Annotated in this window: 53 protein-coding genes (1 of these 53 only partly in view); 29 read left to right on the top strand and 24 right to left on the bottom strand. The window is 44.8% G+C overall.

The window, feature by feature from the left end; genetic code table 11:
- Positions 1 to 33 precede the first annotated feature (33 nt).
- Together LN995_RS09230 and LN995_RS09225 are read left to right on the top strand one after the other, a co-directional pair.
- Positions 34 to 1,311: a Glu/Leu/Phe/Val family dehydrogenase gene (locus LN995_RS09230; protein ID WP_229960588.1), complete on the top strand. Its 1,278-nt coding sequence runs from the start codon at positions 34 to 36 to the stop codon at positions 1,309 to 1,311.
- Positions 1,312 to 1,433: 122 nt separating this feature from the next.
- A complete protein-coding gene (locus tag LN995_RS09225) occupies positions 1,434 to 2,117 on the top strand; it encodes a phosphatidylserine decarboxylase family protein (protein ID WP_229960587.1) in 684 nt (227 codons plus the stop codon).
- A 173-nt stretch (positions 2,118 to 2,290) separates the two neighbouring features.
- On the opposite strand, the gene LN995_RS09220 is transcribed toward LN995_RS09225, so the two are convergent.
- Together LN995_RS09220 and ribD are read right to left on the bottom strand one after the other, a co-directional pair.
- A complete protein-coding gene (locus LN995_RS09220; protein ID WP_229960586.1) occupies positions 2,291 to 2,773 on the bottom strand; it encodes a GAF domain-containing protein in 483 nt (160 codons plus the stop codon).
- A 48-nt stretch (positions 2,774 to 2,821) separates the two neighbouring features.
- Positions 2,822 to 3,865 carry a bifunctional diaminohydroxyphosphoribosylaminopyrimidine deaminase/5-amino-6-(5-phosphoribosylamino)uracil reductase RibD gene (ribD, locus tag LN995_RS09215; protein ID WP_229960585.1) on the bottom strand — a complete coding sequence of 348 codons (1,044 nt, stop codon included), beginning with the start codon at positions 3,863 to 3,865 and terminating at the stop codon, positions 2,822 to 2,824.
- Between the two features lie 168 nt (positions 3,866 to 4,033).
- On the opposite strand from ribD, the gene prmC reads away from it, so the two are divergent.
- The 6 genes from prmC to rfbA all read left to right on the top strand — a co-directional run bounded on the left by prmC (position 4,034) and on the right by rfbA (position 10,301).
- The gene (gene prmC / locus LN995_RS09210) at positions 4,034 to 4,888 is read left to right on the top strand and encodes a peptide chain release factor N(5)-glutamine methyltransferase (protein WP_229960583.1); all 855 of its coding nucleotides are present in this window, start codon (positions 4,034 to 4,036) and stop codon (positions 4,886 to 4,888) included.
- A gap of 113 nt (positions 4,889 to 5,001) precedes the next feature.
- On the top strand, positions 5,002 to 6,291 hold the full coding sequence (locus LN995_RS09205; RefSeq protein WP_229960581.1) for a nucleotide sugar dehydrogenase: 1,290 nt from the start codon (positions 5,002 to 5,004) through the stop codon (positions 6,289 to 6,291).
- A gap of 26 nt (positions 6,292 to 6,317) precedes the next feature.
- Positions 6,318 to 7,352, top strand: a complete 1,035-nt coding sequence (gene galE, locus LN995_RS09200; RefSeq protein WP_229960579.1) for a UDP-glucose 4-epimerase GalE — start codon at positions 6,318 to 6,320, stop codon at positions 7,350 to 7,352.
- 3 nt (positions 7,353 to 7,355) lie between these two features.
- Positions 7,356 to 8,405, top strand: coding sequence for a dTDP-glucose 4,6-dehydratase (rfbB, locus tag LN995_RS09195; RefSeq protein ID WP_229960577.1), 1,050 nt, complete (start codon positions 7,356 to 7,358; stop codon positions 8,403 to 8,405).
- A gap of 26 nt (positions 8,406 to 8,431) precedes the next feature.
- Entirely contained in the window at positions 8,432 to 9,436 is a 1,005-nt protein-coding gene (locus tag LN995_RS09190) for an SDR family oxidoreductase (protein WP_229960576.1), read from the top strand.
- A 4-nt stretch (positions 9,437 to 9,440) separates the two neighbouring features.
- A complete protein-coding gene (gene rfbA, locus LN995_RS09185) occupies positions 9,441 to 10,301 on the top strand; it encodes a glucose-1-phosphate thymidylyltransferase RfbA (RefSeq protein ID WP_229960575.1) in 861 nt (286 codons plus the stop codon).
- A 74-nt stretch (positions 10,302 to 10,375) separates the two neighbouring features.
- Here rfbA and chrA read toward each other — a convergent pair whose 3' ends face one another.
- Positions 10,376 to 11,545 (bottom strand): chromate efflux transporter, encoded by a 1,170-nt coding sequence (gene chrA, locus LN995_RS09180; RefSeq protein WP_229960574.1) that lies wholly within the window; start codon positions 11,543 to 11,545, stop codon positions 10,376 to 10,378.
- Between the two features lie 63 nt (positions 11,546 to 11,608).
- A complete protein-coding gene (locus LN995_RS09175; RefSeq protein WP_229960573.1) occupies positions 11,609 to 12,580 on the bottom strand; it encodes an isopenicillin N synthase family dioxygenase in 972 nt (323 codons plus the stop codon).
- Positions 12,581 to 12,682: 102 nt separating this feature from the next.
- Here LN995_RS09175 and LN995_RS09170 point away from each other — a divergent pair, with 102 nt between their 5' ends.
- The 3 genes from LN995_RS09170 to LN995_RS09160 all read left to right on the top strand — a co-directional run bounded on the left by LN995_RS09170 (position 12,683) and on the right by LN995_RS09160 (position 14,549).
- On the top strand, positions 12,683 to 13,525 hold the full coding sequence (locus LN995_RS09170; protein WP_229960572.1) for a hypothetical protein: 843 nt from the start codon (positions 12,683 to 12,685) through the stop codon (positions 13,523 to 13,525).
- A 358-nt stretch (positions 13,526 to 13,883) separates the two neighbouring features.
- A complete protein-coding gene (locus LN995_RS09165) occupies positions 13,884 to 14,270 on the top strand; it encodes a response regulator (protein ID WP_229960571.1) in 387 nt (128 codons plus the stop codon).
- 90 nt (positions 14,271 to 14,360) lie between these two features.
- Positions 14,361 to 14,549: a hypothetical protein gene (locus LN995_RS09160; protein WP_229960569.1), complete on the top strand. Its 189-nt coding sequence runs from the start codon at positions 14,361 to 14,363 to the stop codon at positions 14,547 to 14,549.
- 205 nt (positions 14,550 to 14,754) lie between these two features.
- Here LN995_RS09160 and floA read toward each other — a convergent pair whose 3' ends face one another.
- The 3 genes from floA to proS all read right to left on the bottom strand — a co-directional run bounded on the left by floA (position 14,755) and on the right by proS (position 17,924).
- Positions 14,755 to 15,741, bottom strand: a complete 987-nt coding sequence (floA, locus tag LN995_RS09155; RefSeq protein ID WP_229960568.1) for a flotillin-like protein FloA — start codon at positions 15,739 to 15,741, stop codon at positions 14,755 to 14,757.
- A gap of 11 nt (positions 15,742 to 15,752) precedes the next feature.
- Positions 15,753 to 16,226, bottom strand: coding sequence for an NfeD family protein (locus tag LN995_RS09150; RefSeq protein WP_229960566.1), 474 nt, complete (start codon positions 16,224 to 16,226; stop codon positions 15,753 to 15,755).
- A 228-nt stretch (positions 16,227 to 16,454) separates the two neighbouring features.
- Entirely contained in the window at positions 16,455 to 17,924 is a 1,470-nt protein-coding gene (gene proS, locus LN995_RS09145; protein ID WP_229960564.1) for a proline--tRNA ligase, read from the bottom strand.
- 198 nt (positions 17,925 to 18,122) lie between these two features.
- Here proS and LN995_RS09140 point away from each other — a divergent pair, with 198 nt between their 5' ends.
- The 3 genes from LN995_RS09140 to LN995_RS09130 all read left to right on the top strand — a co-directional run bounded on the left by LN995_RS09140 (position 18,123) and on the right by LN995_RS09130 (position 23,187).
- Entirely contained in the window at positions 18,123 to 19,250 is a 1,128-nt protein-coding gene (locus LN995_RS09140; RefSeq protein ID WP_229960563.1) for a hypothetical protein, read from the top strand.
- 19 nt (positions 19,251 to 19,269) lie between these two features.
- A complete protein-coding gene (locus LN995_RS09135) occupies positions 19,270 to 20,784 on the top strand; it encodes an OmpP1/FadL family transporter (RefSeq protein WP_229960562.1) in 1,515 nt (504 codons plus the stop codon).
- Positions 20,785 to 20,949: 165 nt separating this feature from the next.
- A complete protein-coding gene (locus tag LN995_RS09130) occupies positions 20,950 to 23,187 on the top strand; it encodes a S9 family peptidase (RefSeq protein ID WP_229960561.1) in 2,238 nt (745 codons plus the stop codon).
- A 110-nt stretch (positions 23,188 to 23,297) separates the two neighbouring features.
- On the opposite strand, the gene LN995_RS09125 is transcribed toward LN995_RS09130, so the two are convergent.
- Positions 23,298 to 23,927, bottom strand: coding sequence for an HPP family protein (locus tag LN995_RS09125; protein ID WP_229960560.1), 630 nt, complete (start codon positions 23,925 to 23,927; stop codon positions 23,298 to 23,300).
- Between the two features lie 140 nt (positions 23,928 to 24,067).
- Positions 24,068 to 25,339, bottom strand: a complete 1,272-nt coding sequence (locus LN995_RS09120) for a chloride channel protein (RefSeq protein WP_229960559.1) — start codon at positions 25,337 to 25,339, stop codon at positions 24,068 to 24,070.
- Between the two features lie 391 nt (positions 25,340 to 25,730).
- On the opposite strand from LN995_RS09120, the gene LN995_RS09115 reads away from it, so the two are divergent.
- The 3 genes from LN995_RS09115 (at position 25,731) to LN995_RS09105 (ending at position 27,431) form a co-directional block, all read left to right on the top strand.
- A complete protein-coding gene (locus tag LN995_RS09115; protein WP_229960558.1) occupies positions 25,731 to 26,291 on the top strand; it encodes an RNA polymerase sigma factor in 561 nt (186 codons plus the stop codon).
- Between the two features lie 5 nt (positions 26,292 to 26,296).
- Positions 26,297 to 26,515 carry a hypothetical protein gene (locus LN995_RS09110; protein ID WP_229960556.1) on the top strand — a complete coding sequence of 73 codons (219 nt, stop codon included), beginning with the start codon at positions 26,297 to 26,299 and terminating at the stop codon, positions 26,513 to 26,515.
- 217 nt (positions 26,516 to 26,732) lie between these two features.
- Entirely contained in the window at positions 26,733 to 27,431 is a 699-nt protein-coding gene (locus tag LN995_RS09105; RefSeq protein ID WP_229960554.1) for a ClpP family protease, read from the top strand.
- Positions 27,432 to 27,577: 146 nt separating this feature from the next.
- On the opposite strand, the gene LN995_RS09100 is transcribed toward LN995_RS09105, so the two are convergent.
- On the bottom strand, positions 27,578 to 28,366 hold the full coding sequence (locus LN995_RS09100) for an SDR family oxidoreductase (protein ID WP_229960552.1): 789 nt from the start codon (positions 28,364 to 28,366) through the stop codon (positions 27,578 to 27,580).
- Positions 28,367 to 28,480: 114 nt separating this feature from the next.
- Here LN995_RS09100 and LN995_RS09095 point away from each other — a divergent pair, with 114 nt between their 5' ends.
- From LN995_RS09095 to LN995_RS09085, 3 genes are all read left to right on the top strand, one after another.
- On the top strand, positions 28,481 to 29,020 hold the full coding sequence (locus LN995_RS09095) for a 3-hydroxyanthranilate 3,4-dioxygenase (protein WP_229960551.1): 540 nt from the start codon (positions 28,481 to 28,483) through the stop codon (positions 29,018 to 29,020).
- A gap of 98 nt (positions 29,021 to 29,118) precedes the next feature.
- Entirely contained in the window at positions 29,119 to 30,393 is a 1,275-nt protein-coding gene (gene kynU / locus LN995_RS09090; protein ID WP_229960549.1) for a kynureninase, read from the top strand.
- A gap of 176 nt (positions 30,394 to 30,569) precedes the next feature.
- On the top strand, positions 30,570 to 32,030 hold the full coding sequence (locus LN995_RS09085; protein ID WP_229960547.1) for a potassium/proton antiporter: 1,461 nt from the start codon (positions 30,570 to 30,572) through the stop codon (positions 32,028 to 32,030).
- 36 nt (positions 32,031 to 32,066) lie between these two features.
- Here LN995_RS09085 and LN995_RS09080 read toward each other — a convergent pair whose 3' ends face one another.
- On the bottom strand, positions 32,067 to 32,624 hold the full coding sequence (locus LN995_RS09080) for a GNAT family N-acetyltransferase (RefSeq protein ID WP_229960545.1): 558 nt from the start codon (positions 32,622 to 32,624) through the stop codon (positions 32,067 to 32,069).
- A 96-nt stretch (positions 32,625 to 32,720) separates the two neighbouring features.
- A complete protein-coding gene (locus tag LN995_RS09075; protein WP_229960543.1) occupies positions 32,721 to 34,109 on the bottom strand; it encodes an alanine/glycine:cation symporter family protein in 1,389 nt (462 codons plus the stop codon).
- Between the two features lie 164 nt (positions 34,110 to 34,273).
- Here LN995_RS09075 and LN995_RS09070 point away from each other — a divergent pair, with 164 nt between their 5' ends.
- From LN995_RS09070 to LN995_RS09060, 3 genes are all read left to right on the top strand, one after another.
- Positions 34,274 to 35,551: a cation:proton antiporter gene (locus LN995_RS09070; RefSeq protein ID WP_229960541.1), complete on the top strand. Its 1,278-nt coding sequence runs from the start codon at positions 34,274 to 34,276 to the stop codon at positions 35,549 to 35,551.
- A gap of 11 nt (positions 35,552 to 35,562) precedes the next feature.
- A complete protein-coding gene (locus tag LN995_RS09065) occupies positions 35,563 to 36,162 on the top strand; it encodes an alpha-ketoglutarate-dependent dioxygenase AlkB family protein (protein ID WP_229960539.1) in 600 nt (199 codons plus the stop codon).
- A 90-nt stretch (positions 36,163 to 36,252) separates the two neighbouring features.
- Positions 36,253 to 37,632: an FAD-dependent oxidoreductase gene (locus LN995_RS09060; protein WP_229960537.1), complete on the top strand. Its 1,380-nt coding sequence runs from the start codon at positions 36,253 to 36,255 to the stop codon at positions 37,630 to 37,632.
- 170 nt (positions 37,633 to 37,802) lie between these two features.
- Here the strand turns inward: LN995_RS09060 and LN995_RS09055 are convergent, their stop codons facing one another.
- The 3 genes from LN995_RS09055 to LN995_RS09045 form a co-directional block, all read right to left on the bottom strand.
- Positions 37,803 to 38,570, bottom strand: a complete 768-nt coding sequence (locus LN995_RS09055; RefSeq protein WP_229960535.1) for a LytR/AlgR family response regulator transcription factor — start codon at positions 38,568 to 38,570, stop codon at positions 37,803 to 37,805.
- Positions 38,570 to 39,676 carry a sensor histidine kinase gene (locus tag LN995_RS09050; RefSeq protein ID WP_229960533.1) on the bottom strand — a complete coding sequence of 369 codons (1,107 nt, stop codon included), beginning with the start codon at positions 39,674 to 39,676 and terminating at the stop codon, positions 38,570 to 38,572. Before LN995_RS09050 ends, LN995_RS09055 begins: the two co-directional genes overlap by 1 nt.
- Positions 39,677 to 39,822: 146 nt before the next feature.
- Positions 39,823 to 40,518: a DUF2306 domain-containing protein gene (locus LN995_RS09045; protein WP_229960531.1), complete on the bottom strand. Its 696-nt coding sequence runs from the start codon at positions 40,516 to 40,518 to the stop codon at positions 39,823 to 39,825.
- A 530-nt stretch (positions 40,519 to 41,048) separates the two neighbouring features.
- Here LN995_RS09045 and LN995_RS09040 point away from each other — a divergent pair.
- On the top strand, positions 41,049 to 41,552 hold the full coding sequence (locus LN995_RS09040; protein ID WP_229960530.1) for a DUF4168 domain-containing protein: 504 nt from the start codon (positions 41,049 to 41,051) through the stop codon (positions 41,550 to 41,552).
- Between the two features lie 67 nt (positions 41,553 to 41,619).
- Here the strand turns inward: LN995_RS09040 and LN995_RS09035 are convergent, their stop codons facing one another.
- The 4 genes from LN995_RS09035 to asnS all read right to left on the bottom strand — a co-directional run bounded on the left by LN995_RS09035 (position 41,620) and on the right by asnS (position 45,912).
- Positions 41,620 to 43,155: a hypothetical protein gene (locus tag LN995_RS09035; protein ID WP_229960527.1), complete on the bottom strand. Its 1,536-nt coding sequence runs from the start codon at positions 43,153 to 43,155 to the stop codon at positions 41,620 to 41,622.
- A gap of 135 nt (positions 43,156 to 43,290) precedes the next feature.
- Positions 43,291 to 43,536, bottom strand: coding sequence for a hypothetical protein (locus tag LN995_RS09030; protein ID WP_229960525.1), 246 nt, complete (start codon positions 43,534 to 43,536; stop codon positions 43,291 to 43,293).
- Positions 43,523 to 43,969, bottom strand: coding sequence for a hypothetical protein (locus tag LN995_RS09025; RefSeq protein WP_229960523.1), 447 nt, complete (start codon positions 43,967 to 43,969; stop codon positions 43,523 to 43,525). Before LN995_RS09025 ends, LN995_RS09030 begins: the two co-directional genes overlap by 14 nt.
- A 503-nt stretch (positions 43,970 to 44,472) precedes the next feature.
- Positions 44,473 to 45,912, bottom strand: a complete 1,440-nt coding sequence (asnS, locus tag LN995_RS09020; protein ID WP_229960521.1) for an asparagine--tRNA ligase — start codon at positions 45,910 to 45,912, stop codon at positions 44,473 to 44,475.
- Between the two features lie 276 nt (positions 45,913 to 46,188).
- Between asnS and rpoN the strand changes: the two genes are divergently transcribed.
- The 3 genes from rpoN (at position 46,189) to LN995_RS09005 (ending at position 49,425) form a co-directional block, all read left to right on the top strand.
- Positions 46,189 to 47,640, top strand: a complete 1,452-nt coding sequence (gene rpoN, locus LN995_RS09015) for an RNA polymerase factor sigma-54 (RefSeq protein WP_229960520.1) — start codon at positions 46,189 to 46,191, stop codon at positions 47,638 to 47,640.
- A gap of 121 nt (positions 47,641 to 47,761) precedes the next feature.
- A complete protein-coding gene (gene yiaK, locus LN995_RS09010; protein WP_229960518.1) occupies positions 47,762 to 48,745 on the top strand; it encodes a 3-dehydro-L-gulonate 2-dehydrogenase in 984 nt (327 codons plus the stop codon).
- A gap of 62 nt (positions 48,746 to 48,807) precedes the next feature.
- The gene (locus LN995_RS09005) at positions 48,808 to 49,425 is read left to right on the top strand and encodes a hypothetical protein (RefSeq protein WP_229960517.1); all 618 of its coding nucleotides are present in this window, start codon (positions 48,808 to 48,810) and stop codon (positions 49,423 to 49,425) included.
- 81 nt (positions 49,426 to 49,506) lie between these two features.
- Here LN995_RS09005 and LN995_RS09000 read toward each other — a convergent pair whose 3' ends face one another.
- The gene (locus LN995_RS09000) at positions 49,507 to 50,160 is read right to left on the bottom strand and encodes an ABC transporter ATP-binding protein (RefSeq protein ID WP_229960515.1); all 654 of its coding nucleotides are present in this window, start codon (positions 50,158 to 50,160) and stop codon (positions 49,507 to 49,509) included.
- A gap of 279 nt (positions 50,161 to 50,439) precedes the next feature.
- Between LN995_RS09000 and LN995_RS08995 the strand changes: the two genes are divergently transcribed.
- Together LN995_RS08995 and LN995_RS08990 are read left to right on the top strand one after the other, a co-directional pair.
- The gene (locus LN995_RS08995; RefSeq protein WP_229960513.1) at positions 50,440 to 51,036 is read left to right on the top strand and encodes a DUF4142 domain-containing protein; all 597 of its coding nucleotides are present in this window, start codon (positions 50,440 to 50,442) and stop codon (positions 51,034 to 51,036) included.
- A gap of 89 nt (positions 51,037 to 51,125) precedes the next feature.
- Positions 51,126 to 51,698 carry a DUF4142 domain-containing protein gene (locus LN995_RS08990; RefSeq protein ID WP_229960511.1) on the top strand — a complete coding sequence of 191 codons (573 nt, stop codon included), beginning with the start codon at positions 51,126 to 51,128 and terminating at the stop codon, positions 51,696 to 51,698.
- Positions 51,699 to 51,810: 112 nt separating this feature from the next.
- On the opposite strand, the gene uvrA is transcribed toward LN995_RS08990, so the two are convergent.
- The 4 genes from uvrA to LN995_RS08970 all read right to left on the bottom strand — a co-directional run.
- A complete protein-coding gene (uvrA, locus tag LN995_RS08985) occupies positions 51,811 to 54,744 on the bottom strand; it encodes an excinuclease ABC subunit UvrA (protein ID WP_229960510.1) in 2,934 nt (977 codons plus the stop codon).
- A gap of 141 nt (positions 54,745 to 54,885) precedes the next feature.
- Complete coding sequence (locus LN995_RS08980; protein ID WP_229960508.1) at positions 54,886 to 55,278, bottom strand: DUF202 domain-containing protein; 393 nt, start codon at positions 55,276 to 55,278, stop codon at positions 54,886 to 54,888.
- A 195-nt stretch (positions 55,279 to 55,473) separates the two neighbouring features.
- A complete protein-coding gene (locus LN995_RS08975) occupies positions 55,474 to 56,337 on the bottom strand; it encodes an LOG family protein (RefSeq protein ID WP_229960506.1) in 864 nt (287 codons plus the stop codon).
- Positions 56,338 to 56,480: 143 nt separating this feature from the next.
- Positions 56,481 to 57,671 carry the 3' portion of an ABC transporter permease gene (locus tag LN995_RS08970; RefSeq protein ID WP_229960504.1) on the bottom strand. Its footprint extends 57 nt past the window's final position, so the window shows 1,191 of its 1,248 coding nt (coding positions 58-1,248); its start codon lies off the right edge, out of view; it ends in the stop codon at positions 56,481 to 56,483.

Here is a 57,671-nt window from a genome sequence, read left to right as displayed (position 1 = left end):
ATAGATAATGAATGAAATGAGAACAAATTACCAATGAAATTATACGAAGAACCTGCTCCTATAAAGGATAAAGCTAGCCCTTTCGAATCAATGATGTCCCACTTTAATATAGCGGCAGAAGTGTTAGGTCTGGATGAAGAGACCTATAATGTATTAAAATCCCCAACTAGGCAAGTTATTGTAAACGTTCCTGTTACCATGGACGATGGTAAAGTACGTGTGTTTGAAGGCTTCAGAGTGATACACTCAAACATTCTGGGGCCTTCTAAAGGCGGCATCCGTTACGCCCCTGATGTATTCCTGGATGAGGTAAAGGCACTAGCTGCGTGGATGACTTGGAAGTGCGCTGTAGTAGATATTCCTTACGGTGGAGCCAAAGGCGGTATTGTCTGTAACCCGCGAACCATGTCTTCCGGCGAGATAGAGCGTTTAACAAGAGCTTATACAGCTTCCTTAGTTGATATTTTTGGTCCTGATCGGGATATTCCCGCACCGGATATGGGCACAGGCCCGCATGAAATGGCCTGGGTGATGGATGAATATTCAAAGAGAAAAGGCTCAACAGAGCATGCTGTGGTAACTGGCAAGCCACTTGTATTGGGCGGCTCTCTGGGGCGTGTAGAGGCTACTGGCCGAGGCGTAATGGTGTCTGCCATGGCAGCAATGGATAAGTTAGGCATGAATCCTGTTACAGCTACCGCCGCCGTACAAGGGTTCGGTAATGTGGGGGCCTGGGCAGCTAAACTAATGGCTGAGCGTGGTGTGAAAATCTTGGGATTAAGTGACGTTAGCGGAGCTTACTGGAACGACAATGGCATAAATATAGATGAGGCTATTGCTTATCGCGATGCACATGGTGGTCGTTTGAAAGGCTATCAGAATGCTGAGGAAATAGACAGCGAAGACCTTTTAACTTCTAAAGTAGATGTGTTGGTGCCTGCTGCAGTAGAGGATGTTATCACTAGTAGAAACGCTGACAACATTCAGGCAAAACTCATTGTGGAAGGTGCTAACGGGCCTACTTCTTATAGAGCCGATAAAATTATAAACGATAAAGGCATTATGGTTGTGCCGGACATACTTGCCAATGCTGGCGGTGTAACGGTATCTTACTTTGAGTGGGTACAAAACAGAATGGGCTTCAAATGGACTTTAGAGCGTGTAAACCAACGTGCAGAACGTATTATGAAAGAGTCTTATGAGCGTGTCTATGCTGCCTCTGAAAAGTATAATGTATCGATGCGTATTGCGGCTTATATTGTGGCCATAGATAAAGTTGCCATGACGTATAAGTACCGCGGAGGCTTCTAATGAAAATTTTTTTGAATAGTAACCAAAAGTTTATATAATTTTGAAGCTGGATAATAGCCCATCTATGTAACTGGATGGGCTATTATAAGTTATATAAGTACCTGCGGCAAATAATTTAACTGATGAAGATTCACAAGGAAGGAAGAAGAATTCTATTTTTTACCCTGTTGATTTTGTTGACACTGAACCTCCTGCTTTACAATTTCAACGCGGATAATAACACTTTTAATAGAATTTTTTCAGGTGTGTCTGTTGTGCTGTTCCTGCTTATCCTGCAGTTTTTCCGTAGCCCTTATCGCAACCTGCTGCTGCATGAAGACCTGATCGTGGCGCCTGCCGATGGTAAGGTAGTAGTGATTGAAGAAATAGAAGAGCCTGAATATTTCAAAGACAAGCGTAAGCAGATTTCAATTTTCATGTCGCCTATAAACGTGCATATTACCCGCAACCCGGTATCTGGAATCGTAAGTTATTTTAAATATCACCCAGGAAATTATTTTGTAGCCTGGCATCCGAAATCAAGTACGCAAAACGAGCGCACCACTGTAGTAGTAGAGTCTACTGCAGGTCCAGAGGTTCTTTTCCGACAGATTGCCGGCGCGATGGCCCGTCGCATCGTATGGTATGTAAAAGAAAAAGATGAGGTAAGCCAGGGCGAAGAATTCGGCTTTATCAAGTTTGGCTCCCGTGTAGATGTGTTTTTGCCATTAGATGCAGAAGTAAAGGTAGAGCTAGGCCAGAAAACAAAAGGAGGGCAAACGGTTATTGCTCAACTGAAAACAGAAACGCCATCGTTGTTTGGTTAATTGATAACGACACACGAACACAATTCTAGATACACGATTTTATGAACAAGGCCACTGCAATTATTTAAGCAGTGGCCTTGCCTGTTATTGAGCTTAAGGTTTTAGCATTATTGCCAAAATAGAGCTTCTCAACCAGTGAAAAGTTAAGTGGAAAAGTCCGTGCTACGTGAAAACTAGTACCAGCTTTCCACCAGTTTCATCAGTTGCTCTAAGTATTTCTGGTCTGTTTCATCAAAATCATTGAGTTTGTCGCTATCTACATCCAGTACCAGTTTTACCTCGCCATCTTTTATAACAGGAACTACAATCTCGGACTTAGAATCGCTGCTACAGGCAATATGGCCAGGAAATGCTTCTACATCAGGCACCAGCATTGTTTTCTGTTGCGTATAGCAGGCGCCGCAAACACCTTTGTGGTAAGGTATACGAGTACAGGCCACTGGCCCCTGAAACGGTCCTAGCACCAGCTCTCCCTCTTTATTAAAGTACACTCCTACCCAAAAGAAGCCAAAGCCCTGCCTTAAGGCCGCCACTAAATTGGATATGTTGGCGATTAAATCTTTTTCGCCTGTTACAAGTGCCTCAATTTGAGGGAGCAGGCTTTTATATTTTTCCTCTTTGCTGAGGTTTGCATCTACTAAAAGTGATTCTGCCATGTGTTAATGTTGAATAATGAAGTTAAAATGACGGAAAAGTTTTAAAATCTAACAGCTAAGATAGTGGAACAGCAAATCTGATCCTAAGTTTTGTACGTTCTGCAACTGCCCATACACCATAGCCGGAGCTTTAATGCCAGTGCTTAGTGCCTTGGAGGTGTTTTTGAAGACATGCGCTTCATCCCACAGGTTCGCCTGTAGCATACTCTCCAGCAGAAAAGTGCCTCCCTCTACCATTACAGAAAGTATGTTTCTTTTATGCAGGTCCTGCATAATCTGAGGCAGGAATGGTTCCTGCTCACTTAGTTGAACGTAGTGCAGGTTTGCATGTGCTTCTTCCTGCTTTTGTGAGTTATAAACTACTGTTGGCTGCTTCCGGTCAAAAAGATAGAGGTGAGCTGGCAACAGTAATTGTTTATCAATAACTATGCGCAAGGGGTTCTTGCCACTCCAGAAGCGGGTGCTTAACTGAGGATTGTCGTAAAGGGCTGTGCGGCTGCCCACCATAATAGCCTGTTCTTCCGTTCGCCATTTATGAGCAAGACGCTTGGCCGGAGCACCACTTATTTGCTCTTGCTTATAGTTTACGCCGGCTATAAAACCATCGGCAGTTTCTGCCCATTTTAAAAATATGTAAGGCCGCTTCTCGCTGTGGAAGGTAAAGAAACGTTTGTTTACTTCGAACCCCTCTTGCTCCAGTACCCCTACCTTTACCTGAGCTCCGGCATCAAACAGTTTCTTAATGCCACGCCCTGCCACCAATGGGTTCGGGTCTGTATTGCAGATAACAACATCGCGAACACCGCTGTTAATAAGCAGGTCAGCACAAGGCGGGGTTTTACCGTAGTGGGAGCAAGGCTCCAGTGTAACGTAAACACGACTCTTGGGTAACAGGCTTTTATCCTCTACGGAAGCAATAGCATTCACTTCTGCATGTGGCCCTCCGTACTGCCTGTGCCAGCCTTCGCCAATTATCTGCCCCTTATGCACTACTACACAACCAACCATAGGGTTTGGGCTGGTATAGCCATTGCCTAACCTGGCCAGTTCTAAAGCGCGGCGCATATATAAATCGTCGGTTGATGCCATCATGTGAGTTTAAAGTTCAATTCAGGCTTAGCGGCAGTTTTTGCTCAGCTTAAGATTACTGGAAGACGTTAATATATTAAATTAAAAGTCTTGTGTCGCATGCCTTGATACTTGTGCCTTAGCACTTACTTTTGCAAAGATACCTAAAACTGAAACGAAAGAAAGTAACCTGTGGCTACCATCCAGCAAACGAAACAACATATCCGGCAAAGCTTAAAAGATATATATCCTGAAGCGGAGGCAGAAGGCATTGCACAGTTGGTGCTGGAGCATGTGCTTCAGAAATCACGATTGCAACTGAGCTTAAGCCAGCAGGAAGAAGTATGTGCCTCACAGCAAGAGCAGGTAGAGCGGGCACTTGAGCGTTTACAGCAGCATGAGCCGGTGCAGTATGTATTGGGTATTGCTCATTTTTATGGGCTAGAGCTACTGGTAGATGAGCGTGTACTGATTCCAAGGCCCGAAACCGAGGAACTGGTGGATCTTGTTATAAAGGAACATAAAAAGCGACAGCACCTGCATATATTGGACATTTGTGCAGGCAGTGGTTGCATACCTCTTGCTTTAACGGCAAGTCTGAACACCGGCAAGGTATATGGATTAGAAGTGTCAGAGGGTGCACTGCAGGTTGCACAGGTAAATGCAGCAAAGTATAACCTGGCAGTAAAATGGCTGCAGCAGGATGTGTTTGAACCAGTGCAAAATATAGCGCCAGGTTCTCTGGATATTATCACCAGTAACCCGCCTTATGTGCTGGAAGAGGAAAAGATGCTGATGCGAAACAATGTGCTGCAGTATGAGCCGCACCTTGCACTATTTGTGCCAGATCAGGATCCGCTAAGGTATTATAAGCGTATTGCCCAACTTGGCCTTGAGCTGCTAAAAGAAGACGGTAAGCTGTATTTTGAGATTAATGAGCGTTATGGTACTGCCATCAGGAGCTTTTTATTGCAAGAAGGTTACTCTCAGGCTGATGTAATTCAGGATATGTTTGGGAAAGATCGGATAGTAGCAGCAAAAATATAATGTTGTAAATTTTTTGTTTTAAAAATTATAGAATATATTAGTTTTGCTATAAAGTGAACTGCCGTGTCTGGTCAAACCGTTGCAGGTTCTAAAGGATACTAAAAACAGAAAATTTGTACGAGCAATTAGTTAATAAGAAATCAAAACTAGCTGTAATCGGCTTAGGCTATGTAGGTTTACCTGTTGCTCTTGCTTTTGCTAAAAAGTTAAAGGTAGTTGCCTTTGATATAAACTCTCAGCGGATTGAGATGTTAAAAAAGCAAATAGACCCTAGCGGAGAGCTGGCGGCTGAAGAGTTCTGTAACACTGATGTCGTTTTTACGGATAACCCCGATTTGCTTAAAGATGCGCAGTGCTTTATTATAACTGTACCTACCCCTGTTGATGAGCATGCTATACCTGATTTAAGCCATATTTTTTTAGCCTCAGAAACTGTAGGGAAAGCCTTGAAGAAGGGTGATTACGTGATATTTGAGTCTACAGTTTATCCTGGTTGTACAGAAGAAGACTGCGTTCCCGTGCTAGAAAGAGTATCTAATTTAAACTATATAGAGGATTTTTCAGTAGGATATTCTCCAGAGAGGATTAACCCTGGCGATAAGGAGCACACGCTGGCAAGGAACACGAAAGTTGTTGCCGGGTGTAACGAGGAGGCTACAGAAGCGATCGCTCGCATTTACAAGTTAATAGTGAAAGTGGGTGTACATAAAGTTTCCTCTATTAAAGTAGCCGAAGCGGCCAAAGTAATAGAGAACACGCAGCGAGATTTGAACATAGCGCTGATGAATGAGCTATCCATTATTTTTGATCGTATGGGCATCAATACTTATGAGGTATTGGAAGCTGCAGGCACAAAGTGGAACTTCCTGAAATTCTCTCCCGGCCTGGTTGGGGGGCATTGTATAGGTGTAGACCCTTATTATCTCACTTATAAAGCAAAGGAGCTTGGCTACGATGCTAAAGTAATACTAAGTGGGCGCAGCATCAACGATAACATGGGAATGTATGTGGCGACAAAGCTTGTGCAACAGCTAGTTAAGTCAGGTAAAAATATTGCCCATACACGTGTGCTGATTATGGGAGCTACCTTTAAAGAGAACGTAAAAGATGTACGAAACTCGAAAGTAGTTGATATAATTAAAGAATTAGGAAACTTTAATATAGCGATAGAAGTAGTAGACCCTTATGCAAGCCCGGGCGAATTTCAGCAGGCCTATGGGCTGAGCCTGACGCAAGGGCCAGGAAAGGACTATGATGCTGTTGTAGTGGCTGTTTGCCATAAGCCTTATCTGGAACTGGATGAGGAATATTTTAAGTCTATCATGAAAGACAACGCTATACTGGTTGATATAAAAGGGTTATACCGAAACAGAATCAGTCATATTAAATACATAACTTTATAAGCATACAAGTCACAACAACATAAACTATGACAAAGGGTAAAATTTTAGTAACAGGAGGTGCGGGTTATATTGGTTCGCACACAGTGGTTGAACTGGTGGAAGCAGGTTATGAGCCAATTATTGTAGATAACTTTTCAAACTCTGAGGAAAGTGCTTTAGAAGGCATAGCTGCTTTAGTTGGAAGAAATGTTCCTTGCTATCGTGTAGATTGTACTGACGCTGCTGCTTTGCGCGAAGTTTTTGAAAAGGAACCACAAATAGCCGGAGTTATACACTTTGCCGCTTATAAAGCTGTAGGGGAGTCAGTGGCGCAGCCTATGAAATATTACCATAACAACATAGGGTCTCTGGTGGCATTGTTACAGATAATGGAAGCGTTTAAGGTTAACAATCTTGTTTTCTCTTCTTCCTGCACCGTTTATGGTATTCCGGAGAAACTGCCTGTAACTGAGCAGACTCCCGTACAAAAAGCAAATTCTCCTTACGGTAATACTAAAAAAATATGCGAAGAGATTCTGGTAGATCTGGCAAACAGCGGAAGCTCTGTTAGGTCTATCGCTTTGCGTTATTTTAATCCGATAGGTGCGCATCCATCTGCTAAAATAGGAGAGTTGCCACTAGGAGTTCCTAACAACCTGGTGCCATTTATTACGCAAACTGCAGCTGGTATACGGGAGCAGGTTACTGTTTTTGGAGATGACTATGATACACCGGACGGCACCTGTGTTCGGGACTATATACATGTAGTAGATTTAGCCAAGGCACACGTTGTAGCAGTAGATAGACTATTGCAAGGCCAGGCTGAAAGCATAGAGGTTTATAATGTAGGTACAGGCCAGGGAAACACTGTGCTGGAGGCAATACAGGCTTTTGAGAAGTCAACTGGTGTAAAGCTAAACTATAAAATCGGCCCTCGCCGTGCAGGAGATGTACCTAAAATATATGCTGATGTAACAAAGGCTACAGAAGTACTTGGCTTCAAAACAACCAGCACACTGGAAGAAGCTATGAAAAGCGCCTGGGATTGGCAGGAATCATTAAGAGAATCAACAAAAGCATAAAAAATGAAAATACTAATTACTGGTGGAGCGGGCTTTATTGGTTCCCATGTAGTCAGGCTGTTTGTAACTAAATACCCTGAGTACCAAGTCTTCAACCTGGATAAACTAACATATGCTGGTAACCTGGCCAACCTTACTGATATAGAGGACAGCGAAAACTACACTTTCCTGAAAGGCGACATTGTGGATGCTGCTTACCTGGATGAAATATTCTCTGTTCATAAGTTTGATGCTGTAATCCATCTGGCAGCCGAGTCGCATGTAGACCGATCTATTACAGACCCGCTGGCTTTTGTAAATACAAACGTGATTGGTACTGTAAACCTGCTGAACACGGCCCGCAAACATTGGGCTGATAACCTGCAGGACCACCTGTTCTACCATATTTCTACGGATGAGGTATATGGTTCGCTAGGAGCAGAAGGCTTCTTTACAGAAGAGACTGCGTATGACCCACGTTCTCCTTATTCAGCTTCCAAAGCAAGCTCAGACCACTTTGTGCGGGCCTACTATCATACCTATGGCATGCCTGTAAAAGTGTCTAACTGCTCGAACAATTATGGTCCGAACCACTTCCCGGAAAAGCTTATTCCGCTGGCCATCCACAACATCAAAAACGAAAAGCCAGTGCCGGTTTATGGCAAAGGAGAGAACGTGCGCGACTGGCTTTACGTACTGGATCATGCCCGTGCTATTGATGACATCTTTCATAGAGGAAAAATAGGAGAGACATACAACATTGGTGGCATTAACGAGTGGCGCAATATAGACCTGATAGAGCTGCTTTGCGATCTGATGGATGAGAAACTGGACCGGCCAAAAGGACAATCCCGCCAGTTAATCACGTTTGTGAAAGACCGTGCAGGCCACGACCTGCGTTATGCTATTGATTCTTCAAAGTTGATGGAAGAGTTAGGCTGGAAACCGTCTGTTACGTTTGAAGAAGGCTTAAGCAAAACTGTAGATTGGTATCTGCAGAATACAGAGTGGCTGGAAAACGTGACATCAGGTAATTACCAGTCATACTACGAGCAGCAGTACACAGACCGATAGCTATTACTAAAGATTAAGATCAGAATTTGTACGATAAGCCCTATCATGAGAAGCCGCTGGCACACCTGTCTTTTTTGGTGACAGGCGGCGGCGGCTTTATCGGCTCTAATCTGGTGGAGTATCTGCTAAAATACAAAGCTGGCAAAGTCCGGGTACTGGATAATTTCTCTAGTGGCTACCTTAAAAATATTGTAGAGTTCAAGTCTAATGCTGCTTTTGAATTAGTAGAAGGGGATATTCGTGATGCGGCGGTATGCATGGCTGCCTGTGAAAACATAGATATCATATTGCATCAGGCCGCTTTAGGGTCAGTGCCAAGAAGCATAAAAGAGCCGGCTGAAATCAACAGTGTTAATGTAGATGGTTTTGTTAATATGATCGTAGCTGCCAAGGAAAGCGGAGTGAAGCGCTTTGTATATGCAACATCCTCTTCGGTTTATGGCGATAGCAAAGAGCTGCCCAAAGTAGAGGAACGTGTAGGCAGACCGCTTTCTCCTTATGCTGTTACAAAGTATGTGAACGAGCTTTATGCAGAGGTGTTTGCTGCGACTTATGGCATAGAAACCATAGGCTTGCGATATTTTAATGTGTTTGGCCCAAAACAAGACATCAGAGGTGCATATGCCGCTGTTATTCCACTACTGATAGATGCACAGTTACAGAGCCATTCGCCTGTAATTAATGGCGATGGCACTCAAACCCGTGACTTTACTTTTGTAGAGAACTGTGTCCAGGCAAATATCAAGGCAGCACTGGTGGAAAATCCTGAGGCTGTTAACAAGGTTTATAACATTGGAGCAGGCGACCGAACATCGTTGCTGGAAGTGTTAAATATGTTAAAAACAGCAACAGGAGTAACACTAGAACCAGTACATGGCCCGGAGCGTGTAGGCGATATTAAAGATAGCTGGGCAGATATCTCTAGGGCCAAGTACCTGCTAGGCTATAAGCCAGAAGTAGCTGTACGTGAGGGGCTGCAAAAAACATTTAAGTGGTTTAACGATAACCAACAGTTTATTTACGAAAACTAATCATATGAAAGGAATCATTCTTGCCGGAGGCTCCGGAACCCGTTTACATCCGCTTACATTGGCTGTCAGCAAACAGTTGATGCCTGTTTATGATAAACCCATGATATATTACCCGTTGTCCACGCTGATGCTGGCTGGTATACGGGATATACTGATTATCTCTACTCCGCACGACTTGCCGATGTTTGAGCGCCTGTTAGGCGATGGCAGCCGGATTGGCTGTAATTTCAGCTATGCGGTACAGGAAGAGCCAAATGGGCTTGCACAGGCTTTTGTTATCGGGGAGAAGTTTATTGATGGAGATAAAGTTGCGCTTGTACTTGGCGATAATATATTTTACGGTTCTGGCATGAGTAAGCTGTTGCAGGCAAACAATGACCCTGATGGTGGTGTGGTGTATGCTTATCACGTGCAAGACCCGGAGCGATATGGCGTGGTAGAGTTTGATGATGATAAAAATGTGCTGTCTATTGAAGAGAAGCCAAAGCAGCCAAAGTCCAGCTTTGCAGTACCAGGTTTATATTTCTATGACAATGATGTGGTGGAAATCTCTAAACAGCTTAAGCCAAGTGCCCGTGGCGAATATGAAATTACGGATGTAAACAAAGAGTACCTGCGCCAGGGCAAACTGAAAGTAGGTATTCTGGATAGGGGTACTGCCTGGCTCGATACAGGTACTATCGTGTCGCTGATGCAGGCTGCTACGTTTGTGCAGGTAATAGAGGAGCGCCAGGGGCTTAAAATTGGTTGTATAGAAGAAGTGGCTTATCGTATGGGCTATATTGATAAAGCGCAACTGCAGCGGGTAGCTGAACCACTACGCAAAAGCGGGTACGGTGACTACCTGTTAAATATATTAAAGTAAGTTTATTTTTGCTGTTTCTTAAAAACCGGCTACAACGAGTTTGTAGTTGGTTTTTTTGTTTTAAGGATATCTGTTTAGAGAATAAACCCAAGTAGCAGACCAGTCAGGATTAACACAGGAGCTGGAACACGGGTAAACATCAGCAGGCAAAAAGTAGCCAGCACAAAGCCAATATTTAGGGCACTGGATTCTAACTGATGAAAAAGAAGGATGGCAGCTGCTACCACCATGCCCGTGCTGACAGCGCTTATGCCTTCCAGGGAAGCGCGCACGACACGGTACTTTTTCAGTTCATCCCAAAACCGGATAACAAAGAAAATAAAGAAAGTACCGGGCAAAAAGATGCCTGCTGTAGCCATCAAAGAACCAAGTATCTGCCCTGATACACCAGCATCACGAATAGAGAGAGTGCCAATGTAGGAGCAAAAAGAAAATACAGGACCGGGAAGCGCCTGTACAATGGCATAGCCAGACAAAAACTCTTCTCCGGTAAGGTAGTGCTTAAAGTCCACGAACTCTGTGTACAGAAGAGGGATAAGCACCTGCCCGCCTCCGAAAATAAGGCTGCCGTTACGGTAAAAGTTTTCAAAAAGCCTTACAGGCAGGCTGTGCGTAATACCACCTATTGCTGCAGCAACTATAAGCACTGCCACATAAAGTACAAAGTTTGCCCACTGTATGCGCAGCTGCTTGTTCTCCTCGCGCGGGTGTAGCCTGAACCGGACAGCTGTAACAGCTCCGCCAGCTATCAGCAAAACAGGAAACATCCAGGGAGAATTGAAAAAGTAAGAGACTATTGCCGAAGCTACCATCAGGGCCGTGGCTGTTTTTGTATGGATTACTTTGGCCCCGATCATATAAGCTGCATAAGCCACGAAGCCAACTGCCATAGGCTGTATAAACCTTAAAAAGCTGAGGGATATATTATGTTCCTGTAAGTAGGAAATTATCAGGGCGGCTACTGTCATGATAACGGAAGCAGGCAGTAACCACACAAGCAGTGTGAGATAAGCAAGATTAGGCCCCCCGATTTTAAAACCTATCGCAGTTATGGTTTGTGTAGAGGTAGGGCCAGGCAAAATCTGGCAGAGGGCATTCAATTCAATAAGCTCCTGCTCTGTTATATAACGGCGCTTATCAACCAGTAAGGTAAGCATCATGGCCATATGTGCCTGCGGACCACCAAAAGCTGTGAGGGCCAGCATCAGAACGTCTTTCAGGAAGATGTAGTAGCGCAGACTCATGCCGTAGATCGAAAAAAGCGAGGCAGCTCATGAGCTGCCTCGCTTTAAGAAAAGGTTTGTAAATTACTTTTTCAGCCCAAGCTCAACGAGGCGCTCGTTCAGGTATTCTCCTGCTGTGGCATCAGGGTAAGCTTTAGGGTTCTGCTCATCAATGCAGTTCTCCAGGCAGGTCAGGTCCATTTCAGAACGTGGGTGCATAAAGAACGGAATGGAGAAACGGGAAGTGTGCATTAGTTCACGAGGTGGGTTTACCACACGGTGGATAGTTGATTTCAGTTTGTTGTTCGTTAAGCGGGCCAGCATATCGCCCACGTTTACTACAACCTGCTCCGGCAGGGCTGTAATCGGAATCCATTTGCCATCGCGGCGCAGTACCTGCAAGCCGTCTGCACTAGCTCCCATCAGCAGCGTAATTAAATTGATATCTCCATGTTCAGCGGCGCGTACAGCCCCAGCCGGTACGGCATCCGGGTTCTCGATAGGGAAGTAGTGGATAGCACGCAGAATACTGTTGCCATTGTGTACTTTCGCATCAAAATAATCTTCTGGTAGCTCTAAAAGTATTGCCAGGGCCTTTAATACCTGCTTACCAGCTGCCTCCAGCTTTTGGTAAGCCTCTAATGTTACTGCTTTGAAGTCTGGTACTTCGGCAGGCCAGATATTGTCCGGGTATTGTTCTTTGATAGGATCATTGTCTGTTACCTCCTGCCCAACATGGTAGAATTCTTTCAGGTCGCCAGTGTTAAAGCCTTTTGCTTTCTCTCTTCCTTTGCTAACATAGCCACGCTGGCCGGCCAGTTCAGTTACTTCGTAGTTTTGCTTTACCTCGTCAGGCAGAGCAAAAAAAGCCTGAGTGGCAGCATATAGCTTTTCCGTTAACTCATCGCTGAGGCCGTGGTTACGTAGGGCAATAAAACCGATGTTTTGGTAAGCATCGCCTAGCTGCTTCACAAATTTAGCTCTTCTCTCTGCGTCTCCTGATGTAAAATCAGCCAGATCAAGGGATGGAACTTCATCAAACAAAATTTCGCTCATATAGTAATAGCTGTATACTTTTTTGTGTTGTTCACGTAGTCCGCAATATACAAAAAAATAAAATTGCTAACTTAGCCCTATCGCTAACCAAATATCACATAGATGAAAAAAACATATTTGCTATTGGCTTCGGCTTTAACGCTTGGTTTTACAGCCTGCGATACCGCTAAGCAAACCCAGGAAGCCGAAAATGAAACGCCGGCTACAGAGGCTACGAATGCAGGCCCGACACCGGAAGGTGCTATTATGACCAAAGACGGCCTTAGAGTATATGCTTTCAATGATTCTCCTCCATTTCCAGAGGCACAACTGCGCCTGAACACTCCTCCTGCAGGAGGCATGGTGGAGCCGGGAGATGTAGAGTTTGTGTATGAACTGACAAATTACCAACTGACAAGAATGACAGAGTCTTCTCATGCAGAGCATATGGCTAACTCACAGGAAGGGCAGCATATTCATAACATTGTGGATAACCAGCCATACACAGCGCATTACGAGACTACTTTCTCAAAAGAGATTCCGGAAGGAGATCATGTTATACTGTCGTTCCTTTCCCGCTCTTACCACGAAAGCCTGAAGCACCAGGGTGCTTATGACCTTCGTGTAGTAACAGTTGGTAAGCCGCAGGAGCGTGTGGAGTTTGATACAGAAGCACCTCACATGTTCTACAGCCGCCCTAAAGGGGAGTATAAAGGTGCTGATACAGAGCGCATCATGCTGGACTTCTATCTGGTGAATACGGATTTGTCAACTACAGGAAACAAAGTACGCGCGACTATCAACGGTACTGAATTTACCTTAGACAGATGGTTGCCGTATATTATCGAAGGGCTTCCGATGGGAGAGAATACCATTAAGTTAGAACTAGTTGATAACAGTGGAAACGTAATTCCTGGTCCTTACAATACAGTTGAGCGAACTATTACGCTTAGCCCATCTGCATAAGCTGTCACACATAAAGGAAGTAAAATATAAGTGCCTGCTCTTTATTATCTAAGGGGCAGGTACTTGTGTTTTATAACTGTTTTTTTGCATGTTACCTTACACTGAGTAAAGGCAAGTGCAGAACTTCGTCGAAATCACTATTCGAGACTACACGAGTTGCTTTTCCTTCATCATTGCAACTAAATTGAACTTATATCAGAAGTCAGTTCTCTTTAACATAACATAGGTTATGGAAAAAACCGCCCCCAGGGGCTGGAATCGGGGGTAGGGATTTTAGTACTTTCGCAGGAGGGAAATAAATTGTACATCTTCGCTGATTCCCGTACAAGGGAATCAGCGAAGATGTACAATAAGCATAGTGAAGTCAAAAGCGAAAAGAATATTACTAGTAGACGATGACCCTGCCGTCTCTTTTATAACGCAACGCCTATTCAGGCAAGCGCAGCTAGAAGCAGAGGTGCTGCTGGCCAGCCATGGCCAGGAGGCACTCGATATCGTCCGGGAAGTGTGCAGGAGTGAGCAATGCCCGGAATTGATCCTGCTGGACATCAACATGCCGGTCATGGACGGCTTTGAGTTTCTGGAGGAACTCCAGAAGTCCGCTGATTTAAGTTCTGCCCCCATAAAGATTGTAATGCTTAGCAGCTCTACGCATTACCTGGATATGGTGAAGGCAAAGGATTACCCGGTGATTGGTTGCATCGAGAAACCCCTTACTGTAGAGAAGCTGTCCAAGTTTCTGTAGCAAGTACCTACCCTTACTGCGGCTGTCAGTTTACATAATCAGTTTATCTGACCGCCGAGCCGTAAAACATAGGGGTAAAAAATAAAGCTAATGGAATACAAGCCGATCAAGACACAGTGGCAGTATGATTTTGTCGCTAAGCGCATAGAGCAGCTGAAGGACGCCGACCCGTACACGCCTGAGACAGAGGAACTGAGGCTGCTGACAGAAATGGTTGTTGAGTACGTGATGAGAAAGGCGGGTTTTGATGATAGCCAGTCGCCTCCCACACATGGCTGAAGGCACGCCCCAGGTTGACACGCTATGTGCATCCTATAATGCGTTGACCGTTGCCCTTGCTTAACATAAAGTAGCTTATCAGGCAATTTATAACTCCTTCTACTTAATCTTGTAAACCCTGCTAAACAGTGTTACTACATCCCAACTAAAGAAAGGAGCCGCAACTGATGAAGATGCGGCCCCTTTCTTTAGTCAATTAGCTCGTCTACTCCTTTGGCCTATTTTGGCCACCCTGGTCGGGCTTGGCAATAGAGTTACGCATATCGGTGTCAGACTGTATGTTCTGCATTTTATAATAGTCCATAATACCAAGGTTACCGCTACGGAAGGCAGCTGCAATGGCTTGCGGAATTTCTACCTCTGCCTGTATTACGTTGGCGCGTGCTTCCTGGGCTTTGGCTTTCATTTCCTGTTCTACGGCCACGGCCATGGCGCGGCGCTCTTCGGCCTTGGCTTCTGCAACCCTTAAGTCGGCTCCGGCCTGGTCTATCTGTAATTTTGCTCCAATGTTTTCGCCCACATCTATATCGGCAATATCTATGGAGAGTATTTCATAGGCAGTACCGGCATCCAGGCCTTTCTGCAGCACCAGCTTCGAAATCATGTCAGGGTTCTCCAGAACCGTTTTATGGGAGATGGAAGAACCGATAGAGGTAACAATACCCTCACCAACTCGGGCAAGTATGGTTTCTTCGCCGGCACCACCTACTAACTGGTTGATATTGGCCCGAACCGTAACACGCGCTTTAGCTATCAGTTGGATGCCATCCTGTGCTACGGCGGCTACGTTAGGCGTGTTAATTACTTTGGGGTTAACAGAAGTAGTTACAGCCTCAAACACATTACGGCCTGCTAGATCTATGGCGGTGGCTTGCTTAAAAGAAAGCGGAATGTTTGCTTTGTCGGCAGATATCAGAGCCTTGATGACCATTGGAACATTTCCGCCTGCCAGATAATGTGTTTCTAGCTCTGTTGTACTCAGGTCAATGCCTGCTTTAGTGGCGTTGATCATAGAGTTAACAATCAGGCTCGGCGGCACCTTGCGGATACGCATAAACACCAGCTCAGCCAGCCCTACTTTTACACCAGAGAACAATGCTGTAACCCAAAGGCTGATTGGAACAAAATAGAGAAAAATAATAAGGAGGACAATGCCTCCCGCAATAAGAAACAATAAAGAGAAATTTTCCATATGTAAGTCTGTTAGCTAGCTTCTTCTACTATAATCTTATTTTGTTGTAGTTTTATAATCCGAACTGCGGTATTGGGGGAAACAAATTCTCCATGCGTATGGACTTCATGGTGGCGCTCTTTAAAAATTGCTGTACCAGAGGGTCTTAAGGCTGAGACTGTTTTCCCGACCTCTCCAATTTCCAGGTCATGCTGATGTTCCTCGTTTACGTGGCCCCGGTTACTGTCTTTCAGAGCAAACCGGGTCCAGACATCGGACCGGAAACTGTAGAAAAAAGCAATACCCGCGACCAGCACAGTGCCTGCCAGAATAATATGGCCGAGCGTAGTGCCTAATGCTGCGTAACCTATCCAGATTCCGATGCCAGCTAATAAAAATCCTAATATGCCTACAAGGGTTGTGCCCGGAACAAAAATGAGTTCCACAATAATAAGGCCTAGCCCAACACAAATGAGCAGTAAAACAGTTATCCAGTCGAGTAGCATGTAGTGCTTTTAACTTGTTAGGTAAATATATGGATTTCTATGTTAATATACTGTTCCTAAAAATAAAAAGGCCATTTCCCTTCCAGAAAATGGCCTTTACTAAATGATTAGTATAGTTAAATACAGGTTTATGAACAATTACAGGATGCATGTAACTGCTGAAACTGTTCACTTTGCCCAATTGGTCTCATGTTGATACGGCAATTTCCTGGCAAGTTTTAACAGAACTTAGTAAGCTTTGGCAAAATATACGCGCTGCTTACTTGGCTTGCCTGTCAGCATGTCTACTCCATCTTCTTCCGGCGACTCTAACGCAATGCAGCGTATGGTTGCTTTTGTTTCCTCTTTAATACGCTCTTCTGTTTCTGAAGTGCCATCCCAGTGAGCCAGTACAAAGCCTCCCTTGGTTTCTAAAACTTCCTTAAACTCCTCGTAAGTATCAACCTTAGTGGTATGTTCTTCTCTAAAGTTAAATGCTTTACTATAAATATTTTCCTGGATTTCATCCAGCAAGGCAGGAATATAATCGGTTAAGCTATCAAACTGCTGTGTGCTTTTCTCTTTTGTATCACGGCGAGCAACCTCGGCAGTACCATTTTCAAGGTCCCGGTTACCGATGGCAACGCGTACTGGCACGCCTTTTAGCTCCCATTCTGCAAATTTAAAACCAGGCCGTTCCGTATCTCGGTTATCATACTTCACGCTAATGCCTTTTGCTTCCAGTTCTTTCTTCAGTTTCAGTACTTTTTCACTGATCTGTGCCAGTTGCTCTTCGCCTTTGTAGATAGGAACAATTACCACCTGAATAGGAGCCAGCTTGGGAGGAAGTACTAACCCTTCATCATCAGAGTGAGCCATAACTAAAGCACCCATTAAACGCGTGCTTACACCCCAGGAGGTGCCCCACACATATTCTAGTCCACCGTCTTTTGTGGCAAATTTCACATCAAACGCTTTTGCAAAGTTCTGCCCCAGAAAGTGAGAAGTACCAGCTTGTAAAGCCTTCCCGTCCTGCATTAGGCCTTCGATGCAATAAGTGTCTAAAGCACCGGCAAAACGCTCCTTGGGTGTTTTAACACCTCGTACTACAGGTAGTGCTATATACTTTTCTGCAAACTCGGCATAAACCTCCATCATTTGCTTTGTTTCAGCAATGGCTTCTTCTGCTGTGGCATGCGCTGTGTGGCCCTCCTGCCATAAGAACTCTGCTGTACGCAGAAACAGGCGCGTACGCATTTCCCAGCGAACTACGTTAGCCCATTGGTTAACCAATAGCGGCAGGTCGCGATAGCTCTGCACCCAGCTCTTGTAAGTGCTCCAGATAATGGTTTCAGAAGTAGGGCGAACAATAAGCTCTTCTTCCAGTTTTGCATCAGGGTCTACTGTAACACCATCTTCAGTAGCTTTCAATCTATAGTGAGTTACCACTGCGCATTCTTTTGCAAAGCCTTCTACGTGGTCTGCCTCACGGCTCAGGTACGATTTTGGTATAAACAGCGGGAAATAAGCATTGCTATGCCCTGTTGCTTTAAACATATCATCTAACACACGCTGCATTCTCTCCCAAATGGCATAACCATATGGTTTTATTACCATACAGCCACGCACAGCAGAATTTTCAGCTAACCCAGCCTTTTTTACCAATTCGTTGTACCACAGAGAGTAGTCTTCGCTTCTTTTAGGCAACCCCTTACTCATATTCTAAAGAATGTTTATGCTATATTGCTAGTTATAAATGGTTTTGGAATAGAATTTGCTAATATAATTATATTATATAACATATCATTCCGGCCCGAAATTACGTTAATATAATTAGACTATTGATAAGGTTTTGCGCTAATGTGTTATTATCTTTGATATAGAAGATGAAAACAAATCAATAACAGGAGAGAGGTTATGAAGAAGATATCAATACTAGCTATAATTCCCATGCTCGCAGCAGTAGGTTGCAGCACCCCCATTGCGATGCAGTCTACTGAGTATGACGACATGTATTATAGCTCTTCAGATCAAACAGAATACATAGAGCCCGAAGGACAAACGTATGCCAGCTCGGAAGAGTATAGCAGCAATGGGGCTCTTGCCGATGGTGAGGTGGTGAACCCGGAGTATGCGAGTGGAGATGAGTATGCAGGGGAAGATGAATATTACGATGGGCGTGAATATAACCCGTACGGGTATAACTATTCTTTTGTAGACCCATACTGGGGTAGTTCGTATGTGCCAGGCTATAGCAACGGGTATTATGGCTCAACTGCTTTTTACGATCCGTTTTATAGCCCTTACTATGGTGGCTCTGCATTTTATAGCCCGTTCTACGACCCGTTTATGCGTTCACCATACATGATGCGTAGTGGCTTGTCGCTTGGCTTAAGCTTCGGCAGTATGTGGGGCTCACCGTTCTATGGTGGTTATGGTTATAACCCGTACTACTATGGCGGAATGTCTCCGTATTACAGCGGATTCTATAACGGCTATTACAATAACTATTACTATGACAGACCTTTAGTGGTGTCTGGTAATACCCGCCAGGTGCAATACGGGCCACGACAGTCCAGAAGTGTTGTCAGGACAGACAATGTTCAAAGCACTGCCGGAAGACCGGTAAGAAGCGGAAGCAATATAAATGCAGGTAATGCCGTTATATCACGGCCAGCCCGGGCTGCTGAAAGTACAGTTGGCAATGCTGTAGAAAGTGCAGGTAGTACTACTACAACACGCCGAAGCCGTACGCAGTATTATGACCCTAGCAGAAGCACTCGTTCGACGCGTCAGCCGTCAAGAGTAGGACAGACTCAGCAGCAACAGCAACAACGCGCGATAAGTCCTGCACGTGAAAGCAGATCACGACAAACGTATACACCAAGACGTGAATACAGGCAACAGCAGATACAAAGCCGCCCTGTTGAAACTCGCCCAAGCTACCAGCAACGCAGCAGCAGTAGTTTCCCAAGCAGCCGTCCGACACAGAGTAGCGGCAGTAGCAGCGGAGGCGGACGCCCACCAAGAGGCGGAAATCATTAATTTAGTTTTATTAAAATAAATGAACGTAAATAAAATATTCCTGGCTAGCCTGGCACTTATGCTGGGCTGGGGTGGAACCGCTTTTGCCCAAGACGAGGTAGACGCTTTGCGCTACTCCCGTTTAGGTGTATCAGGTTCTGCACGTATACAAGGCATAGGAGGAGCGCAGGCTGCTCTTGGAGCCGATATTTCATCCCTTTCTGTCAACCCGGCAGGTTTAGGCATGTTCCGTAGATCTGAGTTTACATTTAGCCCTGGCTTACAATTTAATAACACAGATACAAACACAAACGGTAACCAGGTATCAGATAGTCGTAATGTGCTAAGTGTCCCACAAATGGGGCTTGTGTTTTCGAACAGAAAGGGCGATAACGAAGATGGTGACTGGAGAGGCGTAAACTTTGGCATAGGCTTTACAAGGCTGAATAACTTTAATCAGCAAGTATCCTATCAGAATACTACTGGAGAAATTACCCCTACTATTGTAGAGTATTTTGCCGATTTGGCAGATGCAAATGGCCGTACAGTTAGTGACCTGGATCAAGAGTTTAACGGAGGTTTTTACTCTTTAGAAGGCTTGGCTTATGGTACTTATCTGTATGATATAGTTGAAGATGAAACGACAGGTGAGGTTTATGCAGCACCGCTTGTAAGAGAAGGAAGCATTCTTCAGCAAGAAAGTATTCGCAGAAGAGGTTCGCAAAACCAGATCGATTTTGGCTTCGGAACAAGTTATAAAGATAGACTGTATATAGGAGCGTCAGTCGGAATAGTTACCACCAGGTATACACAGGAAAGTGTCTATCGCGAAGCTGAAAGTAGTGAAAATACTGCCTTTACTGATTTGGAACTGCGTGATGAATTTACATCAAGAGGTACAGGGGTTAACTTAAAAGTTGGGGTAATTGCAAGGCCTGTAGATGCGCTTCGGATTGGTGCCAGCATACAAACACCAACAGCTTATACATTTACCGATGATTATCAGCAGTCATTATATGCAGGTTACGATGATGGCCCTAGAGAAAGTGCTTCCATAATGCCAGGTCAATTTTCTTATCGCCTTACAACACCTTTTAAAGCAACAGGAGGTGTAGCAGTTTTCCTGAGTAAATATGGCTTTATTACGGCAGATATAGAGTATTTGAACTATAGTAGTGCCCATTTTTCTGAAGAAGATGATGGTTATGGCACCACCGGAAATTACTTTACTGGTGTTAACAACACCATATCTGATACTTATAGGTCTGTTTGGAATTATAGAATAGGAGCAGAGGGGCGTTACGAAGCATTCCGTTTTAGAGCAGGATATGCTATAAGCTCAGACCCGTATAAAAATGCATCGTTTGATGGCCAGATAAACAGTTTCACTTTAGGCACAGGAATTAGACTACAGAATTACTATGTTGATGTAGCTTATGTGAATTCTAATGGAAATAGCCGTTACTCACCTTACACGCTTTATGGAGATGAGCCAGTAGTTGACATAGAAAACAAGCAAAGTACGGTTATGTTTACAGTTGGCTATAACTTCTAAATAGCAAATAACCAACACGAAAAGCGGCAGCTTCTTTAAAAAGAGGCTGCCGCTTTTTTTATGTTGAGCTGCTAAAAACAAAGTATAGGTACGGTTTTAGCTTAGAATATGGAGATAATATAATAAACTGGTAACTTTAAGTTGCTAAACTTTAAAACCACACGCATGTATTTTAAACTTTCAACAATCCTTTTAACTGCCGTGTTTATGTGCTCTGTTTATGTAGCGCAGGCACAGCAGACAAAAGATATTACGCTGGAGGATATTTACCGCAAAGGCACTTTTCGGGCCGAATCGGTGTATGGAGTAAACTGGATGAAAGATGGCCAGTATTACAGCTCACAGGTGCCTGACCAGCAAAACAATGTGTACGACATTGTGAAGTATGATGTAACCACAGGCAAACCTGTTAACACAATTATTGAGGGGGAAGTCCTGAAGCCTGATGGTAGCAGTACGCCAATAAAATTCGATGACTACACGTTTAGTTCTGATGAGCAGAAGGTGCTGTTTTCAACCGAAACAGAGCAAATCTACCGCCGCTCTTCCAAAGCTGACTTCTACATCTACGACCTTAATACAAAAAAACTTACTAAGCTGAGCAATGGTGGTAAGCAAATGTACGCTACCTTTTCTCCGGATGCGAAGCGTGTAGCCTTTGCCCGCGACAATAATATGTTTGTGGTAGACCTGAGCAACATGCAGGAAACACAAATCACGACCAATGGTAAATTTAACTCCATCATTAATGGGTATGCTGATTGGGTGTATGAGGAAGAGTTCAGCTTTGCAAAAGGTTTCCACTGGTCACCGGACGGCTCTAAAATAGCCTTTTACACATTTGACGAGACAAACGTGCCGGAGTACAACATGCAAATGTGGGGTGAGCTGTATCCGCAGGATTACAAGTTTAAGTATCCGAAAGCAGGAGAGGCAAACTCTGCCGTAAAAGTGTCGGTATACGACCTGAGCAATGGCAGAACAGTAAAGATGGATACCGGTAATGAGGCTGATATCTACATCCCGCGCATTAAGTGGACACACGACAGCAACCTGCTTTCTATCCAGAAAATGAACCGCCTGCAGAACACGCTGGAGATTCTGCATGCTAACGTGATAACTGGTAAAGCGAATGTAGTATTAAAGGAAACAGATAAGGCTTATATTGATATTACAGATGACCTGACGTACCTGAAGGATGGTAAGAACTTTATCCACTCTTCAGAAAAAGATGGCTTCAACCATCTGTACCTCTACGACATGAAAGGTAAGCTGGTGCGCCAGATCACCAACGGCGATTGGGAAGTAAGCAGCTTTATTGGCTTCGATGAAAAGAATGACCGACTGTACTATATGTCTACAGAGGTATCTCCCCTGGACCGCCACTTGTACAGCATCAGCAGCAAAGGCAAAAGCAAGAAACGCCTGACTAACGAAGCCGGTACGCATAACATTAATATGAGCAACGACTACAAGTACTACTTAGATTATCATTCTGCTGCCAACGTGCCCACCACCGTTAGCCTGCATACAGCAAAAGATGGTAAACTGATAAAAGTACTGGAAGATAATCAGGAGCTACGCAATACACTGGCGCAGTACAATATTGCGAAGCAGGAATTTTTCACCATGAATACTCCTGAAGGCACCAAACTGAATGGCTGGATGATTAAGCCAACCGATTTTGACCCGAACAAGAAGTACCCGGTGCTGATGTTTGTGTACGGAGGCCCAGGTTCGCAAACTGTTACTAACAGCTGGGGCAGCAATAACTATCTATGGTATCAGGTACTGGCCGATAAAGGCTTGATAGTAGTAAGTGTGGATAACCGTGGTACAGGCGCCCGTGGAGCAGAGTTCAAAAAAGTGACGTACGCTAACTTAGGTAAATACGAAATAGAAGATCAGATTGAGGCTGCTAAATGGTTAGGGCAGCAATCTTATGTTGATAAAGATCGCATTGGCATCTGGGGGCATAGCTTCGGTGGTTATATGACTTTGTTAGGTCTGACAAAAGGTAATGGTATCTTCCGGGCTGGAATCTCAGTTGCGCCTGTTACTAACTGGCGTTTCTACGATAGCATTTACACAGAGCGTTACCTGAAAACACCACAGCTGAACGCTGCTGGCTACGATGAAAACTCTCCTTTGTCTTTTGCTGATCAACTGCAAGGCGAACTGCTTTTGATTCATGGTACAGGTGATGATAACGTGCATTTCCAGAATACGGTAGAGATGCAGGATGCTCTAATTAGCGCTAATAAACAATTTGAGACCTTCATCTATCCTAACCGTAACCATGGTGTAAGCGGTGGTATTACGTTGCTGCACCGTTTCAAAATGATGACAGATTTCCTGGAGCGAAACCTGATTAATCCTTCAACAGAAAGTAACCAGCTATAAATTACCTATGCTTCTTTTCTGTTTAAAAGAAGCATAGGTAAACACCTGTGTGTGAGTGTGCTACTATTACAGTAGCTCCTTATGTATAAGCTATAACAGAATGATAATGGTTACACCTGCTGCGCACTTACAGCCTTCGCTTTGCGAATTCTTTGGTGTCTTTTTCTAGTAAATAAGCCTTTAAGACCTTTATATGGATAATTCCTGTTTTTAGGAATATTATTTACAATGAGTGCTATTATAAATAAAACCAGTACCCCTACAAGAACTGGGCTTAGCACATAATAAAAGCCCAAAGCTTTAATTTTGGCAGAACCTATATTGGCGATAAGTGCAGTGGCACCTCCGGGCGGATGTAAAGTCTTCGTTACCTGCATTAACACAATAGAGGTTGAGACAGACAAGGCAGAAGATAACCAGACAAGCTCTTCATTGTGGAATAACTTAAAAACAGTAACGCCTATAATGGCGCAAATTACATGTCCTCCAATCAGGTTCCTGGGCTGTGCCAAGGGGCTGTTAGTAGCTCCGTAAATCAGTACAGACGAAGCACCGAAAGAACCTATCAGGAACAGCTGATCAGAACTCGATATAAAGCTATTGTGGGTCTGAATAAATCCAATAATTCCTATTCCTAAAAGAGAACCTATAAAAGTCCAGATATGGTCAGTAGGGTTAATAATAGTTTGCCTGTAAACAACATATTTAGCTATTCTGTAATTACGTTTAATCTTCCTCATTTTAAAAAGCTGGCTGCTAACAGGTACAGCTTAGAACCAGTATCTACTTTTTGTATATTAATTGAGCTGCAAATATAACCTTAGTACTGCCAAGCATAAAATCAAAGCGTAACTAAACAGAGTATAGCTGCAAGTAGCATTTACTCTTTTATCCCAAGCTGTGCATTTATCAGCGGTGTCTTTGGAGCTAGGAAAAAGCCTGTCAGGCTGGCGAACATGATCGGGATAAAATGGTGAAACCCTGTTAAAGTTGAGAGCAGAATAATGGTGCTGATCGGTGTTCTGGTAACACATGCGTTGATGGCAGCCATGCAGCTCACCATAATAAGCGGCAGGTTTTGCCCTGGAAAAGCCGTGTTTACGATCATGCCTACCGTAGCTCCCACGAAGAACAACGGAATGATAAAGCCGCCTCTCCAGCCGGAGGTGACGGTAAAGGCAATCGCCAGTATCTTAGCCACCAGTAGTATCATCAGGAACTCTAACGTAGCCTCTTCTGCCAGCAACATATTCAGCTCATCGTGGCTAAAGTAGCGGGAGAGGGGCACGTAATAAGCAATGGTACCGATCAGCAGTCCGCCGATGGTCATCTTTACATAAACCGGAACCTGAAGCTTCTGGAACAGGTGTCTGCACTGGCGCACCGTGAGGATGAACAGCCAACCTGCCAACGTGCCTGCTACTGCGTAGAGCATGGCGTAGAAGCAGTCGGTCAGTTCTGGGGCAGAGTATACTGGGAAGTTCCAGGTAGGGCCGATGCCGATATGCGTGATCAGGATGAAGATGACATAGCTGGAGCAGCTGGCCACGAAAGCGGGTATAAGCGCCTGATAGTACTCCACCACGTGTTTGTGGTGCAGGATTTCGAGGGCAAATAAAGTACCGCCAAGCGGTGCCCCAAAGAGTGCCGTGAAGGCTGCGGCCATACCTGCAATACTTAGCGAGCGCAGGTCCTCGCCTTTAATTCTCAGCTTTCTGGCAATCCAGGTGCCTGTGGAGCCTACTACCTGCACCAGCGGCGCCTCTGGGCCTGCACTGCCGCCACTGGCTATACAGAGTAGCGACGACATAATCATGGATGGGTTATTTTTCGGCTCCAGCCTTCCGCCCTTAAAGCGGATATTGTTTACGATCAGGTCCATTTCCCCTGGGTCGCCGAGGCGATGTATAACAAGGCCAGCCAACAGGCCTGCCCCAGCCATAAGCGGAATAACGTACAGGCCCTGGAACTGCGCCAGGAAATGCAGCATTCCCTCCAGCACCGTCCAGTAAAGACCCGCAATAACACCGCCAACAATTCCTACTGCCACCCACAGCAGGAATATCTTGCTAAAGACAAAAGGGTTGAACTGCAAAGGATAATTTAGTTGGTTCCGAAGCGAAACAGCCAGTCTTCTCGTTCTAAAGTCCATCGGGCAAAGGTAAGGAGAAATTTTTTTGATTGCTCCTGCGCCTGGTGTAGCGGCTAAAGTTGGTTTATAGTTCGTATTACTTAACTTGTGATTTATATTTAGTGTTGGAATTTAACCCACCCCTTACCCCTCCCAAGAGGGGCGTTTCGCAAATGAGTAAAATGTTCCCCTCCTCGGAGGGGGTAGGGGTGGGTATACAGTATGGAATGCTTATCCTGTTTTTGTAAATCGTTACTTAAGTATAGCCAGGGCAGAGGAGGCATAAATGTTGTAATGGCGGGTGCAGCTGTTTTTTCTGCCGAACATGCCGTCGGTGAGACATCATTGTCAAAATATTTTTGCAGGACTGGGTGATATTTTATCCTGCTGTCGGATTAACATCAAAAAGCTTATGCAGACGATAACAAATCCTGTGATGGCTTCAGATATTCGTGAAGCCCTGATCCTTGATAGGGAAAAGACGCTGGAGAATATCTACGTCAACCTATACCCGGTGGTGCTGCATTATGTGAGGCAGCGGCAGGGCACAGCCGAGGATGCCCAGGACCTGGTGCAGGAATCCGTCATGCTGTTTTATGAGAAGGTGATGCAGCAAGAGCTGGAGTTAACCTCGTCGGCCACTACGTACATCATGGCGGTTTGCAAGAACCGCTGGAGGCGTGAGCTGGAGAAGCGCAACCGCCAGCAGGAGCTTTCGCCTGAGATCAGTGAACAGGTAGGGGCCGAGGAGCAGGAAGAGGAGCCAGATCATAAACTCGCAGCTTTTGTAGAGCAACTGGGGGAGAAGTGCAGCAAAGTGCTGGTGTCGTTTTACTACCTGGGGCAGCGCATGGAAGAGATTGCGGAGCAGTTAAACTATGGCACAGTGCGCTCGGCCACCGTGCAGAAGTATAAATGCCTGGAGCGCCTGCGTAAATCTCTGGCGGCTTATACTATAAATCATTTCAGATAAACACGATGCGGCCTGCGCTAGAAGAGATAAAACACCTGGAGGCTTTCCTGCAAGGCCGGCTGCCTGAGGAGGAGGAGCTGGACGTGGAAATCAGGCTGCTCTGGGATCAGGAGTGGAAGCAGCAAGTAACGCAACAGCAGCTTTCGTATCAGGCTATCCGCGAAGCTGGCAGGCAGCAACTGCGGCAGGAGCTACAGGCTGTTCACCAACGGCTGTTCGGCTAATCTTTATCGAAAAATGAACACAAGTATCACGACACAAGACACACGACTTTTACTGAGAATGTTACAGCTGTTCAGTATGCTGCAAAGCATGATAGGCTCCTCTTTATGCTAAATTAGCTTTATCCTTTTACTTAAATGATTCCTGATGCAAACGCTACCATACTGGTAGTGCAGGAAAACCTTTGCCTAAACTTTTCATCATCAAAAGAAAAACACTATGAACAACTATAAAAATGAATTCCGCAGGTTTGCCGTGTACGGCCAGGGCTTAAACGGGCTAACGGTAGACAAATACATGAACCATGTGGAAAGCGCCGCACGCCAGCACCAGGTACAGAACATGACACGTGCCGTAATTGAAGAACGCCCTACCAACTTCAGGGAGATTGATGTTTTCTCGCGCCTGATGATGGACCGCATTATTTTTCTGGGGACGCAGGTAGAGGAGAACATCGCCAATATCATTACGGCGCAACTGCTTTTCCTGGAGTCTGCCGCTGATCCGAAGAAAGATATTCTGCTGTACATTAACAGCCCGGGCGGATCGGTTTACGCTGGCCTCGGCATCTACGACACCATGCAGTATGTGAACCCCGATGTGGCGACTATCTGTACAGGCATTGCTTTATCGTTTGGAGCCGTGTTGCTATGCGGCGGCGCAGCTGGTAAACGCTCTGCCCTGCCGCACGCCCGCGTCATGATTCACCAGCCACTGGGAGGGGTGCAGGGGCAAGCCTCGGATATTGAGATCACCGCCAGAGAAGTAATGAAACTGAAGAAGGAGCTCTATGAAATCATCGCCTTGCACAGCGGCAAAACTTATCAGGAAATCCATGATAACGCCGACCGCGACTATTGGATGCGTGCGGAAGAAGCGAAGGAGTATGGGCTAATTGATGAGGTGCTGGTGAGGTAGAAAGTTTACCTCACCCAACGTCGTCAACTTAAGCTGGCTTTTCATTTCGAACGGTAGTGAGAAATCTGTTACATTTCATGTCTTTCCTTTCGTCGAGATGGCAGAGAGCTGTTCCTTGAGTTGACAACATTGGGACTGAGGAGAGGTTATATGCTACCCGTTCTGCCGCCATCCACAGCCAGGCTAACACCATTTATGTAAGCAGCGGCTCGCGTGGCCAGAAAAGCGGCGGCAGCGGCAACTTCTTCGGGCTCGGCAAAGCGACGCGCAGGTATGGATTGCTCCATCTCTTGCTGCACCTCCTGCTTATCCCGTCCTGATTTCTCTGCCCTGCTCTCGACAAGCGCATAGATACGACCCGTTTTGGTAGAGCCGGGCAGCACATTATTTACGGTAATGCCGAACTGCCCCAACTCGTTGGCCATGGTTTTGGCCCAGCTGGCTACCGCACCGCGCGTAGTGTTCGACACGCCCAAACCTGCTATCGGTTCTTTAACCGACGTACTGATGATGTTGATGATGCGTCCGTAACCCGCTTTTTTCATGAGCGGCACCACCGCCTGCGCCAGGTTATGGTTGTTGATCAGGTGCATATTGAATGCCTTCAGGAACTCCTCTGGCTTTGCCTCTGTAATGGGCCCGCCAGGAGGGCCTCCCGTGTTGTTCACCAGGATATGCACCTCGTTCTGCTGTTGCACATAAGCCGCTATCTGTGCTTTTACCTCCTCTGTATCAGCAAAGTCGGCCACTATAAAATCATGCTGCTGGCCATTAGCATGGTCAAGCTCCTGTACCGTCTCTTTCAGCTTTTCTTCGTTACGGGCTACCAGTGTTACACTGGCTCCGAGCTGTGCCAGCTCCACCGCCACGGCTTTCCCGATGCCCTGGGTGCTGCCGCAAACTATAGCGCGTTTGTTTTTCAAGTTTAAGTCCATAGTTTAAATGTACGTAAAAGAGCTTAAACTTGCAGTACTGAGGGTACGGCAGCTTATTGCCATTTATAGCAGCTTTTGCGTACCTTCCTTTTATCAACCTAACAAAACAGAACTATGGCTGTAACAAGACCTTTCAATTTTAAACAATGGATAGAAGATAACCGTCACTTACTGAAGCCGCCCGTGGGAAACCAGCAGGTATTTAAGGGCAACGACGATTTTATAGTGATGGTAGTCGGTGGGCCGAACGCGCGCAAAGATTACCACTACGACGAAGGCGAGGAGTTTTTCTACCAACTGGAAGGTGACATTGTGCTGAAGATTATTGAAGACGGCAAACCTGTGGATATTCCGATTAAAGAAGGGGAGATTTTCCTGCTGCCTCCGCGCGTGCCGCATTCTCCGCGTCGCCCAGCCAACACGGTGGGGTTGGTGGTAGAGCGTTACCGCAAGCCAGGCGAGAAAGACGGTTTCCTGTGGTTCTGCGAAAACTGCGGCAATAAGCTTTACGAGGAGTATGCCGATGTAACGGATATTGTAGGGCAGCTGCCTGTTATTATGAACAACTTTTGGGAGAATGAGGCACACCGAACCTGCAGTAACTGCGGCGAGATGATGGAGCCGCCAGCCAAACCTGCCGAAGAAGCTAAATAATCTAAAGCTGGCACCAATTGTGGGGAGGTATATCGCCTTTGATAAGTATCCCAAAAGTGATGCTGTTATAGCAGCATCAAATAATTATAAGCACAAGAATGAACTACGAGAATAGCCTTGCTTTTGCAAAGGAACAAGATCAGAAAGATCCACTTAAAGAATATAAAGATCGCTTTTATTTCCCTCAGATAGACAGACAGGATGCTATTTACTTCTGTGGTAACTCCTTAGGGTTGCAGCCGAAGTCGGCACAAAGGTACATCGACAACGAAATGTACAAGTGGGCTAATATGGCCGTGGAAGGGCATTTTAAAGGTGATGAGCCATGGTTTAATTATCATCAGCTGCTGGCAGGAGGAGCTTCCAGAGTGGTGGGTGCTTTGCCGGGCGAGGTAGTTATCATGAATCAGCTAACTGTGAACCTGCACCTTATGCTGGTGTCTTTCTATAGGCCGGAAGGCAAACGCTATAAGATTATTACCGAAGCGGGTGCTTTCCCATCAGACCAGTATGCACTGGAGACGCAAACACGTTACCATGGTTACAACCCAGATGAGGCGATAATTGAAATATCTCCAAGAAAAGGAGAACATACGCTACGGACAGAAGACATTATCCAATGCATAAAAGACAATACTGCAGAGTTGGCGCTGGTGATGATGGGCGGCATTAACTACTATACTGGGCAGGTGTTCGACATGGAGGCCATAACCGAAGCGGGGCATAAGGCCGGAGCGCTGGTTGGTTTTGACCTGGCGCATGCTGCTGGTAACGTGCCGCTTCGCCTGCACGATTGGGGTGTGGATTTTGCTGTATGGTGTACATACAAGTACCTGAACTCCGGACCGGGAGGTACCTCGGGAGTTTATGTGCATGAGCGGCATGGTAAGGACAGTAACCTACCCCGTTTTGCCGGTTGGTGGGGCCACGACGCAAGCGAGCGTTTCCAGATGAAGAAAGGCTTTTCGCCTATGGCAGGTGCTGAAGGCTGGCAGGTAAGTAACAGCCAGATTTTACCCCTGGCGGTACACCGGGCATCACTGGAAATATTCGAAGAGACAGGCATGGAGCAACTGCGGGAGAAGAGTGAGAAGCTGACGGGTTACCTGGAGTACCTGATAGATGACATACAGGCAGATATAAGTTTACTGGAAGTAATTACGCCACGCGATCCGCAGTCGCGTGGTTGCCAGCTGTCCTTGCTTGTGAAAAAGAATGCGCGTGAATTGTTTGATAAGCTGATGGCGGCTAAAATTATTGTCGATTATCGGGAACCAAACGTAATTCGGGTAGCACCTGCCCCGCTGTATAATTCTTTTGAAGAAGTGTACCTTTTCGCAGAGATTTTAAGGGAAAACCTGCAGGAAAATTAAGGTAAAAACTTGAAGACATAAATTTGCAGGGCAGGTGAAGGTACATTCACCTGCCTTTGTTTTTAAAGCTTCTAAACCTGATAAATGGGTTACTGTACCTGCTCTTTACCATTGTAAGGATTCCTTACCAGCAACTAAATTAACCTGGAGGCAAAGCAAAAGCACGAAATTTAAACATGAGCTTTACAATTGAAGATATTTTATTAGGAGCATCCATTTTGTTGATGATTAGCATCCTGATCAGCAAGAGCCTGGGAAGGTTAGGGATACCTGCGCTTGCGCTCTTTTTGGGAGTGGGCATGCTAGCCGGGTCAGAGGGGATAGGAGGTATTTATTTTGATGATTCGCGGACGGCTCAGTCCTTAGGCACTATAGCGCTGACAATAATACTTTTCTCCGGGGGGTTGGATACCCGCTGGGAAAGTATCAGACCTATACTTTGGCGGGGTGTTACGCTGTCTACGTTAGGGGTGTTTATAACTGCAATACTGGTGGGGCTGTTTGCTACGTATGTGCTTAACTTTACGTTGCTGGAAGGTTTGCTATTAGGAGCTATTGTTTCCTCTACCGATGCAGCTGCCGTGTTCTCTATCCTTCGCTCTAAAAACATTGGCCTGAAAAATAACCTGCGGCCTACACTGGAGCTAGAATCTGGCAGTAACGATCCAATGGCTTATTTCCTTACCGTTAGCTTTACTTTTCTGTTGACGAATGAGGGGGCAAATATTTGGCAACTGGTGCCTATGTTCTTTCTGCAGATGAGCATTGGTGCACTGATGGGCGTAGTAATGGGGCGGGTAATGGTATGGGTAATTAACAATATAAAGCTGGAACAGGAAGGGCTTTATCCAGCACTGACGCTGGCTATGGTTGTCTTTACTTTTGCCTTTACAAACCTGATAAGCGGGAATGGTTTTCTGGCAGTTTACATCTCGTCGGTTATACTGGGTAACAAGAACTTCATTCATAAGCGTAGCCTTAGCAGGTTTTATGACGGAGTAGCCTGGCTCATGCAAATACTCATGTTCCTGACACTTGGCCTGCTGGTGTTCCCTTCGCAAATGCTGCCTGTTATTGGTATGGGCATACTTATTTCGCTGTTCCTTATTTTTGTGGCCCGCCCAATTAGCGTGTTTATTGGCTTGTCTTTCTTCAAAATATCGCTGCAGGATAAGCTATATGTGTCGTGGGTGGGGCTGCGGGGAGCGGTGCCGATTGTATTTGCCACTTACCCCTTACTGGCAGGTGTAGAGAAATCTAACATGATCTTCAATATCGTGTTCTTTATAGTGCTTACTTCTGTAATGCTGCAAGGTACAACTTTGAAACTGGTGGCCGATTGGCTAAACTTAAGTGAGCAGGACAACAGCCCGAAGCGGTTTCAGCTGGGAGAGGATATGGGGTATGACTCGAAGAGCACACTTGTGGAGTTGGAGCTAACAGATAGCAGTACGGCTGTAGGTAAATCCATAGTAGACCTGCAGTTCCCCAAAGCATCCTTGATTGTGCTGATAGACAGAGAAGGACGCTATGTAACTCCTAACGGTGCCACCATATTAGAGAAGGGCGATAAGTTAATGGTGATGACAGATAGCGATGAGGAACTGGAGAAGGTTAATAAGGCGCTCTACAGTTAAAGTGCTAGGCAGTAGATTCAACGGTTTCCTTGGTCGCTACTTTCTTAAGTCCCAAATAACTATTTCCCAGTTTTCCCCATCAGGAGCCAGATAACTGTGTAAAACTTCGAATCCAATTCTGCCATGAGCTTTTAAAGATCTGCTGTTTCTCGAGGCAATCTCTGTCACAATCAGATCATATTGACCTGCGTATTTTTCTTTGTAGGTATGGTACAGCTGGTCAAAAACCTGTTGCCCACGATATTCTTTTGCAACGCAAACCTGCCCGGAAACAACATAGCTAAACTCATGGAGCTTTTTTCCCTTATATTCCAGCTTATCCATTGCCTGAAACATAGGTATTAAAACCGGTACATCGTTTTTGAAGTCCTGCGTCATGGCTATAGCGTAACCTATTACTTTGTTTTCATCTTTTGCTATGATGCTGGGAGCAGCCTCGTTCATCTTTCTGAGCAATTCAGGATTATGAGCCACGGTTACAAAGCCTTGGCTGGCTATCTCCTCTGCTGATAGGTTACAAGCAAGATTTGCTTTTTGCAGGAGTAGAATACTTTCTATTTCTGCATTGTCAGAGACTAAAGAAAAAGTAAGCATTGGTTGGTGTTGAGAAAAGTGAAATAAAAGCTTGTTTTGCTATAGCAGACATACTGTCTTAGCAGCACAACATCATAAAATTAAGTTTAAGCAAAGCTACGCGTTCAGCTCTTCTCTTTTATCAAACTCCCGCATCCGTCTAAAGTAATCTCTGGCCGCTTTCATAACCTTAGGCGAGAGTAATAATGCCGAAACCATAGTAGGGATGGCCATCATAGCGTACATGCCATCTATCAAACTGATCACTGCCGTGATAGAAGCTGTAGCGCCCAATACGATAGTAAACACATAAAAGTAGTTGTAGTAGTACTTGTACTTTGCCCCAAAAAGAAAACCAAAACATTTGGTGCCGTAGTAGGAGTATGAAAATAGTGAGGTAAAGGCAAAAATGAGCACGCACAGCACCAGAATATAACTTCCAAAACCAGGCATAGCATCGTCGAAAGCGGCGGCAGTTACGGTTACGCCATTGCTCTGCGAATTGTCCCAGGTACCAGTAACAATAATGGCTATACCTGTAAGGGTACATACTACCAGCGTATCAATAAGCGGACCCAACATGGCGACTAAACCCTCGCGTATAGGTTCGTCAGTTTTGGCGGCACCATGCATCATGGAGGCCGTGCCTATACCTGCTTCATTAGAGAAGGCAGCTCTTCGTGCACCAGCTATAATAATGGCACCAATAGCTCCGCCTAACATCGCGTCTGCTGTAAATGCATCTTCAAAAATCTGCGCAAAAGCACCTGGTATGCTGGTGTAGTTGGCAAACATGATGTAAAAAACGGCTACCATGTACAGCAACACCATACTAGGTACCATCTTGCCTGCTACTTGCCCAATCCGTTTTATTCCTCCAAAAATTACAAGCGATGTAATGAGAACCAACACTATTCCTGTGATTAAATCAGAGTAGAAGGTGTCGGTGGAGGTTAGGCCGTTCGGTACCAGCACAACTTCGCGTATTACCTGTGTTAGTTGGTTCGCCTGAAAAATGGGTAAGGCACCGAACAAACCTGCTACGCAAAAGAACACAGCTAAGGGCTTCCATTTCTTGCCAAGCCCTTCCTCCACTACATACATGGGGCCGCCTTCTACATGGCCAAGGCTGTCTTTGCCGCGGTACATAACAGAAAGAGAGCAGGTGAAGAATTTAGTGGCCATACCTACAAAGGCACTTACCCACATCCAAAACAAAACACCAGGGCCACCTGTTGTTATGGCTACTGCCACTCCGCTTATGTTACCCATGCCTACGGTTGCAGCCAATGCACTCGAAAGGGCTTCGAAATGGTTAATATCGCCTGGGTCGTCTGGGTCGTCGTACTTGCCGCGAAGCACATTAACGGAATGGCCCAGGTAGCGGAAAGGCAGGAACCGGGAGTACAGCATAAAAAAAGCACCTCCACCCATAAGTAAAATGAGTAAAGGCAGGCCCCAGGCAGCATTACTGAAGGCGACTAAAAATTTTTCTATCTTTTCCAAAAACTATAAGTTAGAAAGGTTCAAAGAATACAAAAATAGGCATCACTTCCGTAACAACGTATAATATGCCTACAACTGGCTCTGTAAAGGAAACGTACAAAAACGCTCTTGGCAAGATGTGATGTTTCTTATAACGGCCACTAATCTTAAAGATAGTATTTCAAATGGATAATTACATAGTGGCGATGACGATAATAGGGTTAGCGGCGCTCTCCATGACATGGATTCCAGATATTATGGAGAGGACGTTTATCTCGTATCCGATTGTGTACCTGCTGCTGGGCATGGCTATTTACCTGTTGCCGCTTGGGCTTCCTACACCAGATCCGATCTGGCGCGAAGATTATGTAGTGCGGCTTACGGAACTTAGTGTTATTATTTCGCTGATGGGTACAGGTCTGAAGATCAGGCGAAAGTTCAGTATAAAGAACTGGCGGATCCCGCTTCGGTTGGTAAGTTTCACGATGCTGCTGTGTATTGGTGCGATAGCCTTACTAGGGTGGAGTGTATTAGGGCTTTCTGTAGCTGGTGCTGTATTGTTGGGCGCTTCGCTGGCGCCAACCGATCCTGTACTGGCAGAGCAGGTGCAAGTGGGGCCTCCTGACGATAAGGAGGAGGATGTGGTGAGGTTCTCGCTTACATCAGAGGCGGGCTTGAACGACGGTTCTGCCTTTCCTTTTACATGGCTTGCGGTGGCTTTGGCTATTTCAGCGGCAAATGGAAGCAGCTGGTTCACGGATTGGGTGCTTTATGATCTGCTGTATAGAATTATAGTAGGGGCTGGTGCAGGTTACCTGATCGGGCGTGGGCTGGCGTACCTTATTTTCAAACTTCCCAAAAAAACAAAATTCCCAATGGCACAGCATGGTTTTCTGTCTCTATCTGCCACTTTAGTTACTTATGGAATAACTGAAATGCTGCACGGCTACGGCTTTATTGCGGTATTTGTGGCGGGGCTTACGATGAGTAATATAGAAGAGGAGAACGAATATAACATAGAGATGCATGACTTTGTGAACCAGGTGGAACGGATTATTATGGTAATATTGCTGGTACTGTTCGGTGGAAGCCTCGTAACCGGAATCTTGGACTATCTTACCTGGCAGGCAGCTTTGATAGGTTTAGCTTTTCTGTTTATCATCAGGCCACTTGCTACTTTCCCAAGTATGCTGGGCACATACTCTACTACAAAGGAGAAGCTGGCCGTTTGTTTCTTTGGCATTCGGGGTATAGGTTCATTCTTCTACCTTTCCTTTGCGTTAGATCAGGTAGATTTACCAGAAGCAAATGAGTTATGGTCTATTATAGCCTTTATTGTAATGGTGTCTATCATATTACATGGTTTAACTGCCACAAAAGCAATTAATATACTTGATCGTGAGCGAAGAAAGAGCGGCCGTCCTGTACTGGAAGTAGATCAGACACCAGATGAGATTTCTTAAAATTAAATTTGATGTTTTATTCAGAAAAAAGCTTGCAACGCCTGCCTTTACCCGATGCCGAAGTATATTATAGCCCTCATTTCTTCGATGTAGAAGAAAGTAACACTTATCTGCAGGAGCTGTTGCAAACTATAAACTGGAAACAGGAAAGTATAAAATTGTTTGGTAAGCTGCAGCCTATGCCGCGCCTCACAGCCTGGTATGGAGACAAAGGCTATACTTACTCAGGGCTGCACAATACCCCACAGCCGTGGCTACCTGTACTGCAAAGGTTAAAAGAACAGGTTGAGGAGGCTTCTGAGCAGGCATATAATAGTGTGCTTTTAAACTTGTACCGTAGCGGCAACGATAGCATGGGTTGGCATGCTGATGATGAGGCAGAGTTAGGACAAGACCCCAATATAGCTTCTGTTAGTCTTGGAGGAGAACGTAAGTTTGGCTTCAGGCATAAGTCCAATAAAGCACAAAAGAACATTTATATAACGCTACAGCATGGCAGCCTACTGCTGATGCAGGGCCCCACACAGCACGCTTGGCAGCACAATTTGCCTAAAACTCAACGTGCTGTAATGCCCCGTATCAATCTTACTTTTAGAAACATAAAAGGCTAAGGGTACGTCAGCAGGTGTAAAGTAATTGTTAACCCCAAAAGAAAACCGTTACTTTATGCCTGTAAAAGGGTGTGCTGTACACCAATACCGATGACTGATAAAAAAAATGTTGCCATTATGGGAGCTGGCTTAGTAGGTTCGCTGCTCTCACTTTACCTGGCCAAACGTGGCTATGCAGTAGATTTGTATGAGCGACGCCCTGATATGCGCACGACAGATTTAGAGGAAGGGCGTTCTATAAACCTGGCGCTAAGCGACCGTGGCTGGCGAGCGTTGAAAGGCATAGGCATAGAGGAGGAAATGCGTAAAGTAGCAGTGCCGATGCATGGCCGCATGATGCACGACGAGCAGGGAAACCTTTCTTTCCAGCCCTATAATAAAGAAGGTAAAGCCATTTACTCGGTATCCAGAGGTGGGCTTAACATGGCCCTGATGAACATCTCAGACCAGAACCCGGACATTAACTACCATTTTAACCGGAAAGTGCTGGATGTGGACCTGTGCGAAAACGTGGTGCAACTTCGGAATAGCGAAACAGGTGCTATTGAAACAATTCAGCCTGAAGTGATATTTGGTGCCGATGGTGCTTTCTCGATGGTACGTGGCGCCATGCAGAAAACAGAGCGGTTTAACTACAAACAAAGCTACCTAAACTACGGTTATAAGGAATTAACCATACCGCCAACTGCTGAAGGAGGCTGGGCACTGGAGAAAAATGCCTTGCACATCTGGCCTCGTGGTAGTTACATGATGATTGCCCTGCCTAATATTGATGGCAGCTTTACCTGCACTTTGTTTTTTCCTTATGAAGGAGAGCGATCTTTTGCAGGAATAAAAACAAAAGAAGATCTGCATAATTTTTTCAGTGAGGTTTTTCCTGATGTGTTACCACTTATGCGAGATCTGGCGCAGGAATATTTTTCTAACCCAGTAGGCTCACTGGTAACTATAAAGTGCTTCCCGTGGTCATACAAAGACAAAGCCATGCTGATCGGAGATGCATGCCATGCTGTGGTGCCATTTTATGGGCAAGGTATGAATGCTGGCTTTGAAGACATAACCGTACTGGATCAGCTGCTTGATAACTTTGAGGGGGGTAATTGGGAAGAGCTCTTTAAAGCTTTTGAGCAAAGCCGTAAACCCAATGCAGATGCTATTGCCGACTTGGCTGTAATGAACTTCGAAGAAATGCGGGACAAGGTAGCTGACCCTCATTTCCTTCTCCGCAAGAAAATAGAAAACAAAATCAGTGAACAATATCCTGATAGATGGATTCCGCTTTACACCATGGTTACCTTTACCGACCTGCCTTACTCATATGCTTTAGAAGCAGGCCAGCAGCAGGATAAAATCATGAAGAAAGTGATGAGGTACATTAATTCAGTAGAAGACTATGATAAGCTTGAGGTGCAGAAGCTGTTGGAGAAGCAATTGGTGAAGAAGGAGAAGCTAAAGCCACATAAAGCGTAGAGGCTTTTGATGCTGAGGCCCAACAACTCCTGGCCCTCCTTCTCTGAGGGGCAGGAGTTGTTGGAAAACATTTGTTGTAAGTTCATTCTGTCACTATAAAAAAGCAACCGAACTTTAGCTCTATCTCTTGTTTTGGGGGTAGGAGACCCTCGATAAAAGAAAAGAGGCTGTTACTTATCCAGCCAAGCCTTAAATGCCTGCACTTTCTCACGGCTCACTACCACCTCTTCCTTTGAAGCCTGTCGTAGCTCCAGCTTTAAGCGGCTGTTCGACCAGGCCACAATATCTTTGATGGCTTTAAGGCTAACTAAATAACCGCGGTTCACGCGGAAGAAGTACTGCGGGTTTACCAATTGCTCCAGCTGTTCCAGTGTGTAGTCGATGGCGAAACGCTTGCCTGAGCTGCAATGCAGGAAAGTGGCCTTCTCGAAGCTATAGAAATAATCTACGTTCTCCATCGGAATCATGTGCAGGTGCTCGCCTACTTTCACGACGAAGCGGCTTTTATAGTTTTTGCTGCCGTTTAGCAGTTGCATGGCCTGCTCCAAAGCCCCCAGTTGCGGTGCGGTGGCAGTAGTTTGCCTGTTCAGTTTCCTGAACTTTTCCAGTGCTGCCTGTAGCTCTTCCTCATCTATAGGCTTGAGCAGGTAGTCGATGCTGTTTACCTTGAAGGCTTTGATGGCATAAGCATCGTAGGCAGTGGTGAAGATAACAGGCACCTCCACGGGCACCTGCTCAAAAATTTCAAAACTCAACCCGTCGGCCAGCTGGATGTCCATGAAGATAAGGTCGAGCTGGGGGTTTAGCCTGAGTATTTCTATGGTTTTTCGAACGGAGGGTGCTGTGGCTACTACATTGGCTGTGCTTTCGAGCTGAAGCAGCAACTTAGCTAGTCGGTCGGCTGCCAGTTTTTCGTCTTCAATAATAAATATCCGCATTATTCTTTAAAGTATAAAAGAGGCAGTTTTACTACAAAATCCTGCGCTGTGGCTTGTATCTGCATTTTTTTGCTGGTGAGGTAAGTGTAACGGGACTGGATATTCGGGAGACCCACACCTGTAGATTCCTCCCGGATACGTTTCTCCTGTAGGTTATTCTGTACCACGAGGTAATCATCATCTAGGTATAAATGCACCCGCAGTGGCTCTTCTTCCAGGGCTATGTTGTGTTTTATAGCATTCTCCAGCAGCATTTGCAAAGCCAGGGGCACGATCATCAGGTTCGGTTCCAGCGGGATATCATTCTGTACCTGAAGGGCCTCTGCATGACGAATCTTCTGCAGGTAGATATAGGAGTTCAGGAAATGCAACTCCTCCAGCAGCGGCACAACTTCTTTCTGTCGGCTGTCGAGCACATAGCGGTATACTTCCGATAACTTACGGATAAACTTAACAGCCTGCTTCTGGTCCGTCTCCACCAGGCTGGTAAGCACATTCAGGCTGTTGAACAGAAAATGCGGGTTCACCTGTGCCTTCAGGGATTCATACTGCGAGGCTATGCTTGCTTTCTCCAGCTGTTCGGCGTTAATGGCTGTTTGCCGCCAGCTTTGCAGAAAGTGCAAGCTATGAAAGCACAGCGATATAATAAAAGTAATAGTAATAGGAGGAGCCAGCACACTTAACCAGTTTAATCTGATGAACTCCTGTAGTGTGTAACCTTTATAGCTGAGAAAAGCAACATTAACGAACACCACAATAACCACCGTGAGCAGTACCGTAGCCATGATGCTAATCACAAAGCGCTTGCCAGGGTTCTCAAGCCAAGGATATCGCTTCGCCAGAAAAGGTACAAGCACACTGGTATTTCCCTTCCAGATGAGCACAAAAATAGAATAGGAAAACAGGAACCTATAAAGCGCCTCCGGGGCAGATAACTTAAAACACTCCTGGCAACCAAGAGCAAAGGCCCCAATGGCAGCCAAAACCCAGCCCAGCAACTCACGGAAAGTTGCCTTCATTTTCTCTGAAGAAGTTTTTAGTTCAGGGCTTACAGGTGTAGCCTGTGCTGACGCAGCGGCTACGGGTTTCTCTTTTAACAATGTCATTCTGTAGTATAGAAGCAAATATAAGTAAAAGAGCCTTTATATGTTAGGTGCTGGATTTTAAGACTTACAGGTAATGGCAATTAAAGGTGCTTGTAATGTGACAGAAGGAAAAGGAGATGTTTAAAGCACTTGGGGTCTAACATCAACTAAATGGGCGTTACTAATTCCTCAGTATTCGTGCTCTTTCTGGCTTTCAGTTTATACTTTGTGATGAAAAAGCTGATGACGGCAGAGCCTATAACAGTTGGCCCAAGCCATGCCACCACGGGCGGAAGCACCGCGTTGTTGACTACCAGGAAAGCTGTAAAAGCCGCTATATTGCCTGCCACCATGCGTGCGATGTGGTCGTAGAGCCAGAAGTTCATATCAGCTGGCGCCTGGGTGTACTTGCGGATATCCTTTGCTACTAAAAGCAGTGCTATACTACCGAAAACCACAGAAATAACATTGCTATTGCCAAAGCTACTACTTGTACTACCTGTTAATCCAGAATAAACAAAATATGCAGCAAATGCAGCCATTGTAAGCGAAATAAGCCAGTCCAACTGCTGTGGCTTCTGTCCTTTTGTTAAGTCCTTCAGGTACAGTACCCGATAACCAGAGCTGACAAGGTAGGCGCTAAAAATCCCGATGATGAGCAGAAAGGAGCTATGGTGGTTTGGAAGCACTGCCATAGAAACAGCCGTGACACTCACCAGCATCATAGCATAAAAGAAAACTTTTCCTGTAAAGCGATGCTGTTTGCCTCCTTTCCTGTTTGCCATTGATACAGGCCCGGAAATTAAACTTATAGTTCCTGCCGTAATGTGGAGGATAAGAAGTACTGTAAATAAAGTTTCCATGGCTGTTTTGGTTTTCTGTTTGTTGTGTACCAAAGATGCAAAGGCCTTTTGCTACCCTAAAGTATAAGTGGATGAACTGTAGAATAAGGCGGATGAACTGTTCTATACCTGCAGCCACAGATTATTCGCGTTTAGCCAGCAATGCTTGTGTTTGTGTACTCGGTTCGAGCGGTGGCGGAGGTATTCTCTTTTAAGTGGCAAACTATACCGCAATAAAGAGAAAATTCCTGTAGATGTCCTTTCCATAGTCGCTTTTGTTGATGTTCGACTTAAAGGTGCGCTAATAAACAGTGGTTTAAAACTTAAACAGTATGAACTCTCAAGTGAGGTGGATGAACTATAGCTATAAGAATAACTACAGAAGTTATAAATGTAAAATTATAGCTGTTGTACTTGACTATTATAGTATAGTTAAGGCTAAACCTGTTATTTCACAACTATTTAGTTTTCCTAAAGTATAGAGAAAATGACAATGGTTTAAAGGCTGTCAGAAGCTGGTTTTCAATTTAAAATTAAAACATCTGAATTTCATGAAAATCTTAAATAAACTTAAAGGAGCAGCTGTTGCTGCATTTATATTTGGCTCTGTATCGTTTGGGAGCAGTGCCTTTGCTCAAACAACACCACCGGCACAACAACAACAACAACAACAGGTTAAAACAGACTTTTCAGAAGCTGAGTTGAAGCAATTTGCTGAGGCTAATACCCGTCTTATGGACATTCAAAAGGAAACTGAGAAAAAAATGCTTTCTGTTCTGGAAGAAGAGAATCTGAGTGTGGAGAAATTTAATGAGATGGCGCAGGCACATCAGCAGCAGAAACTAACTGAGGTGGAAGCTACTCCTGAACAAATGGCAGCGTTCAATAAAGCAGCTCAGCGCATAATGGAAATGCAGCCAACAATGCAACAAGATGTAGAAACTGCTATTAAAAAGGATGGCATGAGTCTGGAACAGTACGAGCAGATTATGCTGGCTTATCAGCAAAGCCCTGCCGTGCAGGAGAAGGTTAACAAATTAATGATACAGCAGTAAAAGAAACGATTAACAAACAAAAAGCCCCGTAAATCTTGCGGGGCTTTTTGTTTGTTAAGAGCTAAACTTATTCTTGGGAGTTCTGTGAGAACTCTAATATTCGGAAGGTTTTGGATTTTCTGTCGTAGTAACCGTAGTGTAACTTGTTACCATAACGGTACACAGTTTTGTAATCCGGCTCTGACTTCAGCTCTTGTTCATAAGCTTCTACTTTATCCTGCAGTAAGGTTGGTTTTTCTATATTAGCCTTTGCTAATGTTTTGCTGTCTAACACAGCCCTGAAATAAGTGCTAACACCTGGGCCGGTTGGTTGGCCATAGCCGCCTCTGTACGGGTCATAGAAATACCTGCTGTAGTATGGTGAGTCCAGGTAAAAGCTTGATATATTATAAGCTGGTGTCCATCGGCCTGGGATCATGTATAAACCACGTGAGGTACGAACGTAACGGTCAGGTGTGTGCACCATACGTGACATATCACGGCTTTGATTGCTGCCTCTTGGTGGCTGATAAGAACCTATGGTTAACTGAAGCGTACTATCGGTAAGCGCATCTACAGTAATAGCCGGAATACCATTGTCAAGGTTCTTCATCACTTTAGAAGTTTCTTCTATTGTTTTACTGTCTGATGAGAACAATGCTTTAGCTCCTCTCTGGTACACAGGTGTTGCTTTGATGGTAATTTCCTCGTTCCCACCATACTTATATTCTTGAACCAGTTGTAAGGTGTTGAAGTCATAAGCTGTAAGGCCTACTTCTTCTTTTTTCAGCGTTACACGAAAGAGTGTGTTATTGTACAGGAACGAGTTAAAGCTAGGCTCACCTTTTTGCTCAATAACGGGTAGCTTTCTATACTCAGAGCTTCCAGAGTTCCAGTCAAGCGTTAATATCTCCGTAGTTACTTTGTTACGCTCACCTTTCAGGTAATAACCATCAAAAATCATATGTATTTTATCGCCGCGGGTATATATTTTGCTGCGGTAATGCCCTGTAAACACCGTTTGATCCAAGTCAGGGTGTACGTATACCATACTACTTTCACGGTCATAGCGCTCACGGGTACGTGGCATAACTGCCTCGAAAGACTGTCGGTCAAAGTGTGCCGGATCATACTCAGAGTCACGGAACAGGTGCAGGTTGCTCTTCTTGTCCGAGTAAAGCATGTAAAAGTGATTGGAGTCTCCGAAACCACCTACAAAATATTCTCCCCGGCCAAGAGGCAACTCAATGTCCTGTACAAATCGGAAAGCTCCTGTTTCCTTGTTTATCGCAAAAGGACGTACATATTCACGGCGACCACTTGTATGGCGGCTGTAGAAAATAAATTCATCCTCTGTTATACGGTTGCCCATAATCTCAGGCACCTCATTATTACGATATGGGATTTCCTGCGAAGAAACAACCTCTCCGCCAGAAGAAAGCAGGTTAAAATATAGTTTGCCATTCTGATAGACGTAAACACACACATTGCCACTGCTATCTGCCACTGTTACCAGGTCTTCAGCATTGCGCATGGGTAAATCTAAATTAGCAAACTCTTTCTGAGCAGTAGCCACATTGGCAAATAGCCCCAGAAAGAGCAAGGTTAGAAATAATCTATGCATAGAATTAAAAGCTTGAATTATATGCTTATAACGTGCAAATTTCTAGCCAAAGTATGTGTAAAAATGACGCATTATGCTTAAAACTTATCCTAATTCTGAAGATGTGTTGATCTGCTGTTATTCCTGTCCAAGGCATTAAAATTGCATGACCTTTATTTGCTTATCTTTCTTATCTAGAAAGATATAAAAAGTATTATTCATGTTCAGGAATATTGTCGTGGGGCTTGCTTTTGTATTTTGCAGATGTAGCAGTTCTACATAATTTTCAACCATATCCTGCTTTCTGGAACTGATATAACCCTGTGCTTTATCCAGTGTGGTGGCATTCAGGCAAGCCTTAAAAAGACCTGTTCCATTGCCATAAGCACTAAAGCCGCCCATGCGCATCAAAGTGGTAGGTACAGTTACTGAGCCACGAGGTGTAGAGAATGTGCCACCACCCGTAGGCATCATAAGTCTCAAGCTTTAGCTCTTTTGAGCTTACCGGAAACTTAAGCAGTTTGTTTTGCAGCAGATAGCTGTTATATTCAGTTGCTGCTTTTGGGAAATAGAATGTTTGGTACGATGCCTGTTCTGCCTGTAGGTTAAGGTTAACAATATGAGTAAAAGTAAAGGTGGCCGCTTTAGGATTATACGGAAAAGCATCAAAACGTAAAAGACAATTGTTATTTGTCTTATAAACCTTCTTCTTATAGTGTCCGGCAAATATGCTCTTCCCTGACTTATGGCCCATATGAACCCAATCATCAACTTTAGCAAAATAATGATTCAGGTTGGGAAAGTCTAAGGTCAGGTCATCTATAGCCTGAAGCATTTGTTAGGTCCTATTCTCTTTTTGGAAGAAGATCAGGTATAAGAGGTTATCTTCTACAAAGCGTGTAACATACTTATTGCCTTGCTCTACAGTCAGTGCCATATATAGGTAGCACGTTAACTGCACCAGTTGCTTTATCTACATACAACCAGAGGAATAAGGGAGCTGCTACCTCTGCTTGTGTGGTGATATAAAATTTTCTGCAGATGTAGTTATTCCTCATATATTCGGTATAACAGGTGGGGAAGGGGTCTGATATACTGTTACTTCTCCGGTAGGGAAATAAGAGAAAATTTACAGTTGTTACAGAAAGCTTTAAATCTGAGCCTCTATTTGTGCATGTTGCACTTGAGCAAGGCTTAAGTGTGTCAATAGTAGGAAGAAAAAGAGAAGAATATAAAGTTTGTGCATGAAACAGGAATAATGGTAATATAGAAGTATCAGTACCAAAGAAACCCGGCCATACCTGACCGGGCTTCTTTGGTGTATATGTAAAATTGATATTAAAACTCTGCGTTCTTTGGAGTACGAGGGAAAGGGATTACATCGCGGATGTTACCCATACCTGTTACAAACTGCACTACGCGCTCAAAGCCAAGACCGAAACCAGCATGCGGACAGCCTCCGAAGCGGCGAGTATCCAGGAACCACCACATATCCTCTGGCTCAATACCGAAAGCTTTCATGCGCTCTACCAGCACATCCATACGCTCCTCACGCTGTGAACCACCCACAATCTCGCCAATGCCCGGAGCCAGAATATCCATGGCGGCAACGGTTTTGCCGTCGTCGTTCAGGCGCATGTAAAACGCTTTAATATCCTTCGGATAGTCTGTTACTATTACCGGCTTTTTAAAGTGCTTCTCCACCAGGTAACGCTCGTGTTCGCTTTGCAGGTCTATACCCCACTTTACGTCGTACTGGAACTTCTTCTTTTTATAGTGGTTAGAGTTCAGCAAAATATCTATTGCCTCTGTGTAAGTGATGCGCTCAAACTGATTACTTATTACAAACTCCAGTTTTTCAATCAAGCCCATTTCCTGTCGTTCATTCTGCGGCTTCTGCTTGTCCTCCTCGGCCTGTCGCTGTGCCAGGAACTCAAGGTCTTCCCTATTATTTTCTATAGCATGGTTGATGATGTAGCGGATAAATTCCTCTGCCAGGTCTGCATTCATCTTAAGGTCATAAAAAGCCATTTCAGGCTCAATCATCCAGAACTCCGCCAGGTGACGTGTGGTGTTGGAGTTCTCGGCACGGAACGTAGGCCCGAAAGTATAAATATCGCTGAAAGCCATGGCTGCCACTTCGCCCTCCATCTGTCCGGAAACAGTCAGGTTGGTAGAACGGCCGAAGAAGTCTTCCTCAAAGTTGATTTTACCTTCTTCTGTGCGAGGCAGGTTGTCCAGGTCCAGCGTAGTTACACGAAACATCTCACCGGCACCCTCAGCATCCGAAGCCGTAACGATAGGTGTGTGCATATATACGAAGCCGTGCTCATTAAAGAACTTATGCACTGCAAAAGCCAGTGCGTTACGCACTCTGAACACTGCGCCGAAGGTATTGGTACGGAAACGCAGGTGCGCTATTTCCCGCAGAAACTCCAGCGAGTGTGCTTTTTTTTGCAGCGGATATGTTTCAGGGTCGGCTTTACCCAACACCTCAATGGTATTAGCATGAACTTCATATGCCTGGCCTTTCCCCTGCGACTGTACCAGCTCCCCAGTTATAGCCACGCTGGCACCAGTGGTTACATCTTTTAGTGCTTCCTCGCTAAACCTTTCTGCATCGGCTACAACCTGTAAGTTATTTATAATAGAACCGTCATTTACGGCAATAAAATTAACAAACTTGTTACCGCGCTTTGTGCGCACCCAGCCTTTCAGCAAAACCTCTTTGCCTAGTTCAGCACCCGTTAGCAGATCTTTTACTTTTATACGTTGCATGTATGATAGTTAATATATCCCAACTGTTCTTTAAAGTGTAAAGCATCTCTAAAGCGCAAAGTTAAAGCTGTAAAGCAAACATCTAAAGTAATGTATACCAATGGCTTTAATATTATCGCTTTTTTCAGCCTGTTTTGAAAGATGCCTTTGTGCCGGCATTCTCATGGTTTCATAAAATCCCCCAAAGTAACGATATTTTAACCTTTTTTGTAAATGAGAGTAAAATTATTCTAAATTTGGAGGTGCGCAAAGCCGCACTTATTTTTCTATTTAATTATGCAGCGACTCGACTTACGACAACTTTTATCTCAGAAGCTATCGCCGCAGCAGATACAATTTATCAAGCTGCTGCAGATACCTACTGTTGAGTTAGAAGCGCGCATTAAAGAAGAAATGGAAATTAACCCCGCCCTGGAAGAAGGGCGTGAGGAGCCGGAGACAGACCCCTTTTCCGATAATGATGATTATGAGGGGGAGGATGATTATAACAGCAAGGATGATGATGTTGACCTGAACGAATACCTGCACGATGATGAGATAAGTGGTTATAAGATGCAGGGCGACCGTGGTGGTGACGATGAAGAAGACCGGGAGATGCCCATTGCCATGACGACCTCGCTTACTGATGCCCTGTTAGATCAGCTGGGTTTCCTGAGTCTCGACGATAAGCAGTATTCTATAGGAATGCAGCTAATTGGCAGCATCGATAGCGATGGGTATATCCGTCGTGAACTGAGTTCTATTGTAAACGACTTGGCTTTCTCACAGAACATAGAGACTAATGAGGATGAAGTAGAGCAGGTGCTGCACATGATTCAGACATTTGACCCTGCCGGTATTGCTGCCCGCGATTTGCCAGAGTGCCTTTTGCTACAGTTGCACCGCCGGGAACAGGATGCGATCACTACGCTGGCCGAGAACATTATTGAAGATGCTTTTGATGAGTTCACTAAAAAGCACTACCAGAAAATCCAGTCTAAATTTGGTGTATCAGAAGATGAGTTGAAGAAGGCCATTGACCTTATTGTAAAGCTGAACCCCAAACCAGGTGGTTCCGGCTCAGGCACCACACGGGTGCAGTACATCATCCCGGATTTTATCCTGACAAATGAGAACGGTCAGCTGCAATTGTCACTGAATTCGCGTAATGCCCCCGATTTGCGTATCAGCCGTTCTTATGCCGATATGTTTGATGCTTATGATAAGTCAGACAAAAAGGATAAGAAACTAAAAGAGACGGTAACTTTTGTAAAGCAGAAGCTGGATGCCGCCAAATGGTTTATAGATGCTATTCGCCAGCGCCAGAACACACTGCTGCGTACTATGGAGGCTATTATCAAATACCAGCACGATTTCTTTTTAGAAGGAGATGAAAGTAAGCTGCGGCCAATGATCCTGAAAGATATTGCTGAAGAGATTGGCATGGATATTAGTACCGTAAGCCGCGTAGCAAACAGTAAGGCGGTGCAGACAGAGTTTGGTATTTATCCGCTTAAGTATTTCTTCTCGGAAGGTATTGCCACTGACTCTGGCGAGGATGCCAGTAGCCGTGAAGTAAAACATATCCTAAAAGAGATCATCGACAAAGAAAACAAGCGTAAGCCGCTATCTGACGAAAAGATAGAGAAGCTTCTGAACGATAAAGGCTATAACATTGCCCGGCGTACGGTGGCTAAATACCGGGAGCAGCTAAACATACCAGTAGCCCGCCTTAGAAAGGAGCTGTAGCATGCCTTTAATGCTGCTTATGATTCTCCTGCTTTTATACTGCATTGGTTTATAACAAAAATAGCCTTGTACTGGTACGTGTTATCAGGTTTGTAAGACTGTTAGCTAATGAGCATAAAATATGAGAGTATCATTTGAGGAGTTAAAAGCACAGTTAAAGAAAGTGCTGCTAAAGTTAGAATTCAGCGAAGACAGAGCAGAGCTTTGTGCCCATATATTTGCTGAGAACAGCAGAGACGGCGTTTATTCTCATGGGTTGAATCGTTTCCCTGCCTTTGTGCAACTCGTAAAAGACGGCAAAGTTAACATACAGGCAACACCAGAGAAAGTAGGAGCGAATGGTGCAACAGAGCAGTGGGATGGTCATTTGGCACCGGGCATGTATACAGCCTCTCTTGCTATGCAACGCGCAATAGCCTTAGCTAAGAAACATGGTCTTGGCTGTGTCGCTGTTAAGAATACCAACCACTGGATGCGTGGCGGAACTTACGGCTGGTTGGCTGCTAGTGCAGGTTGCATTGGTGTCTGTGCAACAAACTCTATAGCCAATATGCCACCGTGGGGCGGCAAGGAACCTCGCCTGGGTAATAATCCTTTAGTTATTGCTGTTCCGCGTAAAGAAGGGCATGTAGTGCTGGATATGGCCATGTCGCAGTTTTCTTATGGTAAGCTACAGGAGTATGATCTTGAAGGCAAAGAACTTCCTGTTGTAGGGGGCTATGATGAGAACGGACAGCCATCTACTGATCCTGCCAAGATAAGAGAAACGGAAAGGGTAGTACCTATAGGCTTCTGGAAAGGTTCAGGTTTATCGCTTATGCTGGATGTGCTGGTAGCTTCGCTAAGCGGAGGACGTACAGTAGCCGAAATAACTGCTGATGGTAAAGAGGCTGGCGTATCTCAGTTCTTTCTCTGTATTGATGCGGCTAATTTAGATGAAGCCATCAGTGAAAGAATCATTAAGTACACTAAGAGCAGCAAGGCTTCAGGTGAAAACGGAGAGGTTCGCTACCCAGGTGAAGGTACACTGGCTTCAAGGCTTGAAAACGAAAAAGAAGGAATACCTGTAAATGAAGAAATCTGGCAGCAGGTCGTAAATCTATAACTAAAATGTTTGCTGTTTAGCATCAGCCAATTTATCTTAATTCACTTATTAGAACTACTGCTTTGAATCGCTCTATTGCGCAGTTGCTGTCGGTGCTGTTTCACCCGTTACTGATACCAACATACCTTTTTGCCTTTATCATGTATTATTTGCCTGTGTCTGCGCTTACCTTGCCGTTACGTAGCCGCTGGATAGTGTTGGGGATGATTTTCTTTACCACGTTTATTATTCCTGGTATGGGTGCTTATGTAATGGTGCGTGCCGGGCAACTCGATTCTGTGGAAATGGACAGGAGGGAACAGCGTAGTCTGCCTTTGCTGTTTACTACTGTCTGCTATGCTGTTACCTCTTATTTGCTATACCGCGAGCCTGCATTTGATGCTATATTTTACTTTGTGATGGCTGTTATTGCTGTTGCAGTATTCCTGACCTACCTGATTTCTCTTTTCTGGAAGATAAGTGCACATGGGGTCGGGATTGGTGGTGGCTTAGGTTTTTTGCTTATACTGAACAGGCTGGTGCCAGAGGCATCTTTAGCAATGCCTATAGCGGTTGCTATAGTACTGGCAGGGGCTGTGCTGTCGGCAAGGCTGGCCTTGCATGCTCATACTCCCGACCAGGTATATGCAGGCTTTAGTTGTGGGGTAGCACTGGCTTTTTCCGCAGGCATGTTTTTGTAGGCTGCTTAATTGTATATCCATAAAAAAGTGTGGTGCCGTTGTATCTTCAACAGTGCCACACTTTTAAGCCTTTTAACTTCTTTAGAAAGAATACCCGACAGAAAGAACGAGCTGTGGCAATGGCGTTATCATTACTGCTGAACTCTCGTCAGATGTTAAAACATAGCCAATAATATTATTAGTTATCAATTCTCTGGCACCTTTAGAATAAGCATATTTTACTCTGCCACCTAATAAACCGGAAATCTCCATAGTCAGATGATTTCCCATCTGGAATTGCCCTCCAACCTGATAGCTGAGATCCATTGCGTTTTGATATAGGCGCCCAACATACCGCCTGTCAGGGGCGTCTTCAGATAGGTCGAACACTCCCTCTTCGAATTTTATAAACCGATAACCAAATACAGGCCCGTGATAAAAGCCAAATGGCGTATCATGCTTCTTAGAAGTATAGTGGCGTTGGCTGGAGAACATACCAACCCCGAATACATTCTCTCCTTTTGGTGCCCATACATCTCTTGTGTAACTTTTATAGATGTAGCTCATCCCAAACTCATTAGTAACCCGTGAGGTGCGTTGTTTCTCATATGAGGCGGTAATTTCACCAATCCTTAAAGGATGTATCTTAATAACATGGCTATGTGCTGTATTTATTTCATCTGGCCCATCGAAGGGCTCTTCCGTCTGTGCCAGAACTGTAGTGAGTGGTAACAGCAAAAGAAAAGCTAGAATCATCTGCCTTAAGAGCTTTCTTTCTTGTTTCATGAAGTTAGACTTAAATGTAACTGGGGTAATGCTTGAATCAGCCATATGATACTGTAAATGGTAATGAGTAATTGTATTTATCTTTTATTGTTAGTGGTCTAAATAGAAAAGCAATGTCGTAGAAAAATTTAATATATAATTAGGATGGCTTGTAAAATGAATTGAAGGACTTTATATAACTCAAAAAAATGCACAACGTATAAGGAATTTATTATTTGTAATATTGATTTAACATCGAACTATAAAACTATGAAAAAAATTGCATCAACAGCACTAGTAGCGTGTGCTTTTTTATTTGGAGTAGCTTCATGTAATCAACAGCAGGGTGCTGTAGATGAAGCACAAGAAACTAATGAGCAGGAGTTTGAAGATACCTCTATGGAGGAGCAGAAAGCTAGCCAATCTGATTTCATGACGCAGGCAGCTAGCAGTAATATGCTGGAGATACAAGCCGGGCAACTGGCGCAGGAGAAAGGGCAGTCGCAACAAGTAAAAGGCTTCGGACAGATGATGGTGACTGATCACGAAAAGGCGACAGATCAATTAAAATCTCTTGCCTCCCAGAAGAGCATTACATTACCAGATAGCATGAGCCAGGATCATAAAGATAAATTGCAGAGCCTTCGTGACAAAACAGGTTCTGATTTTGACCAGTCTTTTATGGACTTGATGGTAAACTCGCATCAGGAAGCTGTAAACCTTTTTGATAATGCGGCTAGTGATTTGGAAGATCCTGATGTGAAGAGCTTTGCTTCTTCTACACTGCCAACATTGCGTCAGCATCTTGATCAGGCGAATCAGATTAAAGATTCAATGAGTAATAATAGCACGGCAAGTAACCAATAACATTTGCACCAGTAAAGGTGATTAGATATCTTTAAAGCATCTGCGAGTTTTACACTTGCAGGTGCTTTTGTAATTTAAACAAATATTATATGATAAAGACTCTACTTGTAAGAGGTGCCGTTGTAGCCATTTTACTCTTTAGCACAGCATGTAGCACAGACGATAGCATAAGTCTGGCAACCGAGGAAAGCGTACAGCGCTTTGAGGAAGCTGGCCTGCGGGATATGAAAAATGATGCTTTATTTGCCGCTGAGGCTACCAGTGCCAGTATGCTACAGGTACAATTGGCAGAATTGGCTTCAACAAAGGCTGTTAGTCCTGAGGTAAAAGCACTGGGGCGTCAGTTGGAGCAAGATCATCAGCGGGTGCTGGAAGATTTAAGGAATATGGCAAACCAGAGCAGCTTTGTATTGCCAGACTCTTTAGGTTCAGCTCATCAGGAGGTGTACAATGAGGTGTATGCAAAGTCAGGTATAGAATTCGATTTGTCTTACATTAAACAAACTGTAGATCAGCATGAAGATCTTGTTAAGCGTTATCAAGACATGGCAGATAACGCAAAGGCGCTGGAGGTGCAGCAGTTTGCCTCTAAACAGCTGCCTCTGCTAAGGAGCCGTCTACAGCGTGCTGAAACACTTGAAGATAGAGTCTCTGATATTTAGAGCAGAAGTTTGCCAGGTAACCTTTTAGAACCGCATTTTAAACTGATACAGTAATAAAGAAAGAAAAAGAGGCTGCTATCATAATAGCAGCCTCTTTTTCTTTCTTTATTACTTAACCTTCCTGTTGTGGTGTGCCATCTGCTCCATTTTCGCGGTAATGGCTGCTTTGTAGTTCTTCTTTCAGGAATCGGGCTGTGTAGCCTTTGGCAGCTTTTACTACCTCTTCTGGTGTGCCAGAGGCTACAATAGTTCCTCCTGCTTCACCACCTTCTGGGCCTATATCAATAACATGATCTGCTACTTTAATCAGGTCCAGGTTGTGCTCAATAATAAGTACTGTGTTGCCTTTGTCAGTAAGCTTATGCAGTACGTCTGTCAGGTGCTCAATATCCTGGAAGTGCAGACCTGTGGTTGGCTCATCCAGGATGTATAGTGTCTGGCCTGTATCTTTCTTCGACAATTCTGTAGCTAACTTTACACGTTGTGCTTCGCCTCCTGACAACGTGGTGGCTTGCTGCCCGAGTGTAATGTAACCTAAGCCAACTTCGTTTAATGTTTTAATTTTACGAAGAATGCGTGGCTGGTTCTCAAAAAACTCTACAGCACTTTCTACAGTCATGTCCAGCACATCGGTAATGCTCTTGCCCTTGTAGCGTACTTCCAGTGTTTCACGGTTATAGCGTTTGCCGCGGCATACCTCACATGGTACGTACACATCTGGCAGAAAATTCATCTCAATTGTTCGCATACCAGCTCCCTCGCAGGCTTCGCAGCGCCCGCCTTTCACATTAAAAGAGAAACGGCCAGGCGAATAACCTCTGATTTTCGCCTCGGGGAGTTGTGCAAACAGGCTTCGAATCTCAGTAAAAACACCTGTATAAGTAGCAGGGTTGGAGCGAGGCGTTCGCCCAATCGGTGACTGATCTACTTCAATTACTTTATCAATGTGCTCCAGCCCTTCAATGCTTTTATATGGTAGTGGCTCACGCTTGGCCCTGAAGAAGTGTGTGTTCAGGATAGGATACAATGTATCGTGAATGAGCGACGATTTACCACTGCCTGATACTCCCGTCACACAAATCATTTTGCCTAATGGCAGTTCTAGTGTTACATTTTTCAGGTTATGGCCTGTAGCACCAATAAGCTTCAGTAATTGGCCTGTTCCAGGGCGCTTTACACGAGGAACCTCAATACCTCTGCGGTTGCTCAGGAAGTCGGCTGTAGTTGTGCCTGCCTTTGTCATTTCTTCCGGAGTGCCAGCAGTTACTACCTGGCCGCCATGTATACCAGCACCAGGACCGATATCAACCACATAGTCAGCCTGAAGAATCATGTCTTTGTCGTGTTCTACTACTATAATAGAGTTGCCTAAGTCGCGAAGGTCTTTCAGCGCATTAATCAGTCGCTCGTTATCGCGCTGGTGCAGACCAATACTAGGCTCATCCATAATATAAAGCACGCCAACCAACTGCGTGCCAATCTGCGTAGCTAGGCGGATGCGCTGGCTTTCGCCTCCCGATAAGGTGCGTACCGGGCGGTGCAGGCTCAGGTAGTCGAGGCCAACATCCAGTAAGAAGCCAATACGTTTGCGGATCTCTTTCAGCAGTTCGCGGGCAATTATGTTTTGCCGCTCACTTAGCCGCTCTTCCAGGTTTTCAAACCAGGCATAAAGCTTATTGATATCCAGTACCGATAACTCACCTATGTTCTTGCCATCAATTTTAAAGTGCAGCGATTCTTTTTTAAGCCGATAACCGTTACACTCAGGGCAGGTGGTGGTTTGGGTAAAGTCTTCTACCCACGAGCGGATATTATCAGACTCAGACTCCATCTGGTTTTTCAGGAAATGGATGATCCCTTCAAACTCAATTATATAATCACCTTTCTTGGTTTTTACTTCCAGTTCCTCTTCCAAGCCATATAGCAGTACCTTTACCAGGTCTTCCGGCAGGTCTTTGATAGGTGTGGCAACAGAAGCCTTGAAATGCTTAAACAATGCTTCTATTTGCTTAAAAACCCAGATGTCGCGGTACTCGCCCAGCGGTGCTATACCACCACGACGGATACTAAGGTCCTTATCTGGTATAACAGATTCTTCAGTTATCTCCTGTATTTCGCCCAAACCGTTACAAACAGGGCAGGCACCATAAGGAGAGTTGAAGGAGAAAGAGTTAGGAGCCGGATCGTCGTAAGCAATACCGGTGGCAGGGTCCATGAGGTGGCGAGAGAAGAAGTGTGTCTTGTCTGTATCCACATCAAGAATAAGAACAGTGCCTTTACCGTGAGTTAGAGCATTTTGTATGGAGCTGGACAAACGGTAACGGTCTTCTTCTTTTACCACTATCTTATCGATTACTATTTCGATGTCGTGGATCTTGTAGCGGTCTACCTGCATTTTAGGTGCAATCTCTACCAGTTCACCATCTACTCGGGCACGTATAAAGCCCATTTTGCGAATCTGTTGAAACAGCTCACGATAATGTCCTTTTCGCCCTTTTACCACAGGTGCAAGCACTACAATACGCTTGCCGTCGAAATTCTCCAGGATGTGGTTTACGATCTGGTCATCGCTCTGGCGAACCATTTTGTCACCACTCACATAGCTGTAAGCATCGGAGGTGCGTGCCCAAAGCAGGCGCATAAAATCGTAGATTTCGGTAATGGTACCTACTGTAGAGCGAGGGTTACGGCTGGTCGTCTTTTGCTCAATAGAGATAACTGGCGAAAGCCCTTCAATTTTATCTACATCGGGTCTTTCCAAACCACCCATAAAGCTGCGGGCGTAGGCAGAGAAAGTTTCCATATAACGTCTCTGGCCTTCAGCATAAATAGTATCGAAAGCAAGAGACGATTTACCTGAGCCACTAATGCCAGTAAACACTACCAGCTTGTAGCGCGGCAGCTTCAGGTTTATATTTTTTAAGTTATGTTCGCGGGCTCCGTAAACCTCAATTTGCTGTGCCTCGCCATCCAGTGCTGGCGGGTTAATTGATGCTTCGGGTGCAGTGCCCGTAGTTGTTATATGTTGCTCTTGATTGAAAGCCATTCAGGATGCGTTGATTTTAAATAGCAAAGGTACACAATTGCCAGCGTTTTGCAGATGCAAAACCCCAACCCATCTTAACAGAAATGAGCAGCAATTGGTTTAGGCAAAGCAGCAATTGTTGCAGCATTGAAGGACTTTGTACTACTGTTGGCTGGAGGCCTCCTCTTCCTGTGCTGCTACTTCGGCTAGAACAGGACTGGTAGGAGTATAAATATTTGCGTAGCGGGACACCTGGCTTTTTTTCTTAGAAAACCTATAGTAGCCAAAGCATGCAATAACCAGACCCAGAGGAATGGCTATAACTCCTATACCAATGTAAAAAGGGTCATTATCAAAAACTTTAATAAAGGTTAATCCAGCTAATACCATAGCTGTGGCTGTGCGCATATAAGCTAAAAGGGTTCGTTCATTAGCCATTTTGGTACGCTCCATTGCCAGGCTGTCGCGTATTTCCAGGTTCTGCCTTTTCTTTACCCTAAGCTCTTGTTCTATTTTCTTCTTTGCTCTTTTAGTTAGCATTGTCCTTAAACCCATAGCGGTTTATACGGTAGCCTATGGTAAAGGGATAGCTTAAGTAAAGGTATAGAATGTACAGAGAGAAATGTAAAAACATTTACTAGAGGCTGCCTGCGTTATCTTTTAGATTTAGATAAACTACGCCTAAACCATTCCGCATAAAAAAGCAGGCCCCGGTGAAGAGCCTGCTTTGGAAAAGTACAACTGTAGGTATCAAAAGTTTGGAGACAGTAGGTATTTGCTGTAAAAATCGTCAATAATTTTAACGGCTTCAGAAGCATCATCCACAATGTGTACCAGATCTAAGTCTTCCGAGCTGATGTTATTTTCCATGTTCAGCATTACATCTTCGATCCACTTAAACAGACCCTCCCAGTAAGAGCGGCCTACCAGCACAATCGGGAATGCTCCAATCTTTTTAGTCTGGATAAGGGTTATAGCCTCAAACAGCTCGTCTAAAGTACCAAAGCCACCAGGCATACCTATAAAACCCTGCGCATACTTAACGAACATAACTTTGCGCACAAAGAAATAATCGAAGTTGATAAGTTTATCAGAGTCTATGTAAATGTTGTTAAACTGTTCGAAAGGTAACTGAATGTTTAAGCCTACCGACTTACCGCCTTCTGAGTGAGCCCCTTTGTTACCGGCTTCCATGATGCCGGGGCCACCACCTGTAATAACGCCATAGCCGTGGCGTACCAGCTTGGCTGCAATTTCTTCGGCCATTTGGTAGTACTTATGCGTCTGCTTTGTACGGGCCGATCCAAATATAGACACACATGGGCCTATTTTGGATAGTTTCTCAAATCCTTCCACAAACTCCGACATCACTTTAAATATCTGCCAGGAGTCGGCAACCCTTATTTCGTTCCAGTCTTTGTCTACAAAAGCCTGGCGTATTTTTTTTTCTTCTTCCGAAGCAGGGGCTGCTGTAGAATGGCCTGCTTCGCGCAGGTCAGTAATTGATTTTGCTTTATTGTTATTTACGTTGGGGTTAACAATAGTTTGTCCGCTACCGGTGTTTACGGTTTCTTCGTGCAGACCAGTTTTACTTGTTTTTCTAAGCTTTGTCATAATTCATCTTCATCTTCTGCAGGAGCCTATTCTCCTGATGCGCCAGTCAGGTTGGCGCGCATCATCTCATAATTTGTTTGGTGCTTTTCAGGCAGCACAGTGGGGAGGTGCTACAAGTAAAGCGCTTTGGGTGTAATGTATGTTTATTTAGAGCGTATAGCAACTACTGGGTCTAAATTAGATGCTAGTACAGCCGGTATAATACCGGACAGCATTCCTATCACAGCCGATACGCCAAGGCCAAGGGTTATGTTGCCTAAAGAAAGCGATACCTTCATAATGTCTTGTGGTATAACTGTGAGCAGAAACACCAGCAAAAGGCCAATACCCCCACCTATCAGGCTGAGAAACACAGACTCAAACAAGAACTGAAACAGTATGAAAAAGTTTTTGGCGCCTAAAGACTTCTGAATGCCAATGATGTTTGTACGCTCTTTAACAGACACAAACATGATATTGGCAATCCCAAAACCACCTACTAGAATGGCAAAGCCTCCGATAACCCAGCCAGCCATACCTATTACTTCAAAAAAGCCAGATACTGCTTCTGTCGCCATCTCTGGCCGGTTCATAGCAAAGCTGTCTTCATCGCGGGGGCGTAGGCCCCGTATAGTGCGCATGTGGCCTCTCAACTCATACTCCAGTTCCATTAGCCCTGGGTCATCGTCGCGGCCTTTAGCAATAATGGAAGAACCTATGCCATTAGGGCCAGTATCAAACATCTTACTGAAGCTACCATAGGGTATAATAGCCATCTGGTCTAAGTTAGGCATCCCAAACATATTTTCGCCTTGTTTCTCTATGAGGCCTATTATAGTAAACTTTTGCCCGGCAACTTTTAGCTCCTGCCCAATAGGGCTACCATAAGGATACAGTGTTTCGGCGGCTTCATCACCAATAATCATTACGTTTCGGGCTGCATCTATCTCCTGAGGTGCAAAATACCGACCTTCTATAATCGGAATATCCGAAACTTTATTGTACTCATAAGTCACCCCCATCAGTGTTGCATTAGAGTAGCTATTGTTGCCGTGCTTAAATACGTTGTTGCTTCGCTGCGATGTAATAGCCAGGCCAGCATCATTAGCCAGCCTGCGGTCTAACAGTCGAAACTCACGTATAGTGGGCTCCGGGCGTTGGAAATATTTCCACCAGGGAGTGCCGGGGCCAAAGCTCCATGGCCATTTCTGTACATAAATTACCTTGTCGCCGATAAAGCTCATGCTCTCACGCACATTACGCTCCAGAGAGTCTACCAGTGTGAAAACAGAAATAATGGCGAATATACCAATTGTTACACCCAGCAAAGACAGCACCGTTCGTAGAACATTAGA

The sequence above is a fragment of the Pontibacter silvestris genome (assembly GCF_020907275.1).
In the GTDB taxonomy this organism is placed as follows: domain Bacteria; phylum Bacteroidota; class Bacteroidia; order Cytophagales; family Hymenobacteraceae; genus Pontibacter; species Pontibacter silvestris.
The sequence above is the reverse complement of the archived record's forward strand: the minus strand, read 5'-3'. Positions and strand labels throughout refer to the sequence as shown.

Coding starts and splice junctions, on each gene's coding strand:
- LN995_RS09230 (WP_229960588.1), top strand. CDS start 34: ATGAAATTATACGAAGAACCTGCTCCTATAAAGGATAAAGCTAGCCCT.
- LN995_RS09225 (WP_229960587.1), top strand. CDS start 1,434: ATGAAGATTCACAAGGAAGGAAGAAGAATTCTATTTTTTACCCTGTTG.
- LN995_RS09220 (WP_229960586.1), bottom strand. CDS start 2,773: ATGGCAGAATCACTTTTAGTAGATGCAAACCTCAGCAAAGAGGAAAAA.
- ribD (WP_229960585.1), bottom strand. CDS start 3,865: ATGATGGCATCAACCGACGATTTATATATGCGCCGCGCTTTAGAACTG.
- galE (WP_229960579.1), top strand. CDS start 6,318: ATGACAAAGGGTAAAATTTTAGTAACAGGAGGTGCGGGTTATATTGGT.
- rfbB (WP_229960577.1), top strand. CDS start 7,356: ATGAAAATACTAATTACTGGTGGAGCGGGCTTTATTGGTTCCCATGTA.
- rfbA (WP_229960575.1), top strand. CDS start 9,441: ATGAAAGGAATCATTCTTGCCGGAGGCTCCGGAACCCGTTTACATCCG.
- chrA (WP_229960574.1), bottom strand. CDS start 11,545: ATGAGTCTGCGCTACTACATCTTCCTGAAAGACGTTCTGATGCTGGCC.
- LN995_RS09175 (WP_229960573.1), bottom strand. CDS start 12,580: ATGAGCGAAATTTTGTTTGATGAAGTTCCATCCCTTGATCTGGCTGAT.
- LN995_RS09170 (WP_229960572.1), top strand. CDS start 12,683: ATGAAAAAAACATATTTGCTATTGGCTTCGGCTTTAACGCTTGGTTTT.
- LN995_RS09160 (WP_229960569.1), top strand. CDS start 14,361: ATGGAATACAAGCCGATCAAGACACAGTGGCAGTATGATTTTGTCGCT.
- floA (WP_229960568.1), bottom strand. CDS start 15,741: ATGGAAAATTTCTCTTTATTGTTTCTTATTGCGGGAGGCATTGTCCTC.
- LN995_RS09150 (WP_229960566.1), bottom strand. CDS start 16,226: ATGCTACTCGACTGGATAACTGTTTTACTGCTCATTTGTGTTGGGCTA.
- proS (WP_229960564.1), bottom strand. CDS start 17,924: ATGAGTAAGGGGTTGCCTAAAAGAAGCGAAGACTACTCTCTGTGGTAC.
- LN995_RS09140 (WP_229960563.1), top strand. CDS start 18,123: ATGAAGAAGATATCAATACTAGCTATAATTCCCATGCTCGCAGCAGTA.
- LN995_RS09135 (WP_229960562.1), top strand. CDS start 19,270: ATGAACGTAAATAAAATATTCCTGGCTAGCCTGGCACTTATGCTGGGC.
- LN995_RS09130 (WP_229960561.1), top strand. CDS start 20,950: ATGTATTTTAAACTTTCAACAATCCTTTTAACTGCCGTGTTTATGTGC.
- LN995_RS09125 (WP_229960560.1), bottom strand. CDS start 23,927: ATGAGGAAGATTAAACGTAATTACAGAATAGCTAAATATGTTGTTTAC.
- LN995_RS09120 (WP_229960559.1), bottom strand. CDS start 25,339: ATGGACTTTAGAACGAGAAGACTGGCTGTTTCGCTTCGGAACCAACTA.
- LN995_RS09115 (WP_229960558.1), top strand. CDS start 25,731: ATGCAGACGATAACAAATCCTGTGATGGCTTCAGATATTCGTGAAGCC.
- LN995_RS09110 (WP_229960556.1), top strand. CDS start 26,297: ATGCGGCCTGCGCTAGAAGAGATAAAACACCTGGAGGCTTTCCTGCAA.
- LN995_RS09105 (WP_229960554.1), top strand. CDS start 26,733: ATGAACAACTATAAAAATGAATTCCGCAGGTTTGCCGTGTACGGCCAG.
- LN995_RS09100 (WP_229960552.1), bottom strand. CDS start 28,366: ATGGACTTAAACTTGAAAAACAAACGCGCTATAGTTTGCGGCAGCACC.
- LN995_RS09095 (WP_229960551.1), top strand. CDS start 28,481: ATGGCTGTAACAAGACCTTTCAATTTTAAACAATGGATAGAAGATAAC.
- kynU (WP_229960549.1), top strand. CDS start 29,119: ATGAACTACGAGAATAGCCTTGCTTTTGCAAAGGAACAAGATCAGAAA.
- LN995_RS09085 (WP_229960547.1), top strand. CDS start 30,570: ATGAGCTTTACAATTGAAGATATTTTATTAGGAGCATCCATTTTGTTG.
- LN995_RS09080 (WP_229960545.1), bottom strand. CDS start 32,624: ATGCTTACTTTTTCTTTAGTCTCTGACAATGCAGAAATAGAAAGTATT.
- LN995_RS09070 (WP_229960541.1), top strand. CDS start 34,274: ATGGATAATTACATAGTGGCGATGACGATAATAGGGTTAGCGGCGCTC.
- LN995_RS09065 (WP_229960539.1), top strand. CDS start 35,563: ATGTTTTATTCAGAAAAAAGCTTGCAACGCCTGCCTTTACCCGATGCC.
- LN995_RS09060 (WP_229960537.1), top strand. CDS start 36,253: ATGACTGATAAAAAAAATGTTGCCATTATGGGAGCTGGCTTAGTAGGT.
- LN995_RS09055 (WP_229960535.1), bottom strand. CDS start 38,570: ATGCGGATATTTATTATTGAAGACGAAAAACTGGCAGCCGACCGACTA.
- LN995_RS09050 (WP_229960533.1), bottom strand. CDS start 39,676: ATGACATTGTTAAAAGAGAAACCCGTAGCCGCTGCGTCAGCACAGGCT.
- LN995_RS09045 (WP_229960531.1), bottom strand. CDS start 40,518: ATGGAAACTTTATTTACAGTACTTCTTATCCTCCACATTACGGCAGGA.
- LN995_RS09040 (WP_229960530.1), top strand. CDS start 41,049: ATGAAAATCTTAAATAAACTTAAAGGAGCAGCTGTTGCTGCATTTATA.
- LN995_RS09035 (WP_229960527.1), bottom strand. CDS start 43,155: ATGCATAGATTATTTCTAACCTTGCTCTTTCTGGGGCTATTTGCCAAT.
- LN995_RS09030 (WP_229960525.1), bottom strand. CDS start 43,536: ATGGGCGGCTTTAGTGCTTATGGCAATGGAACAGGTCTTTTTAAGGCT.
- LN995_RS09025 (WP_229960523.1), bottom strand. CDS start 43,969: ATGCTTCAGGCTATAGATGACCTGACCTTAGACTTTCCCAACCTGAAT.
- asnS (WP_229960521.1), bottom strand. CDS start 45,912: ATGCAACGTATAAAAGTAAAAGATCTGCTAACGGGTGCTGAACTAGGC.
- rpoN (WP_229960520.1), top strand. CDS start 46,189: ATGCAGCGACTCGACTTACGACAACTTTTATCTCAGAAGCTATCGCCG.
- yiaK (WP_229960518.1), top strand. CDS start 47,762: ATGAGAGTATCATTTGAGGAGTTAAAAGCACAGTTAAAGAAAGTGCTG.
- LN995_RS09000 (WP_229960515.1), bottom strand. CDS start 50,160: ATGATTCTAGCTTTTCTTTTGCTGTTACCACTCACTACAGTTCTGGCA.
- LN995_RS08995 (WP_229960513.1), top strand. CDS start 50,440: ATGAAAAAAATTGCATCAACAGCACTAGTAGCGTGTGCTTTTTTATTT.
- LN995_RS08990 (WP_229960511.1), top strand. CDS start 51,126: ATGATAAAGACTCTACTTGTAAGAGGTGCCGTTGTAGCCATTTTACTC.
- uvrA (WP_229960510.1), bottom strand. CDS start 54,744: ATGGCTTTCAATCAAGAGCAACATATAACAACTACGGGCACTGCACCC.
- LN995_RS08980 (WP_229960508.1), bottom strand. CDS start 55,278: ATGGGTTTAAGGACAATGCTAACTAAAAGAGCAAAGAAGAAAATAGAA.
- LN995_RS08975 (WP_229960506.1), bottom strand. CDS start 56,337: ATGACAAAGCTTAGAAAAACAAGTAAAACTGGTCTGCACGAAGAAACC.